58 protein-coding genes (1 of these 58 only partly in view) are annotated in these 56,676 nt (G+C 47.9%); 25 read left to right on the top strand and 33 right to left on the bottom strand.

Annotated elements, in window-relative coordinates; genetic code table 11:
• Positions 1-64: 64 nt before the first annotated feature.
• Positions 65-1,027: a glycosyltransferase family 2 protein gene (locus AC5JLB_RS14565; protein ID WP_495874548.1), complete on the bottom strand. Its 963-nt coding sequence runs from the start codon at positions 1,025-1,027 to the stop codon at positions 65-67.
• A gap of 62 nt (positions 1,028-1,089) precedes the next feature.
• Positions 1,090-1,890: a hypothetical protein gene (locus AC5JLB_RS14570; protein ID WP_495874549.1), complete on the bottom strand. Its 801-nt coding sequence runs from the start codon at positions 1,888-1,890 to the stop codon at positions 1,090-1,092.
• Between the two features lie 152 nt (positions 1,891-2,042).
• On the opposite strand from AC5JLB_RS14570, the gene cobU reads away from it, so the two are divergent.
• Together cobU and AC5JLB_RS14580 are read left to right on the top strand one after the other, a co-directional pair.
• Positions 2,043-2,654 (top strand): bifunctional adenosylcobinamide kinase/adenosylcobinamide-phosphate guanylyltransferase, encoded by a 612-nt coding sequence (gene cobU / locus AC5JLB_RS14575; RefSeq protein WP_495874550.1) that lies wholly within the window; start codon positions 2,043-2,045, stop codon positions 2,652-2,654.
• A 355-nt stretch (positions 2,655-3,009) separates the two neighbouring features.
• Positions 3,010-3,426: a hypothetical protein gene (locus tag AC5JLB_RS14580; protein ID WP_495874551.1), complete on the top strand. Its 417-nt coding sequence runs from the start codon at positions 3,010-3,012 to the stop codon at positions 3,424-3,426.
• 3 nt (positions 3,427-3,429) lie between these two features.
• Here AC5JLB_RS14580 and AC5JLB_RS14585 read toward each other — a convergent pair whose 3' ends face one another.
• A complete protein-coding gene (locus tag AC5JLB_RS14585; RefSeq protein ID WP_495874552.1) occupies positions 3,430-4,386 on the bottom strand; it encodes a ribonuclease Z in 957 nt (318 codons plus the stop codon).
• 352 nt (positions 4,387-4,738) lie between these two features.
• Here AC5JLB_RS14585 and AC5JLB_RS14590 point away from each other — a divergent pair, with 352 nt between their 5' ends.
• Positions 4,739-5,932: a SpoIID/LytB domain-containing protein gene (locus tag AC5JLB_RS14590; RefSeq protein ID WP_495874553.1), complete on the top strand. Its 1,194-nt coding sequence runs from the start codon at positions 4,739-4,741 to the stop codon at positions 5,930-5,932.
• Between the two features lie 152 nt (positions 5,933-6,084).
• On the opposite strand, the gene AC5JLB_RS14595 is transcribed toward AC5JLB_RS14590, so the two are convergent.
• The gene (locus tag AC5JLB_RS14595; RefSeq protein WP_495874554.1) at positions 6,085-7,386 is read right to left on the bottom strand and encodes a hypothetical protein; all 1,302 of its coding nucleotides are present in this window, start codon (positions 7,384-7,386) and stop codon (positions 6,085-6,087) included.
• 171 nt (positions 7,387-7,557) lie between these two features.
• Between AC5JLB_RS14595 and AC5JLB_RS14600 the strand changes: the two genes are divergently transcribed.
• A complete protein-coding gene (locus AC5JLB_RS14600; RefSeq protein WP_495874555.1) occupies positions 7,558-8,079 on the top strand; it encodes a photosystem I assembly protein Ycf3 in 522 nt (173 codons plus the stop codon).
• A gap of 38 nt (positions 8,080-8,117) precedes the next feature.
• Positions 8,118-8,408: an Asp-tRNA(Asn)/Glu-tRNA(Gln) amidotransferase subunit GatC gene (gene gatC, locus AC5JLB_RS14605; protein ID WP_495874556.1), complete on the top strand. Its 291-nt coding sequence runs from the start codon at positions 8,118-8,120 to the stop codon at positions 8,406-8,408.
• 206 nt (positions 8,409-8,614) lie between these two features.
• Here gatC and AC5JLB_RS14610 read toward each other — a convergent pair whose 3' ends face one another.
• Together AC5JLB_RS14610 and AC5JLB_RS14615 are read right to left on the bottom strand one after the other, a co-directional pair.
• A complete protein-coding gene (locus tag AC5JLB_RS14610) occupies positions 8,615-9,118 on the bottom strand; it encodes a DUF2243 domain-containing protein (RefSeq protein WP_495874557.1) in 504 nt (167 codons plus the stop codon).
• 103 nt (positions 9,119-9,221) lie between these two features.
• Complete coding sequence (locus AC5JLB_RS14615; RefSeq protein ID WP_495874558.1) at positions 9,222-9,878, bottom strand: chromophore lyase CpcT/CpeT; 657 nt, start codon at positions 9,876-9,878, stop codon at positions 9,222-9,224.
• A gap of 151 nt (positions 9,879-10,029) precedes the next feature.
• Between AC5JLB_RS14615 and AC5JLB_RS14620 the strand changes: the two genes are divergently transcribed.
• Together AC5JLB_RS14620 and AC5JLB_RS14625 are read left to right on the top strand one after the other, a co-directional pair.
• Positions 10,030-10,233 carry a hypothetical protein gene (locus AC5JLB_RS14620; protein WP_495874559.1) on the top strand — a complete coding sequence of 68 codons (204 nt, stop codon included), beginning with the start codon at positions 10,030-10,032 and terminating at the stop codon, positions 10,231-10,233.
• Between the two features lie 225 nt (positions 10,234-10,458).
• Positions 10,459-11,079, top strand: a complete 621-nt coding sequence (locus AC5JLB_RS14625) for an esterase/lipase family protein (RefSeq protein WP_495874560.1) — start codon at positions 10,459-10,461, stop codon at positions 11,077-11,079.
• 14 nt (positions 11,080-11,093) lie between these two features.
• Here the strand turns inward: AC5JLB_RS14625 and AC5JLB_RS14630 are convergent, their stop codons facing one another.
• On the bottom strand, positions 11,094-11,549 hold the full coding sequence (locus AC5JLB_RS14630; protein ID WP_495874561.1) for a VOC family protein: 456 nt from the start codon (positions 11,547-11,549) through the stop codon (positions 11,094-11,096).
• 67 nt (positions 11,550-11,616) lie between these two features.
• On the opposite strand from AC5JLB_RS14630, the gene AC5JLB_RS14635 reads away from it, so the two are divergent.
• Positions 11,617-12,387: a TIGR00297 family protein gene (locus tag AC5JLB_RS14635; protein ID WP_495874562.1), complete on the top strand. Its 771-nt coding sequence runs from the start codon at positions 11,617-11,619 to the stop codon at positions 12,385-12,387.
• Positions 12,388-12,440: 53 nt separating this feature from the next.
• On the opposite strand, the gene AC5JLB_RS14640 is transcribed toward AC5JLB_RS14635, so the two are convergent.
• Complete coding sequence (locus AC5JLB_RS14640; RefSeq protein ID WP_495874563.1) at positions 12,441-13,310, bottom strand: SDR family oxidoreductase; 870 nt, start codon at positions 13,308-13,310, stop codon at positions 12,441-12,443.
• 250 nt (positions 13,311-13,560) lie between these two features.
• On the opposite strand from AC5JLB_RS14640, the gene AC5JLB_RS14645 reads away from it, so the two are divergent.
• A complete protein-coding gene (locus AC5JLB_RS14645; protein ID WP_495874564.1) occupies positions 13,561-14,751 on the top strand; it encodes a WG repeat-containing protein in 1,191 nt (396 codons plus the stop codon).
• Positions 14,752-14,769: 18 nt separating this feature from the next.
• On the opposite strand, the gene xth is transcribed toward AC5JLB_RS14645, so the two are convergent.
• The 4 genes from xth to pgl all read right to left on the bottom strand — a co-directional run bounded on the left by xth (position 14,770) and on the right by pgl (position 17,871).
• Complete coding sequence (gene xth / locus AC5JLB_RS14650; RefSeq protein ID WP_495874565.1) at positions 14,770-15,555, bottom strand: exodeoxyribonuclease III; 786 nt, start codon at positions 15,553-15,555, stop codon at positions 14,770-14,772.
• Between the two features lie 104 nt (positions 15,556-15,659).
• A complete protein-coding gene (locus tag AC5JLB_RS14655) occupies positions 15,660-16,181 on the bottom strand; it encodes an FHA domain-containing protein (protein ID WP_495874566.1) in 522 nt (173 codons plus the stop codon).
• 94 nt (positions 16,182-16,275) lie between these two features.
• The gene (locus AC5JLB_RS14660) at positions 16,276-16,998 is read right to left on the bottom strand and encodes a double zinc ribbon and FHA domain-containing protein (RefSeq protein ID WP_495874567.1); all 723 of its coding nucleotides are present in this window, start codon (positions 16,996-16,998) and stop codon (positions 16,276-16,278) included.
• Positions 16,999-17,151: 153 nt separating this feature from the next.
• On the bottom strand, positions 17,152-17,871 hold the full coding sequence (gene pgl, locus AC5JLB_RS14665; protein WP_495874568.1) for a 6-phosphogluconolactonase: 720 nt from the start codon (positions 17,869-17,871) through the stop codon (positions 17,152-17,154).
• A 277-nt stretch (positions 17,872-18,148) separates the two neighbouring features.
• Here pgl and AC5JLB_RS14670 point away from each other — a divergent pair, with 277 nt between their 5' ends.
• Genes AC5JLB_RS14670 through AC5JLB_RS14680 form a run of 3 tightly spaced genes read left to right on the top strand, consistent with a single transcriptional unit; the run spans position 18,149 to position 20,566 of the window.
• Positions 18,149-19,594, top strand: coding sequence for an FkbM family methyltransferase (locus AC5JLB_RS14670; RefSeq protein WP_495874569.1), 1,446 nt, complete (start codon positions 18,149-18,151; stop codon positions 19,592-19,594).
• 30 nt (positions 19,595-19,624) lie between these two features.
• Positions 19,625-20,038: a hypothetical protein gene (locus tag AC5JLB_RS14675; protein WP_495874570.1), complete on the top strand. Its 414-nt coding sequence runs from the start codon at positions 19,625-19,627 to the stop codon at positions 20,036-20,038.
• Between the two features lie 9 nt (positions 20,039-20,047).
• Entirely contained in the window at positions 20,048-20,566 is a 519-nt protein-coding gene (locus tag AC5JLB_RS14680) for an FkbM family methyltransferase (RefSeq protein WP_495874571.1), read from the top strand.
• A 1-nt stretch (position 20,567) separates the two neighbouring features.
• Here AC5JLB_RS14680 and AC5JLB_RS14685 read toward each other — a convergent pair whose 3' ends face one another.
• From AC5JLB_RS14685 to psaK, 8 genes are all read right to left on the bottom strand, one after another.
• On the bottom strand, positions 20,568-22,805 hold the full coding sequence (locus AC5JLB_RS14685; RefSeq protein ID WP_495874572.1) for an O-linked N-acetylglucosamine transferase, SPINDLY family protein: 2,238 nt from the start codon (positions 22,803-22,805) through the stop codon (positions 20,568-20,570).
• Between the two features lie 153 nt (positions 22,806-22,958).
• Positions 22,959-23,522 carry a type IV pilin-like G/H family protein gene (locus tag AC5JLB_RS14690; protein WP_495874573.1) on the bottom strand — a complete coding sequence of 188 codons (564 nt, stop codon included), beginning with the start codon at positions 23,520-23,522 and terminating at the stop codon, positions 22,959-22,961.
• Positions 23,523-23,641: 119 nt separating this feature from the next.
• Positions 23,642-24,961: a methyltransferase domain-containing protein gene (locus AC5JLB_RS14695; protein WP_495874574.1), complete on the bottom strand. Its 1,320-nt coding sequence runs from the start codon at positions 24,959-24,961 to the stop codon at positions 23,642-23,644.
• 319 nt (positions 24,962-25,280) lie between these two features.
• Positions 25,281-26,918: a chaperonin GroEL gene (groL, locus tag AC5JLB_RS14700; RefSeq protein WP_495874575.1), complete on the bottom strand. Its 1,638-nt coding sequence runs from the start codon at positions 26,916-26,918 to the stop codon at positions 25,281-25,283.
• A 187-nt stretch (positions 26,919-27,105) separates the two neighbouring features.
• Positions 27,106-27,417, bottom strand: coding sequence for a co-chaperone GroES (gene groES, locus AC5JLB_RS14705; protein WP_495695092.1), 312 nt, complete (start codon positions 27,415-27,417; stop codon positions 27,106-27,108).
• A 269-nt stretch (positions 27,418-27,686) separates the two neighbouring features.
• The gene (locus tag AC5JLB_RS14710) at positions 27,687-28,667 is read right to left on the bottom strand and encodes a CBASS cGAMP-activated phospholipase (protein WP_495874576.1); all 981 of its coding nucleotides are present in this window, start codon (positions 28,665-28,667) and stop codon (positions 27,687-27,689) included.
• 83 nt (positions 28,668-28,750) lie between these two features.
• Positions 28,751-29,992 (bottom strand): site-2 protease family protein, encoded by a 1,242-nt coding sequence (locus tag AC5JLB_RS14715; RefSeq protein ID WP_495874577.1) that lies wholly within the window; start codon positions 29,990-29,992, stop codon positions 28,751-28,753.
• 137 nt (positions 29,993-30,129) lie between these two features.
• Entirely contained in the window at positions 30,130-30,405 is a 276-nt protein-coding gene (gene psaK, locus AC5JLB_RS14720) for a photosystem I reaction center subunit PsaK (protein ID WP_495874578.1), read from the bottom strand.
• 536 nt (positions 30,406-30,941) lie between these two features.
• Between psaK and AC5JLB_RS14725 the strand changes: the two genes are divergently transcribed.
• From AC5JLB_RS14725 to plsY, 3 genes are all read left to right on the top strand, one after another.
• Positions 30,942-31,328, top strand: coding sequence for a DUF3119 family protein (locus AC5JLB_RS14725; protein ID WP_495874579.1), 387 nt, complete (start codon positions 30,942-30,944; stop codon positions 31,326-31,328).
• Between the two features lie 35 nt (positions 31,329-31,363).
• On the top strand, positions 31,364-32,515 hold the full coding sequence (locus AC5JLB_RS14730) for a DUF3086 domain-containing protein (protein WP_495874580.1): 1,152 nt from the start codon (positions 31,364-31,366) through the stop codon (positions 32,513-32,515).
• A 169-nt stretch (positions 32,516-32,684) separates the two neighbouring features.
• Complete coding sequence (plsY, locus tag AC5JLB_RS14735; protein WP_495874581.1) at positions 32,685-33,374, top strand: glycerol-3-phosphate 1-O-acyltransferase PlsY; 690 nt, start codon at positions 32,685-32,687, stop codon at positions 33,372-33,374.
• A 34-nt stretch (positions 33,375-33,408) separates the two neighbouring features.
• Here plsY and AC5JLB_RS14740 read toward each other — a convergent pair whose 3' ends face one another.
• Entirely contained in the window at positions 33,409-33,831 is a 423-nt protein-coding gene (locus tag AC5JLB_RS14740; protein WP_495874582.1) for a COG3650 family protein, read from the bottom strand.
• Between the two features lie 359 nt (positions 33,832-34,190).
• On the opposite strand from AC5JLB_RS14740, the gene AC5JLB_RS14745 reads away from it, so the two are divergent.
• The 4 genes from AC5JLB_RS14745 (at position 34,191) to AC5JLB_RS14760 (ending at position 37,289) form a co-directional block, all read left to right on the top strand.
• Positions 34,191-34,982: a PspA/IM30 family protein gene (locus tag AC5JLB_RS14745; protein ID WP_495874583.1), complete on the top strand. Its 792-nt coding sequence runs from the start codon at positions 34,191-34,193 to the stop codon at positions 34,980-34,982.
• A gap of 113 nt (positions 34,983-35,095) precedes the next feature.
• Positions 35,096-35,428, top strand: coding sequence for a thioredoxin family protein (locus AC5JLB_RS14750; protein ID WP_495695101.1), 333 nt, complete (start codon positions 35,096-35,098; stop codon positions 35,426-35,428).
• Positions 35,429-35,443: 15 nt separating this feature from the next.
• Positions 35,444-36,607, top strand: coding sequence for an LL-diaminopimelate aminotransferase (locus tag AC5JLB_RS14755; RefSeq protein WP_495874584.1), 1,164 nt, complete (start codon positions 35,444-35,446; stop codon positions 36,605-36,607).
• 247 nt (positions 36,608-36,854) lie between these two features.
• Complete coding sequence (locus AC5JLB_RS14760; RefSeq protein WP_495874585.1) at positions 36,855-37,289, top strand: PEP-CTERM sorting domain-containing protein; 435 nt, start codon at positions 36,855-36,857, stop codon at positions 37,287-37,289.
• Between the two features lie 126 nt (positions 37,290-37,415).
• Here the strand turns inward: AC5JLB_RS14760 and AC5JLB_RS14765 are convergent, their stop codons facing one another.
• The 6 genes from AC5JLB_RS14765 to AC5JLB_RS14790 all read right to left on the bottom strand — a co-directional run bounded on the left by AC5JLB_RS14765 (position 37,416) and on the right by AC5JLB_RS14790 (position 43,278).
• The gene (locus AC5JLB_RS14765; protein ID WP_495874586.1) at positions 37,416-39,233 is read right to left on the bottom strand and encodes a M3 family oligoendopeptidase; all 1,818 of its coding nucleotides are present in this window, start codon (positions 39,231-39,233) and stop codon (positions 37,416-37,418) included.
• 45 nt (positions 39,234-39,278) lie between these two features.
• Complete coding sequence (locus AC5JLB_RS14770) at positions 39,279-39,818, bottom strand: NADPH-dependent FMN reductase (RefSeq protein ID WP_495874587.1); 540 nt, start codon at positions 39,816-39,818, stop codon at positions 39,279-39,281.
• Between the two features lie 190 nt (positions 39,819-40,008).
• Complete coding sequence (locus AC5JLB_RS14775) at positions 40,009-40,617, bottom strand: Uma2 family endonuclease (protein ID WP_495874588.1); 609 nt, start codon at positions 40,615-40,617, stop codon at positions 40,009-40,011.
• A gap of 13 nt (positions 40,618-40,630) precedes the next feature.
• Positions 40,631-41,314: a M41 family metallopeptidase gene (locus AC5JLB_RS14780; protein WP_495874589.1), complete on the bottom strand. Its 684-nt coding sequence runs from the start codon at positions 41,312-41,314 to the stop codon at positions 40,631-40,633.
• Positions 41,315-41,516: 202 nt separating this feature from the next.
• Complete coding sequence (locus AC5JLB_RS14785; protein WP_495874590.1) at positions 41,517-42,326, bottom strand: M15 family metallopeptidase; 810 nt, start codon at positions 42,324-42,326, stop codon at positions 41,517-41,519.
• Positions 42,327-42,414: 88 nt separating this feature from the next.
• Entirely contained in the window at positions 42,415-43,278 is an 864-nt protein-coding gene (locus AC5JLB_RS14790; protein ID WP_495874591.1) for a PRC-barrel domain-containing protein, read from the bottom strand.
• A 250-nt stretch (positions 43,279-43,528) separates the two neighbouring features.
• Between AC5JLB_RS14790 and AC5JLB_RS14795 the strand changes: the two genes are divergently transcribed.
• On the top strand, positions 43,529-44,389 hold the full coding sequence (locus AC5JLB_RS14795; RefSeq protein ID WP_495874592.1) for an Rpn family recombination-promoting nuclease/putative transposase: 861 nt from the start codon (positions 43,529-43,531) through the stop codon (positions 44,387-44,389).
• 31 nt (positions 44,390-44,420) lie between these two features.
• Here the strand turns inward: AC5JLB_RS14795 and AC5JLB_RS14800 are convergent, their stop codons facing one another.
• Entirely contained in the window at positions 44,421-44,606 is a 186-nt protein-coding gene (locus tag AC5JLB_RS14800; RefSeq protein WP_495874593.1) for a hypothetical protein, read from the bottom strand.
• A gap of 160 nt (positions 44,607-44,766) precedes the next feature.
• Here AC5JLB_RS14800 and AC5JLB_RS14805 point away from each other — a divergent pair, with 160 nt between their 5' ends.
• Complete coding sequence (locus AC5JLB_RS14805) at positions 44,767-47,004, top strand: NACHT domain-containing protein (RefSeq protein WP_495874594.1); 2,238 nt, start codon at positions 44,767-44,769, stop codon at positions 47,002-47,004.
• Positions 47,005-47,181: 177 nt separating this feature from the next.
• Here AC5JLB_RS14805 and AC5JLB_RS14810 read toward each other — a convergent pair whose 3' ends face one another.
• Positions 47,182-49,152: a PA14 domain-containing protein gene (locus AC5JLB_RS14810; RefSeq protein ID WP_495874595.1), complete on the bottom strand. Its 1,971-nt coding sequence runs from the start codon at positions 49,150-49,152 to the stop codon at positions 47,182-47,184.
• 470 nt (positions 49,153-49,622) lie between these two features.
• Between AC5JLB_RS14810 and rplU the strand changes: the two genes are divergently transcribed.
• The 3 genes from rplU to hemB all read left to right on the top strand — a co-directional run bounded on the left by rplU (position 49,623) and on the right by hemB (position 51,437).
• Complete coding sequence (gene rplU, locus AC5JLB_RS14815) at positions 49,623-49,964, top strand: 50S ribosomal protein L21 (RefSeq protein ID WP_495874596.1); 342 nt, start codon at positions 49,623-49,625, stop codon at positions 49,962-49,964.
• A gap of 61 nt (positions 49,965-50,025) precedes the next feature.
• Positions 50,026-50,292 (top strand): 50S ribosomal protein L27, encoded by a 267-nt coding sequence (rpmA, locus tag AC5JLB_RS14820; protein WP_495695111.1) that lies wholly within the window; start codon positions 50,026-50,028, stop codon positions 50,290-50,292.
• A 158-nt stretch (positions 50,293-50,450) separates the two neighbouring features.
• Entirely contained in the window at positions 50,451-51,437 is a 987-nt protein-coding gene (gene hemB, locus AC5JLB_RS14825; RefSeq protein ID WP_495874597.1) for a porphobilinogen synthase, read from the top strand.
• Positions 51,438-51,554: 117 nt separating this feature from the next.
• Here hemB and AC5JLB_RS14830 read toward each other — a convergent pair whose 3' ends face one another.
• The 4 genes from AC5JLB_RS14830 to AC5JLB_RS14845 all read right to left on the bottom strand — a co-directional run bounded on the left by AC5JLB_RS14830 (position 51,555) and on the right by AC5JLB_RS14845 (position 55,263).
• Complete coding sequence (locus tag AC5JLB_RS14830) at positions 51,555-51,941, bottom strand: DUF2267 domain-containing protein (RefSeq protein ID WP_495874598.1); 387 nt, start codon at positions 51,939-51,941, stop codon at positions 51,555-51,557.
• A gap of 81 nt (positions 51,942-52,022) precedes the next feature.
• Positions 52,023-53,195 carry a baeRF7 domain-containing protein gene (locus tag AC5JLB_RS14835; protein ID WP_495874599.1) on the bottom strand — a complete coding sequence of 391 codons (1,173 nt, stop codon included), beginning with the start codon at positions 53,193-53,195 and terminating at the stop codon, positions 52,023-52,025.
• A 193-nt stretch (positions 53,196-53,388) separates the two neighbouring features.
• The gene (gene crtO / locus AC5JLB_RS14840; RefSeq protein WP_495874600.1) at positions 53,389-55,071 is read right to left on the bottom strand and encodes a beta-carotene ketolase CrtO; all 1,683 of its coding nucleotides are present in this window, start codon (positions 55,069-55,071) and stop codon (positions 53,389-53,391) included.
• Positions 55,072-55,263, bottom strand: a complete 192-nt coding sequence (locus tag AC5JLB_RS14845; protein ID WP_495874601.1) for a hypothetical protein — start codon at positions 55,261-55,263, stop codon at positions 55,072-55,074.
• A gap of 253 nt (positions 55,264-55,516) precedes the next feature.
• Here AC5JLB_RS14845 and AC5JLB_RS14850 point away from each other — a divergent pair, with 253 nt between their 5' ends.
• Positions 55,517-56,676, top strand: the 5' portion of a protein-coding gene (locus AC5JLB_RS14850) for an alpha/beta fold hydrolase (protein ID WP_495874602.1). The gene runs 28 nt beyond the window's last position; only the first 1,160 of its 1,188 coding nucleotides appear in the window; it begins with the start codon at positions 55,517-55,519; its stop codon lies off the right edge, out of view.

The raw sequence follows: 56,676 nt of genomic DNA on the forward strand, positions 1-56,676 counted from the left end.
AACACTGGTTTGCTCACTGCTGTTACTGTACCTCACTCGATTGAGAACCGCTATATTCAGGGCTTTATGAGCGTTTCACAGAATGTCGAGAAGAGACCAAGCCCTGAAACGCTTTCACCAAATACCCAATTTGACCATAGCTGTAAACCAGGTTCTCAAAGCGTTGAGATGGATTGGTGACAAACTTCAAGGATTTATACAACCCTCGAATCAGCCGTTCACCACCGCGACGAAACTGACCGACTCCCGCCTCTCCAGCAAGTTGCTCTCGATAGCATTCGCTGATGCCCTGCCACCAACCCCGACTGAAAAACCAACGTTGCTTGACTCGTTCGGGCGCAACATGATGCGCTACTAGCGCATTTGGTAGATACGCTACTTGCCAGCCCGAATGTAGCGCTAGATTGGTCATGTGTAATTCTTCGTTAGAAAGCAAATTTTTGCCAACCCGCCCTAGATTGGGGTCAAACCCACCAATTTGCTCTAAAAACGCTCTGCGAATCGAATAGTTTAAGCCTCTGGGTGTGAGTCCGGGTTGAGTGATGTAAACCACCGAATCACCCAAATCATAGGCTCCGAGGTTTCCGGCAAGTCCATCTGAAAGCCAAATTGGAGCGGTGATTCCGTCTGTCCACAGCAACGTGACTTTACCGCCCGCGATCGCTAACTTCTCATTCGCTTTATACGCCTCGTACAAGCTGCTTAGCCACATCGGGCTAGCGATCGCATCATCATCCAAATAGGCTAAAATCTCGCTCTGAGCGGCTTTTGCCCCTGTATTTCGCGCAACAGATAATCCGGTGACGGCTTCGTAAACGTACTTCACGCGAGCATCACCCTGCCGAGTTTCTACCACCTCACGTGTCTGATCTGTCGAAGCATTATCGACCACAATGATTTCAAACTCAGGGAAATCTTGCTGAAGCAAACTGTCGATCGCAAGTCCCAAATAGCGATCGCGGTTATGGGTGCAAATAATGGCTGACACCCTGGGTTGAAGCATGGGTTGAAGCATGGGTTGGAGCATGGCTGATCCCGGAAACACGGCCGTTAGTGTGGTCTACAGGACAGAGTACCCACGAACTTCCATTACTGCTCTTCCTTAAGGTGGCCGTGCATCACAATCAGGCTTTCAGACAGATGGTTGAGGCGATGTTCTAACTCTTGTTTGCGAGAGAGCAATTGGCGAAGTTTGTGATGGCGCGCGATCGCAAGTCCAACACTTGGAACTTGCTCTGGAGGACAAGGTGTTGACCACACTTGACCATCAGCATTTAGCCCGCAGAGAAAGTATCCAGGTTTTGGCGTTTGAGAAGCAGTGTTGGCCTGCGGCGTCGCGCAAATTTCCTCGACATAGTTCAATAAGCGATCGGGTTCAGCATGACGCAGCACTGCTGGGTTAGACTCTGAACCAGTGGCACGAGACTCTAACCAACCGTCCACGATCGGGCCTTCTGCATACAAATCTTGAATGTCGCGCAGCACTTGGGCAAGGTCAGTTTGCCATCCTTCCGTGATAGTCAATAGCTCCTTTAACAGACTTGAGGCGAGGGCAGGATTGGCGCTGTTACGATGGCTTGTGAAGCTCGGCATCTTGAACTTCGGCAGATTCAAACTCTCTTTGGCTTCGGGCGCGGGATGAATAGGAGCGACAGAGGAATCTGGCTCCACCAAAGGCAACGCTTCAGCCTGAAGTGGCGGCATTTCGTCAGCTACAGCAGGTATAGTAGCGGGTAGCTTAGCGGCAGGTGATTTAGATCTTGCTTGAACTTCAAAGGAGAGAGGAGCGGACGCATCGCTCGATTGAGGCGTGCGTGAAACGGTCGCTACGGCTGATTTTTGGCTAAGCTGATTTAGAGTAGCTTCAATTCGTCTGAGATCTCGTTTCATGGGCATTCGTCTCCTCTCAAAGGGGCTGCTTTAGATGAGTTCCACTCGATGACTACTATATGTTGCGTTGGAGTAGGATTGCAAGACACAACCTGTAGCGGTTATTGTAGCGGCTAATTTTAGTTCAAAAAACCTCTGGTGCAGATTGTACAATGCTTGAGCAACAAAATCCTTCCCATTCTGCCGATCCTAGCCAAGCCAATCAGATTATTTTGGTGACTGGGCCGACCAAATCGGGCAAAAGCGAATGGGCCGAACAGCTTGCCCTGAGGCAAGAACGAGGAACTGCCGCTCAAAAATCGGTGATATATGTGGCAACGGCTCAGGAGAATCCGAGCGATCGCGAGTGGCAAGCCCGCCTCGAACTCCATCGCCAACGCCGACCGCCAAGCTGGAAAACGCTGTCGGTTGAGATTGAACTCGCATCCGTATTTCTATCTGCAACAGAAAATGACTGTCTGCTGATCGATTCTTTAGGCACGTGGTTAGCCAACGTGGTAGAGCAAGATGATGAAATTTGGCAACAAAACCTAAAGAATTTCTTGCAAAATTTAAGAAACGTGAAAAGCGATGTGATTCTAGTGTCAGAAGAAACGGGTTGGGGGGTTGTACCTGCCTACCCAATTGGCAGAACGTTTCGCGATCGCTTGGGGCATCTGACTCGTTGCGTAGGTGCGATCTCGGATACGGTTTACCTGGTTACTGGAGGACATGTTTTGAATCTAAGTCAGCTTGGTTGTCCATTAGATCAGCAGCTTTCTTAATCTTGAATTGTCAAAAACGCTAGAGAAAAGTGTGTAGAGCCCTGACTAAAGGCCCGTGAATTCTCAAGTAGAAAAACTATCATTAATTACTTTCTTGCAGCTATAGAAATTAAGCTAAGTGGAGAAATTAAAACGGCTTTAATACACGCTTCTTTAATCTTTATTACTGAATGCGACCTGTTCTAGCGCGATACCATAGAAGAAATGAGTGTAATTTACAGCTTACGCAGTTCTACAGAAAGCGAAAGAGCGCGGCATAAATAGTGATTCTGTTGAGAATAGCTATTCTGAGACCGCCATAGATTTTTAGACAAAATCAATCGATTTGGTTGTAATTGTTTACCTTCAACAAATTATGGCATCTGAGCAACAAGTTAAACAGTATCTTGCCTACTGGTTGCAGCTAGGGAAGAAAGTAGTGGTTCGCAATGGGCAAGAGACAATTCAGCCCAAAACAATTATTGTGGGCGATCGCTACAGCCAAGAGGTTGAGGACATTTGGAATTTTGTCCGTTCGCCAGAATCGGGCGATTGCTACATCGAAGGAACAGAGCAACCCTTCAGCGAGCTTTTGAGTTCTGCCTGGGAAATTAATCCGTGTTCTCGGTGCACGATGCCAGTGCCGATCCGAACAGTTGGAATGCCGCCCGAAAGCTGCCCATGTTTTGATCTACCAAGTTGGCCTGATACCGAAATGCCGCAGCCTAGAGATCCGGTCAGCACTCAGGCACTGTTGCTCAAGATCCGCGATCGCTTAAAGTCTAGTTCGTAAGGGTCAACCCTTAACGGTCAGCCCTGGCGATAACCGTCTCGGAACGTCATACGTCCAGAAATCCTTTGCGAGTTGGGTGTTTGGAAAAATGGCACGCGCTTCGTCAAGCAGATGATGAAGTTCTACTGGATTTCCTGGTGCATAGCGAGGACTAAAATGAGTCAGAATCAAGGACCTCGCTTGCGCTCCTAAAGCAACTTGAGCAGCCATCGTTGAGGTCGAGTGCAGCCGTTGAAATGCCATTTCTGCTTCTTGGTGAGCAAAGGTTGCCTCGTGAATCACGACATCAGCATCTTCTGCCAGTTTAACCGCCGCATCGCAATAGACGGTATCGGTGCAGTAGACGACCTTTCGCCCAATTTCGGTCGGGCCACAGAGATCCTTACCATCGATCGTGCGTCCGTCAGTTAGAGTGACGCGATCGCCGCGTTTCAATTGCCCATAAACGGGGCCTGACGGAATGCCGAGGGCTTTTGCTTTGTCTACGTCAAAATGCCCCGCCCGATCCTTTTCCTCAATGCGATAGCCAAATGCAGGCACGCGATGCTTGAGCGGCAAGCATTTCACAGTAAATTCTTCATCTTCAAACACGACACCAGGCTGTACCGTGTGAACCCGGATTGGGTAGGCGAAGCGGGTTTGAGAGTAGCGTCTAGAGGCTTTGAGATACTCATCCAAATCGGGTGGACCGTAGATATCCACTTCTTCAACGTTCCCGGCGAGACCGCAACTCGCTAACAGTCCCATCAAGCCAAAAATGTGATCGCCGTGCATGTGGGTCACAAAAATGCGGCGAATCTGACTCATGCGCAGATCACTCCGCAGGAACTGGTGCTGAGTACCTTCGCCGCAATCAAACAGCCAAATTTCGGAGCGCTGCGGGAGCCTCAACGCCACGCTGGAGACATTGCGCGATCGTGTCGGAACGCCAGAGCTTGTGCCTAAAAACGTAATTTGCAACTCAAATTAACCCTGTGACTTCACATTCCTTTTATGGTGACACAGGAACCTTCGCTTCGGTAGTGCGGTCAAGGCATTCGGTCAGAACTGCGGCTCCCAATTTCTACGGAGTTAAGCAGGCGAGACTCGAAACAACAGTAGTAGATCTTCAGATCATCGCTCAATCTAACTATAAAGTTCTGATGAATACGGACGTTTGGCAGCGACTGGATGCTGCATAACAGCAGAACTAATGGTAGCTTTGTTGAGAAATTCGCATATATTGAGCGATGTTAGCAATTCGGTGTCTCGTGGCAACTTAATTCAGGTGGCAACCATTCTCTCTAATTACCCTGTAAGGACTGTTCAGAAGATGAAATTTCGTTCGCTCCTCCGGTTCTCTTCAACCCTGATCACCCCTCACAAAATCTGGTTAGCCGCTTTGATCTCGCTAGCCGCGATCGCACCGACGCCTGCCCGCGCTGCAAACTCCGTCATCTTGCGAGTGGCGATTCAGCAAAACGTTGCTCAGGTGAATGTTGGAAGCTCTGTTGATGCACGAGTGTTAGACGCCTCGAATCAGACGCTTGGCAAAATTCAAGGTATGAATGGCTTTGCGGCTCAGGCCAAAAATGGAGGGGTGGCCCTCGATCGATGGCTAGGCAATGCGATTCGGATTGAGCCAGATGATCCCAACGGTGTGGTTTGGATTGGCGATCGCTGGTATCGCGGTAGTGTTGCGATCGTTCCAACAGGCAAGGGGCTAACGGCAATCAACTACGTCGATCTGGAGCATTATCTCTTCAGTGTGTTGGGCAGCGAGATGAGTGGCAGTTGGCCTCAAGAGGCACTCAAGTCACAGGCTGTGGCGGCGCGTAGCTATGCCTTGTATGAGCGAGAAAGTTCGAGAAGTCAACTATTCGATCTCGGCAATACCACTGGATGGCAAGTTTATGGCGGGGTGCAAACTGAATCGGGCGGGACTCAAGCAGCAGTGGCGGCGACAACAGGACAAGTGTTGATCAGTAATAGCCGAATTATTAATGCCGTGTTTCATTCATCCGCAGGAGGCTGTACTGACAGGTCTGAGGAGATTTGGGTTCAAGCGTTACCGTATCTTCGCGGCACTAAGGATCAGTTTGACGAAGGATCACCAGTTAATGTGTGGTCTAAGCCAGTTAGCGCCAGTCAATTGGGCAGCTTTGGAGTCGGGAATGTCCAGAGCATCACTCCGACCAAGAAAACCTCGAACTGCGGGCGCATTAAAGAAGTTGAAATTGTGGGTGATGGGGGCCGACGAGTCCGAGTTAGTGGAGATACTTTCCGCGATCGCTTAGGTCTCAAAAGCACTTACTTAACTCAAATCTCGCCCCAAGTGGTTGCCAGTTCCAAGGGCAATACTAAGTCAACCTCGACTGGTTTTGTGATCAATGGTCGCGGGTTTGGTCATGGGTTAGGCATGAGCCAATGGGGAGCCTACAATATGGCACGTCAGAATTTGGATTATCGGCAGATTCTCGGCCATTACTACCAAAACACAGCGCTTTCTACAATTGATGTGAAGTAACCCGATGTGAAGTAATCCGACGTGAACTAATCAATGTGAAGTGAGGATCGCCCTCATCCCCAACCTCTCCTGCAGGAGAGAGGATATGCTCTTCTAATCTTGTTCCTTCTCCTGCGGGAGAGGGCTAGGGTGAGGGTGAGTTTGCCAAACAATCAGCCTCTTCCCTCCAATCTTTCTCTCCATTCAGCATCAATTCGATCGGATTGCTCGCTCTCTTGTTCAATCAAATCAGTTTCGGTGCTGTAGATTAGGTCTTCATCTCGAATCACCGTTTCAGCCGCAAATTGCTGAGCAAAAGTAAGCTTCTGCTCTAGAAGCGGATCGGCTTGCGCGAGTTGATGCGATCGCAGTTCTCGTTCGTTATTTCTCGCTTGAATTTTGCGATTTCTCCATCGCAACCAAGAGTAACGAGTCAGCGGAATTCCTAAGAATGCAACGCTGTAGCCCAGCGAAATCACCGCGATCGCTTTGACAAATGTGAGAGCGCCACCTGCGATCGCAACGCCGCCAACCCACAGATTCAGCACGCCTGCTAATACTAATAAGACGCAACCGAGAACGATCGCCGTGATCTTCTGTCCGCTGCTGGCTTGAGTAAATCGCCAGAGGGCTTCTCTCAAAAATGGAGGAATGGCTCGTGATTTCGTCTTCTCTACAACTGTCGTTTGCAGCGAGGGAAAGTGATAGACCAACTGCCCCTCTGGACTTACCTCTGGGCGTCCATCAAACCGGGTCAGAACGGGCAACATGTACTGCTCATACTCTTGATCAAACCCTTGACCGACATCATCTAAGTAAGGCGAGATCTGTTCAGCAATCACGGCTCCTCGACTGTTGCGAATGACTGTTCCAATGGTTCTCCAGCGTCGCTCTTCTAAATCAGCGTTGGGATTGCCATCCCCAAACAGAAACGAATAAATCGATTCTAGAAAATTCAAATTACCAGACTGGGACTCTTTGCGTCTGTAATGGTCGGTGTAGTTGGGATAGAAGATCCAGCCAAAGTCTGGGAAAAACCAGAAGCCCCCGCCGCCGCCACCAAAATCGATGCCGCCACCGTCATTGTCGTCTCGACCGGCTGACGATGCCGCGATCGCCAAAATCACAAGGGCTGCGATCGCCAGCACAATCAGCAACACTAATACAATTCCAAACGAAATCCGAATTAAGTAAAATAAAACGCGCCATACTTTCTCCCACCATTCTTTGAGGCGCAAGCGGAAGGATTTATTGCGAAGAACCTCGCGAAAATTTTGAGGAAACTGATAAACAACATCGCCCGATTCTGCCACTTGCAGATGTCCGCCCGCTTCGGAGGCTAACGCTAACAGTCCTTGCTGTGCCAAATTGACATCTAGCCCGGCTTGAGCGGCGATATCTCCGGCGGTTACACGATAATCAAGCCGCTCGACAGCCCTAAGAATGGCTGGATCTGGGGCAGGAGTCATGGTCATTGGCATTCCTCCACATAACATTAGATTCGAGTTGCCTGATTTCCAGTATAGATTTTCAAACTAGGAGTCTGTTAAATTACCCCTTTCGCGGTATCGTCAGAGAACGCTACACTAAGTCAAGCGTCTGAATGCCGCATATTAAGCTGTTTTCAATTTGTTACAGAGCCAACTATGTCTAGAACGCAACGCAACGATAACTTCATTGATAAAAGCTTTACGGTGATGGCAGATCTAATTTTGAAGGTCTTTCCTGCCAGCCGCAAAGAGAAAGTCGCCTTTGCTTATTACCGTGATGGCATGTCCGCTCAAGCAGATGGCGAATATGCAGAAGCGTTAGAAAATTACCATGAAGCGCTGAAGCTAGAAGAAGACACCAACGATCGCAGCTATATCCTTTACAACGTTGGTCTAATTCATGCCAGTAATGGTGAGCATGAAGAAGCATTAGATTATTACCATCAAGCGATCGAGGAAAATCCTCGCTTACCACAAGCGATCAATAACATTGCTGTGATTTATCACTACTTGGGCGAAAAAGCGGAAGAAGAAGGCCAAACGAAGGAAAGCGAAGAATTCTTTGACAAAGCGGCAGAGTATTGGAAACGCGCGATCGTGCTTGCTCCCAACAACTATATCGAAGCTCAGAACTGGCTCAAGACCACAGGTCGCTCTGGAATGGATATTTATTTCTAGCGTTTTGTGTCTAAAAAGTCGTCTAACTCCATACCTTTATGATTGATCGCGAACAGGTTCAAAAAGTCGCCCATCTGGCCCGTCTTCAACTTACATCTGAAGAGGAAGAGCAATTTACGACTCAACTCAACAACATTCTTGATTATTTTGAGCAATTGAGCGAACTCGATGTTGCTGATGTTGAGCCGACAACACGAGCGATCGATGTCAGTAATGTGGTGCGCCCAGACCATCACCAAACTTATGCAGAGCGCGAAGCGTTGCTAGAGAATGCGCCCGATCGCGATGGTGAATTCTTCAAAGTGCCAAAGATTGTGACGGGCGAGTAGGTCAGAGTTGAGTACTTGCAATTCCTCAAGGTATTGGGTTGTCTCGCTCAGATTTACGATCGCGGCTTTATACAGCACAGTTTTGCAGCAATCTAGCTGTGAGCCGTTGCGATCGCTCATTCGGTTCAGACGTTGGACAAAAAACCAGCGATCACAGAGAACAAATCTTCCAAACGTTGAGAGAAGGTTAAATCTAAGGTTAAATACTACGGGCGAGCATTTCTCCAACGCTGAATCAATGCCATGCCCGTTAAGAAAAGCAATGCTCCGATCGCAAGAAAACCAACATCCCAAAGAATGTAATTACTGTCAGAACGGACATGATGAATGCCGAGAATCTGATGATCGATTAAACCTTCGATAACATTAAACGCTCCAGCACCCATTAAGATCGCTCCAAGTAATGGTTGAGCAGATTTAGGCATATCAGTTTGCTGATGCGTTTGCCATAAAGTCACAACGCCACTCAGTACAAAAACATAAGACAGCAGATGAAATAATCCATCTGCTAAAGTATTAACTTTCACATCATCTAAACTCAGCATTGGGCGAACATTAGATAGTAGATGATGCCATTGCAGAATTTGATGCAGCACAATGCCATCAAAAAATCCTGCAAATCCGAGTCCCAAAAGAATTCCAGCCGCAATTAATCGCTTTGGCAGATCCTGAGTCTGTGTTGCGTTTGAAGTGAAAGATGTTGTCTTCATTGTTTAATTCTGGAAACCTACTTCAGCGTATTGGGGCTGAAGTGATTCACCGTCTACCTTAAGGCGTTGACTCGTTCAATTCTCTTCAAAAGTTGCGCTGTGATCATGTTTTCTTGAATTGATACGCTCCCTCTTTTGCGCCCCATACTTGTTTGCCATTCGCGTCATAACCGCGATCGTAGGTATTCATGCGATCGCGTTCGAGTTCGATATAGTTGGTGACACGCACGGCTCCTCGAACATTAGAAGGACAGCCATCGATCGGAGTTCTCCCGATATAGGCGTCTCCAGATTGCTTTAGAAAGACCGCGCAGGTTGGTTTACCCACATCTTGAAGTTGCACGACTCGCGCAGATTCGGGACGATTACACAGACCAATCCATTGAGCCGTTTCAGCAGGACGAAATGATAGCGATCGCACGCTTCCATTTGCGGCATTGGACGAAAGTTGCAAAAACCGCTGCCGATAAGGTTTTCCAAGCTGCACCGCGCCCGAATTTTGCGCTGCATTGATGGCTTGTTCTTGGTAGAGATAAACAGATTTGGGATCTGACACCCCTTTCATTGACACGGCACAGGTTGTCATTTGAACATTTGCAATCTTGGGATTAGCGGCAGACTGCTCCGCCGTACTCATCACTCCAATCAAACGACTGGACACCTCTCGAACCTGCTGTTCGGGAGAAAGTACGTCTACTGCATACCCCACATTTGCGATCGCTAAACCGCCAAAACTTGCCAGAAATAGAGGGAATCTCATTGCTCCTTCACCCCATAACTAGGATTAATTGCCTTGGTGAATTGTTCTACTCTAGGACGAATTCTTCTTCCATAGTAGGGATCAGAACAATCCAAAATGGTCGGTAAGATAGGGAAATGCCGATCAGCCCTAAAATCACGGAGAAGAGACTATGGAGATTAACTGTGCCGAGATGTGCAAAAACGGATGTGTTCTAGGAGATCAATGTCCCAATCTTGAGTACAAAGAGCAAACCTCACAGTTCATCAGCGACACGCCTCTAGATAAGCTGCTAGAGATGGCAGACGAAGCGGTACGCAAGAAAGCACGAGAGCGAGCCTCGGCTCCGCCTCAATGGATCTTGCCAGAAGACTAAATTGCCTGTCGATCTGTTTTGGGCTGCTAGTAGAAACAGGTCGGCATCTCTGCTGATAATTAGCTGATGATCATTTAGAAGGTATAACGCCGAAATCGAGGAATGCCTCAAGTGCCGCATTATGCAGCCATTTAGCCAGGTGTCCCACAATTGAGATCGAACTCATTGGTCGCTGCACTACCCTAGATGAAGAAGCCTTTCGATGGACAATGAATCTGATCGACAATGAATACTCAATCTCGAAATCCTGTCGTATTGGTTCATGGTATTACCGACACGGCTGCCATCTTTAACCTAATGACCACGCGATTGAAGAAATTAGGCTGGACAGTTTATAGTCTGGATCTGATTCCTGCCAATGGCGATCGCACCCTCGATTTTCTAGCTCATCAGCTTGCTGATTTCGTCGATAGAGTCTTGCCAAACCAACCTTTTGATCTGATTGGCTTCAGCATGGGCGGACTAGTGAGCCGGTATTATGTACAGCGCTTGGGAGGCATCAAGCGGGTGCAACGCTTTGTCACCATTTCGTCCCCTCATAATGGAACGCTAGCTGCCTACCTTTCTGCACGTCCAGGATGTCTACAGATGCGTCCTCAAAGCGCCTTTCTCAAGGATCTCGATCAAGACGCAGCCATGCTGGAGGCCATCAATTTCACATCGATTTGGACGCCGTTAGACACCATCATTCTGCCTGCCCGGAGTTCTCAGCTACCCGTTGGGCAAAATATTCAGGTTCAAGTGCCGCTTCACGCTTGGATGGTGACTGATTCTAGAGCTTTTGATGCAATCTATCAGAGCCTAAACGCACCTATTCTATCTGCGCTTCAAGAGCCAACAAGGTAATTTCTAAGTAATTTCTAAGAGCGATTGGCTCTGCCAAGCTCCGAAGGATCGCCAATTTGGGCAAACTCGCGATCGCCAAAAATTGCCGAACGGTGAGCGTAATACTTGTACTCCATGAGATTAGAAAACGGATCGACCAAGAAAAATGTCCGGTGTTCGAGGGGCGTGCCAACAAACCGCTGCTTCGACTTTTGATAGAACGATAATTGCTTTTGCTGTGCCCGTTCTAGGAGCTGCTGCCAATCCGACTCATCGGTGAAGACCAAACCAAAGTGACGAGGATAAATCCCGCGTTGAGTCGTCAAAACCTCGTCTGTAACATGAGCAACTAACTGATGACCGTACAAATTCAGAATGACAGAATGCTCGTTTTCTCGCCCTAAGCCACAGCCCAATCCATCGACATAATATTTCTTCGTCTGGGAAATATTGCTTACCGGAAAGGAAAGATGAAACAGTGTTGGCGACATAGAAAAATAAAGATGAACGGCAAGGTAGAGAGTGTCAAAATAATTATGGCGAATTTCCGATAAAGCAATGTCAGAGCTTATGCAAATTCCGACTGAGATCGACTGGCTAGTTGCAATCGTACTCAATTCTTCTCTGCTAGGAGTTGCGGCTGTTGCGCCTAAAAAACTTCTCACGCCTGCTGGATTAGCCCATGCCTGGGTTTTAGGTGTTTTGATCTGGGTCTGCCTCGGTTGGCAAGGCTACCTGCTGGTGATGTTTTATTTTCTAGCAGGGTCGAGCGTGACCTTCATTGGCAAAGCGCAGAAAGAAGAACTCGGCATTGCAGAGGCGCGATCGGGCGCACGTGGGCCGGGTAACGTCTGGGGTTCAGCCTTGGTTGGAGCCATCTGTGCGATCGGCGTTTTGTATCTGACCGTGCAACAGCAGCACGTCAATTGGATTCCGCTATTGCTGCTCGGATTTGTGGCGAGTTTTTGCACGAAACTCTCGGATACGTGCGGGACAGAAATTGGTAAAGCCTATGGACAACGCACATTTTTAATCACGACTTTAAAGGCGGTGCCACGGGGAACAGAAGGCGCGATCAGTTTAGAAGGAACAGTAGCTGGAGTCGTCGGATCAATTGCGATCGCAGTCGTGGGTTGGGCAGTAGGATTGATTTCCCCAATCGGAATTTTGTATTGTGCGATCGCGGCGTTTGTGGCAACGACGGTAGAAAGCTTGATTGGAGCCACGATTGAAGACAAAATCCCGTTTTTGACACACGATGTCGTCAATATTGTGAATACTCTAATTGGTGCGATCGTGGCGATTTCGTTGGGATTGATTTGGGTTTAATCGATTGATTTTGTATGGTTCGTAGAGACGCGACATGTCGCGTCTCTACCTGGTCACGGACTGACGTAACGGCGTAGGAACTGTTCCAACGGTTCCATCTTGAAACCATATACAGATTCGATTCGCGCTACTTCTTGGGGCGTTATGTAGAATTCGTTAGCTAACAATGTCCGTAGCGTCCCCAGCGATTCTTTGCCGTTTGAATTGAGCATTCCAATGGCGGTTCGGAGTCCATCGAACACAACTAAAGGCGGGTTGATGATAATGGGTTCACGATTAAAAATGCGCCCAAAAATCTGAGGAACGGCTCGGCGCTGCAAGATCTCTGGGCCACCAATTGCAAAAATTTGATTGCGAGCCGCTTCGGTGGTAGGAGACGCGATCGCAATGCGGGCTAAATCATCGGTGCTGACAATGGAAGAACGACTCTGCGGATCGCCAATCAGCAAATAAATTCCGGTACGCTGAAATTGCTCGGCTAACGAAATTAGGTTTGAGGCAAATCCTGATGGGCGAAGAATCGTGTAGTTGAGTCCGCTCGCTTGTAAATACTTTTCAACTTCCCACTTCGCTTTAAACGTTAGCGCATCCTCATAACCGCGATCGACGCCTAACACGGAAATGAACACAAAATGCTGCACGCCGTGTTCTTTTGCCGCATCGATTAAGTCAATGTTGGCGCGATAGTTGAGATCCTCACTTGCGCCCCCATGAGCACTAATAACATATTGAACCCCTTGAACGGCTCTTTCAATGTCACGCGAGCGCGTTAGCTCTCCAATAAAAATTTCAGCCCCTCGGTTTTCAAGTTCAGAATAGTCCGACATTAATCGAACCAACGCACGCACAGGAGACTCTTGTAATCTCAGTTGCCGTACGATGCTACGTCCTAATTGTCCGGTCGCTCCAGTCACGAGAAACATAATAATTCGCTGTAATTGATCGTTAACTAACGCTAACAATTTAAGCCAACTATTTCTCTAGAATTCTACGATTACAGGTGTGTGATCGTTGGGTGTTTGAATTTTCGGGGTTCCTTATGCAAGTCCATCGCGCCCTGTATTAACTTGGTAAACCGCCAGGACATGCTCGAAAACATCGTAGATTGAGATTACTTGCGATCGCGCCTATCTCAAAAGTACCACCGCATAGACTTCCTGTAGAGTAAACGATATGGTCAATCCCTCTTCAGAATCGCAGCAAGAATCTGAGCTATACCCGTTAAACAAAGGTTACATCAACAACACTGGACAATTGATTTTGGAACTGCCTCAACATGTATGTTGTCCACGCCCATTCTCAGAAGGATTAGCTGCGGTACGCTTTATTCCTTCTGAATCCACTCCAGATGAAGAGCCATATCTAGGCTACATCGATAGAACCGGAAAATTTGTAATTCCGCCCAAGTTCATTGACACAGGAAACTTAGAAGGTGAGGAAAACTTCTCAGAAGGTTTAGCAGTAGCATCACCTCCAGGAGCAATCGATAACGATGACGATTACTTATACGGTTATATTGATAAATCAGGTGAAATAGTCATTCCTCCAAAATTTAACGGAGCACATCCCTTCTCAGACGGTCTAGCAGTTGTGGAAATGTTTAACGGAAATTTCACCAGCTTCGCCTTTATCAATAGAAAAGGTGAGATTGTATTTGAACATTCTCAAGCGTATGACGCACTTAATGCGTCGGAAGGACTTGCTGCAATCCAAATTGATAGCCACTGGGGGTTCATCGACGGTACTGGGAAGTTTGTCATTGAACCGCAGTTTTCCTCTGCTGGTCGCTTCTCTAATGGGCTAGCTCCAGTTCGAGATACTGTCGCCAATAAGTATGGATACATTGATCGCATAGGTAAGTTTGTTATTCCGCCTCAGTTTGCTGAAGCTCAACCATTCTCAGAAGGACTTGCAGCCGTCAAAGTCAATCAAAATGAGCAGGATGTGAGTGGTCAATGGGGTTACATTGACACAACAGGGTTATTTATAATTCCACCGCAGTTTCAAGATACGTTTCCTTCACCATCAAGTTTCTCGGAAGGACTAGCTGCTGTTGCTGTACCGAATTCGCAGTTTAGGGGTAACGGAAAAATAGGCTATATCGATCGCATGGGAAAATATGTCATTCCGCCGCAATTTAACGGTTATGCTGGACAATTCATCAATGGTTTGGCATCTGTCGAAATCATGTTTGAGAAAGATATTCAGCAGCCGATTTCCAATCCTCCTCCTAACTCTTCTCCAGAAGCGCTTATGGAATTTTTTCTTTCCCAACAAGCACCTTCTGAATTTCCTTACGATGGAGGTAAGTATGCCTACATCAATCAGGAAGGGCACGTTGTTTGGGAAGAAATATATGACTAGAAAATCAAGTAGAGTCAATTAAAATTCCACGATTACAGGTGTGTGATCGCTGGGTTGCTCGAGTTTGCGGGGTTCTTTATCGATGTGGCATGCGATCGCACGGTCATACAAATCAGGCGTCAGGTAGTGATGATCAATGCGCCAGCCTGCATCGCGTCGAAACGCCGCCGAGCGATAATCCCACCAGCTATAGAGTCCGCCTTCAGCCGTAAATTTGCGAAATACGTCTGACAACCCAAGCTCCAGCACATTTCTCAAGGCATCTCGTTCAGCATCGGTTGCCATCACTTGCTTTTCGCGACCTTTCGGGTTGTGAATATCAATATCTTCTAGAGCAATGTTGAAGTCGCCGCACACGAGAAGACTAGGCGATGTTTCCAACAGCGTTTGCAAATACTCTCGCAGCACTTTAAGCCAGTGCAATTTATAAACATATTTATCGCTGTCTAACGCCGAACCATTAGGAACATACAAATTGACAACCTGAATTCCATCTATAACGCCAGTAATGACCCGCTTTTGCTCGTCTAAATCGCCGACCAAACTCTCAGGCAATATTGCCCCAAACCCCATTTGAACCTTCTCCAGCGGCGATCGACTCAGTAGCGCCACGCCGTTATAACTCTTCTGTCCATAAAAATAGCTGTGATATCCCACCTCAGTAAAGGCGGCCTGCGGAAACAGATCATCCGGGACTTTCGTTTCCTGTAAACACAGCACATCAACAGAACTCGACGTTAACCAGTCCGTGACATGGGCAAGGCGCATGCGGATGGAGTTGACGTTCCAGGTTGCAATTTTCATTCAGAAGGGAGGCCAGGGGGAAACTAGAGGTACTGACCCGGATTAGCATTCTAGAGAAGAAAGCGACTCAAGGAAATAGCACCCAGCAATCTTTCATTTCCCTCCTACTCTCGCAAAAAGGCCCCACAATCTAAGCAAGACCGCAGATCTAGCGTTCTTCGCACGTGAGGGCAGGGAGAACTCTCAAATGCCGTTTTAGAATTGGGCATCGGAGCAGGAATACTAGCTAACGGGACTCGGCTGACTCGGCTCGGCTCCAAAGCAGTGCCTATCTTAGGTAGGTTTTGTGAAAGCGCAGGAGAAGGCTTAACGCTAGTTGAGATGGATGGGTCTAACTGAATCTGAATATTGGGCCCGGAGCGAGCTAAGCGAATAATCATGCCATCTTGAACAGGCACTTGAACAATCCGCTTGCCGTCTAGATAGGTTCCATTTGCGCCCAAGCTCATGACTTGCCAAACAGAATCGATCTGCTGCACCTCAACATGATAGCGAGACACAACGGCACTGTAGAGCACAACATGATTGTCCGTCGAGCGTCCAATCCGCAGGATCGGCTCCGTCTCAAACGTCCAATGTTGAACCGGGGTTAATTGATCGGGATGCAGCAGGGTTAGTGTAATCACACTGGCACAGCAGAAGCTCTGATGGGGATTCCGTTTCTCTTATACCCAAAATTTGCCGCTTAATCCCGTTCCGGTCTCCCCTCTTCTCAAAGCTTCACGCCATTTGAAACAAAAAGGTCACTTTATCGCCTTTGCCAAGCGAGATGCGATCACCCGATCGTAACCGATGACGATTGCCCATTGCCAACGGGACATTGTTGATATACGTGCCATTCGAGCTGCCAACGTCCTCAATGTAGTAGGCATCTCCTTCCGCACGAATATCAGCGTGGATACGAGACACAATTTCAGAATCAGGATAGCCTGAGACATCAATATCTGGCGGAATGCGATCGTTGGGTTTGCCAATGTGAATTACAGGAAGTCCGGGCGGGAGTTCAATCACATTCGTGGTTTGCAGATGCAGCAGTCGAGCGGAAAATTGCTGTAGCTGAGTCGCCGTTGCGGGAACTGAGTTGACTGGAGAAGCCATGTCTGGAGGAGCCTGCTGGGCTGGAGCAGTGGGCGCGGTTTCATCAAGGTTTTCGGCACTAGAAGAGTGAGGAAACACGAGCGAATCAGGCGTTACCAACGGATCAAGCATGACGGGCTCAGGCGGAATTGATCGTGGATCAGGCATTTCAGAAGGGGTAGGCATCGCGGAAGTTCCTGCTACGGTTTTTAAGTTGACGCCGCACTGTCCACAAAAACTAGCATCGGTTTGCACAGATGCTCCACAGTTTGGACATTTCATTGTGGCGGGAAGGGGCGTATAGCACGCCTCACACTGAACTGCTCCAGAAGGGTTTGGGTGATTGCAATTAGGACAAACAAGCATGGAATGTGATGTAGTCTATAAGTCAAAAAAGTGGAAGCTCAAACGTCGGGAACGAGGGCACTAGTGGGTACTTCACTCGCTATGGATGGAAATCCGCATAGGAGGGAAATGAAGTTCACCACAAGTACAACTCAATATTTGTCTTCAATTAAATTATGAAAAGTTTTTTCCGGCAGATTGATCGAGCAACCACCAGAGTTCACCCTGGGGTTGAATGAGACGCGACGGGCAATTCATAGCATCGGCGTCGGGTGCAAAAATTTGGGAAAGGGCATGTTGCTTATTCTCGCCTGCTACCATAAACAAGACGGTGCGAGCATGGTTGATGAAGGGAGCGGTGAACGTAATTCGAGGCTGTCCGTCTTTGTGGCCGACAGTGATTAATCGATCGTTGACCTTGAGGGCGTCTGTTCCTGGAAATAGTGAGGCGGTGTGAGCATCATCGCCAATCCCCAACAAAATCACATCAAAGGCAGGAAATTCTCCAGGTTTTATTTGAAAGAAGATTTGGATGTCTGCCTCATGGCTTTGAGCCGCGATCGCGGGATCGGCTTCATTTGTCAGCATCGGATGAATATTCTTGGCTGGAATCGGAACTTTATCTAACCAAGCGAGCCGTGCCATCCGATAATTACTATCCTCGTGCGTTGGGGGCACGTAGCGTTCGTCGCCCCAGAAGACATGGATCTGATCCCAAGGTAAATCTTGCTCGGCTAGTTTTTCGTATAGCGGCTTTGGCGTGCTGCCGCCAGAGAGGGCGATCGTCGCCATACTGCGATGTGCGATCGCATCGTTTAACTTTTCTAGAACCAACTCTAGCGATCGATCAACGAGAGCCGCGAGATCGGGCAAAACTTCAACGTGTCTATCCATGCTGTTAGGGTTAATCACTCCACCTGTCAGCATAGAAGAAGATTGGCAATCGCTCGGCTCTCTTTAGACGCATGTAAGAATGTTTTGCCTTCTGAGTCCAGTCAGAAATTTCCGTGAAAGCGTAAGAAAGAGTGTTATAAGAAACAGGAATTGCGACTCTTCTTACTTAGTACTTTGCCCGATGATGCACACTGCTCTCTCTCCTGCTGCATCCTATTTGCAGTATTTAGATCAAAACAGATTGTCTTTAAACGCATCAGTACAGCCTCAGCTACTGATGCGTTTTGAAACTACGGCTTGGGAAGCCCCGCGATCGTCGTTAGATTACAACAACATTGCCGTTGCAGCGTTGCTGGAAGCTCACCGCTGCGAAGACAAGACCATGCGATCGCTGTATTTAGAAACGGCACTCGACACACTTCAAACGGCTCCTGCTGACCATCCTCTTTGTGCTGCACACTTGGCCTTGATTCATGCGCTGGTCGGAGAAACGGAGACCGCTTTGCAAATGGCGTTTGAATCATTGATGAAAACGCTTCAGACCCAAGAAATGTCACCTCAACCCTTGATGCCAGGACTCGTCTATCTCCCTGACAGATCAGATCATTTTGAGGCGATGATTGCATCAGAAAATGGATACGCTCAAGCGTTGATGCTGTTAGCAGAAGTGATTGAGCGATCGCAACGCATTTTCTACAATTCGACAGGGCAGAGAATGCTGCATCTAGCCGCTCAAGTCGTGCCGCATTCTGCTTCAGTGCTACTCAAGCTTGGCATTTCACAGCTCATCGCTCAGCAATGGGAAGGGCTGATTGCACTTCATCAAGCAAAACAACTTGCTCCAACAAACCCTCTGATTTTGCAATCGCTGTTTCTGGCATATCGAGATTTAGGCGACCTGGAAGCGGCGGATTTTTGGCTGAAATCTGCCCAAGCATTACATTCCGATCAGATTGCTTGGCGATGGACGGAAGGCGCGATCGAGAGTCCCATCACCTATGTTCCATTTGAAAACCATCTGCTTGCTGTAGAGCCGAGTTTCCGTAGCATTGTGACAAGTGTGTTGTTGGGTGCGGGGGATTGGTTTGAGCAAGAAATGGAGTTCTGGCGAGATTCAATTCAACCCGGAATGACCGTGATTGATGTGGGCGCAAATGTTGGCGTTTACACGTTCAGCGCGGCAAACCAAGTAGGGGATGAAGGGCGAGTGATTGCGATCGAGCCGTTTTCTGGCTGTGTCCGTTGTTTGCATGAAACAGTGCGCGTCAATCAACTGTCTCAAGTGACGGTCTGTGCAGGAGCTGCTAGCGATCGCAGCAGTACTGTTAAACTCGCGATTGGAGCTGCCAGCGAACTGAATGAAGTGGTCACAGACGGTGCGCCGATCGGTGAATTTGAAGAGGTTGCTTGTTTTCCGTTAGATAGCTTGATCGACTCCGAACAGCTTTCTCGTGTGGACTATCTCAAAATTGATGCAGAGGGTCATGAGATGCAGGTTTTGATCGGCAGCGATCGCATTTTGCAAGAATTTAAACCTGTCATTCTCTACGAAAACATTGCAGGCAGTAAAGGTAGCAATATTCCGGTCGCGGAATACTTGACTTCAAAAGGCTACGAATTATTCCGCTATCAGCCGTTTGTGAAGCAAGTGATTCCGGTTAGTTCTGTTGAGAAACTGCAAGGCAATCTCAACATTATTGCTCTACCAATGCCCACAGCTTAAATCAATTACTTAACTCAGGACTGCTATTTTATGCCCTTCTTTCTACCGAGTCTGAAAAAAAGTGGTCACCTCGATCGCGTTGACATGACGGTGTGTAATGTTGGTTCTCGTAAAGTCACCAGTAATGATGATTATGGAACTCAAGGATGGCAGTTATTCGCGCCTAACCTGACCATTTATGGATTTGATGCTGATCCAGATGCGTGCGCAGCGGCTAATGCTGAATTTGAGGCAAGAGATGTGCATTGGAATGAGTTTCATTTACCAATCGCGATCGCAAAAGAAGTCGGCACTTCAACCCTGTACGTCACTAAAAATCCGATGTGCAGTTCGCTGTATCCACCCAATGAAGCCTTTCTCAAGCGGTTTCCCCGATTACCAAATTTAGCAGGTCTTAACTTTGAAACTCCGATTGAAACCACAACTCTCGACACGTTTTGTTAAACCGAGAACGTGGATGCAATAGATTTTCTACAAATCGATGTTCAGGGTGCTGAGCTTCAGGTATTGGAAGGCGCAAATGCGCTATTAGCAAAAAGTGTATTGGCGATTCAGCTTGAGGTTGAATTTTCTCCGTTATATGTTGATCAGCCATTATTTTCTGATTTAGATCCCTATCTCAGGCGACATGGATTTACGTTGTTTGATCTAATTGTTGCCCGCGAACAGCGATCGCCGCTTGTCTCGACCAATCGACCAGGACAAGCAGTATGGGGAGAAGCCATTTATATTCGTGATTTGATTCAAGAGGATGCGCCGCTAGCGTTTCAAACACCGGATCAGATTCTTAAACTAGCTTGCATTGCTGACACGCTAGAGTTTACTGACTATGCGTTGGAGCTTCTCAAACATCTCACCTCTCACTATGGAAGCGATCCAACCTATGACTTCACTGACACGATCGCTGAAAGCCTCAGCGCAATTCTTAGCCCGGAACAGGTGGAACTAGAAGTAGCAGATCTAAAGCCATGACTTACTTGGAACTGCTTTGGTCTAAATGCAGTTGCCACATTTGCTGGTAAGCATTTTCCATATCGCGAGTGAACTGTTTCGCATTCCAAAGTGGCGCGGTTTGCCGCAATCGCATCAAGTCCCAATGAATCTTCTGACGCAGTGCGGCATCTTTACCTAATCGCACGCCCCATTCAACATATTCCTCATCACTCCAAGCAATGCCTTCGCTAATGCCTGCATTCACCATCATGGTGTAACTGTTGCGGGCAGCAAATTGCTCTCCGACACGGGTCACAAGCGGAATGCCCATCCATAAGGTTTCTAGGGTTGTGGTTGCGCCGTTGTAGGGGAACGTGTCGAGAACAACATCTGCGATCGCTAAATTGGCTCGGTGTGCTGATTCCGTTGGAGCATCAGGAAGAAACCGAAGTCGACCTCTTGCTACGCCTTCTTCGTCTGCAATTTCAAAGAAGAATTTTTGAATCGAGTCTTCATCTGAAAATCCCTTAATTAAGAAGTAACTGTTAGGCACTTCTTTGATAATTTGCATCTGCAATTTTGCTGTGTCTTGATGGCGTTTACACCCTCGCTGAGCGCTGAGAAACGTAATTGCATCAGCAGGGATGTTCAACTGATCTCGTCGCAAACTAGGCACGCCAACCTCAAATCCATCAACAGCAATGTATGTTTGAGGCAGTCGCCAAATCTTTTCAGAGTAGTAGGTCTGAGCCGTTTCGGGTAAAACGTATGGATCGGCAATAAAATAATCAACCGCAGGAATTCCGCAAGCATCCCAACCGAGCCATGTGAGTTGAATCGGTGCGGGTTTTAGGGACAAGATTTCGCACGTTAGATCTAAGGTGACGCTATCTAGATCTACAAGAATGTCTACCTCGTCTTGATGGATTTTGTCAGCTAACTCTAAACTGTTGTTGGCAATATCAACGCCCATAACACAAGGCTGTTCCATCTGATTGATATACCACTGTTGGAGTGGATCATTTAGGCGCTCGTTGTAGAAATAGCCGTTGATTTGGAAGCGATCACGATCGTGGTGCTGAATCAACCATCGCGCTAACCAACCCACAGAATGGCTGCCCATGCAGTGAGAAAGATAGCCAATTTTGAGCCGTTTTGTTGATGGCTGATGAGATGGTTTTGTTTGTTGGTAGCGATCGCACTGAGTAGCAGCTCGAAGCCGAATGTTTTCTTGACACAGTTTACCGATTTGGTTTTGAAACGCTCGGTGCTTTTCTGCGTTGTCAGCGAAGTAGGGTAGGTAATAGCAAGAGTTGAAGAGTCGATCGGTGTGGACAATATTTAAGTCTGTCGGCTGATCGTCGATGAGTTTTGTTAGAAGGGTTTCGTGATTTTGCAAAGCACTGACGGCTTCTTGCCAATGCCCTCCAGTGTTTAGCAACCCACGCAGCAGTAGATGGCTAGAAAACGCTTTTTCTGACCAGTCATCCACAGAATCTAACCGCGATCGCGCGATCGCAATTCCTTTTTCATAATTTCGCGCACTTTGATAAAACAGCGCTAAATGTCCTGAAATCTCGACATTATTTGTATCTAAACGTAAATATAGTTCTGATAATTGTGCAGCTATATTAGGTTGCCTCATGGTGTAAGCAATTTGAATAGCAGCAGGGAGTAGAACCGCCATCAATGCAGAAGGAGTTTGAATATAGGGCAAACAGGCTTCTGTGAAATCGATAACAATGGGATGAGGCGCGATCGTTGCCAAAGTATTTTTCAGAACTCGAATTAGTAATGCTTCATCGATTCGGTGAGTTTGATTTTCTTGAAGACACGAAATAATTTGCAAGTCGTCTAACTCTTCGGCTGTTAGTTTCTCTAACTGAATCGAGAGTTCAACTAAATGCAGCGCATTTTCAAGATGAAGTGGATCGATTTCTCGAATGTGTTGGCGAATCACCCAAGCCATTGAATGGTTTTCTAGCGCTTGTAGCCGATTTGCTTCTGTTTGCAATACGTGGATCAGTTCATCTGTCCACTGTTCAATTTGTGTTAGGTCGCCCTCCGACATAGCAAATAGCCACATTGTTTGCGCGTCTGCTTCTTGACCGTGGAGCAACAGCACTAAACCTAAATGCCAATAGTGAGATCTAACTTCTGGTTCTGCTTGGATGGCTTGCTCGTAGAGGGTAATGGCTAGTTCATAGCGTGCATCTGTCAAAGCTTGATGAGCAGACACATGCTGAGAGGTTATTGGGGCAACAGATTCTGTGGGCATATCAGTAAGCGCAGGAGAGGCTAATCGTGTATTACTTATAACTTCAGAAATGGAGATTAAAAAAATAAAGTGGATAGACTGCTCTACCCACTTTGTTCATTTGAGTTCGATCAATTCGGTTAAGCTAAAGCAAAATTGCTTTTTTTGAACCTCTTATTTGATTGCTGTGAAACCAGTAACACAACCAGGAGCCGTGTCTTTAACAAATGAAATAGAGGCAGCAGCAGCATCAGGACCGCTAGCAGACTTTGCTGAGTCAGCCTCGCATAAAGCAGCCAATGTAGTTGCTTCACTTGTTGCTGAAATGTTTCCAACAACAACACCACCTGCATAGGTTTTAAGTGGAGCATTACCAACTACCGTGTTTGCTAGGTTTGCAATTGCTACTGGGTCAGCCCCACCGGTTTCTGTGGTGTATTTGTAGTTGCTTGTTTGAGTTGCAACGCCCAAGCCCAACTTACCAAAGTCAGTTGCTGCGGTAACAAATGCGTTCTTCTCTAGGTAGAAAGCTTGTTGAGCGCGGTTCATTGAACCAACGTAGGTCTTTGCTTCAGACTGCTTTGCTTTGTTTGCTTGGTTCAAGAAAGAAGGCAGAGCAATAGCAGACAAAATACCGATGATGATGATAACAACGAGCAATTCGATCAAGGTGAAACCACCGTCTTTCTTTTTGCTGTTGAGGTGTTGTAGAAACTTTGCAGTTAGTTCAGATTTCATTGAATTTCTCCTTAAAGGTGCGGTGTGTTGAACTTCTAACGCCTGAACATAACTTGCCCACTCTGATCACATTTCATATCACTATGCTTGAAAGAATTTCCTGGTTTGGAAAGAAGGCTTTAGACAGTGCATTCGAGCAAGATATAGCCCAAGTTCTCTAGTTGAAGCAGTAGTTGCTTAGCCATCTCGAAGCTGTCTTTCTCATCTGCTGCTTCTAAAGTCACAGGGTTAAGAGGTCTGAGCTTCTGCCATCGCTGCACCAAATCGGACATTCCTTGAGGAGCATCTAGGAGCGGCAGCAAACAAGCAGCCATTAGACTATCAATTGTGATAGGGCTATCTGTAATGTTGAGATGCTGACTGATCTCAAACGTTTTCAACTGAGTGATACAGGTAATCAAATCTTCTTTGAATGCTGCTGTGATTAATTGAGGATGCAAGTGAACAATTGAATTTTCCCAATGCTGCTCTGTCCACTCACTAACTGGAGTATAAGTGTGGGCTGCCCTCGGATGACCACACCAGATATCTAAAAGCCGATGAACAGGGTGTAAAAGCTCAAACAGATGCAGTTGCTCTTCGTAAGACTTGTCTGCTAAACCCATGATGATTGTAATTGGCAATTCATCTACGTCCTGAAACAGGCTGAGCAAATCCCAAGTACGCCAGTCCGACATGTTGATGAACTCTAGTTCCGCAGCATCTAGTGCCTGAAAAAATTGGGGTAGCGTCCATCCTTTATCTCCTTGAAGCAAATGATTGACCAAAAGCCGCTCATCATCTGTCTCAAAAATTGGACGCCAAGCCGTAGTCTTGATGAAAACATCATTCTTCAAATTCCGCATCGTCTGCCGGACAAGCTCGACATCAGATTCGCAAGAAGCGCCTTCCATCAACCCGACTAGCTTGAAGAATTTCTGCGATCGTAAATATACATCCCGTTGCAACGAACTATGAAAGTTAGTTCGCAGAATGCCATCTGGCTTCAGAACAGATTGCATTGCTCGTAACCCTACTACTGAGTCAGGTAACAAATACAAGACTTCATCGTTATTGATATAATCAAATTCCATTCCCAAGCTGGGCAATTCTTCTAACGGCATCGCATGAAATTCCACGTTCTCAACGTTGTGAAACTCCAATCGTTGACGAGCCAGCTTAACCGATTCTTCTGAAAGATCAATTCCTACAATTCTTGCCCCCGGATTCGCAACCGCCAACTCCAACGACTTGTAACCTGTACCACAGCCAGCATCTAAAATCATTCGATCTTTTGTGCTAATGACTTTCCGATTTCTGTGATAGTAGGCAGTGACAAGACTATGAATATACAAGCGATTTGGATCAGTCGGAAAGGATTCCAGTGGAATTCTGGGATACGGGGTGTTATCAAACTGCTGTCGCAATTTTTCTAGCAAGTCAGAGGTTTGAATGCTCATCGTGGGCTTCTCCTAAACGAGGGGCTATGCAAAAACTGCCCCTAATATGCCCACTTTGAGATGAAGTGATTCAAGTCCGCTAACTTATTGCTTTAAATCACAAGATGAGAGATGAATTTTGAGTAGACGTTTCTACGCTTAGCATAGAGCGTAACTCCATTAGAACTGCTCAACTCACGTGAGCTTCTAATGGTTAAGCATCAATAACTAGCCGCTAGGACTTGGCTCGTTAGAGAGAAATCGTTATCAATGCTAAATCAAAAGCCGCGATCGCACCTAGTTAAAGATGCGATCGCGGCTTCAAAACTTAACGACTCAATTAGTAATCGAAATCGCCGCCACCCATACCAGCGCCACCCGCAGGAGCGCCATCTTTTGGCTCAGGCTTGTCAACCACAATACATTCTGTGGTCAGCACCATGGCTGCGATCGAAGCAGCGTTTTGTAGAGCAGAACGAGTCACCTTCGCCGGATCAACAATGCCTGCTTCAAACATGTCAACGAACTCCCCGATCGCTGCGTTGTAGCCTACGTTGAAATCTTTCTCTTTCACACGTTCAGCAATTACCGCACCGTTTTGACCTGCGTTCTCAGCGATGCGCTTCAGGGGAGAAGTCAACGCACGAGCCACGATTTGAGCGCCGATCAGTTCTTCGCCGCTTAGATTGCTTGATGCCCAGCCTTCGAGGTCAGGAGCCAAGTGAGCCAAGGTCGTACCACCACCGGGAACAATGCCTTCTTCAACGGCTGCCTTGGTTGCGTTAATCGCATCTTCCAGACGGAGTTTGCGATCCTTCATCTCGGTTTCAGTGGCTGCACCAACTTTCACCACTGCAACACCACCTGCAAGTTTCGCAAGACGCTCTTGCAGCTTCTCTTTGTCGTAGGAAGATTCGGTTTCTTCCATTTGACGACGGATTTGCTCAACGCGAGCTTTCACCTGCGCTTCGTTACCTTCAGCCACAATCGTAGTGGTGTCTTTGGTAATGGTGATGCGACGTGCTTTGCCCAACATGTCGAGCTTCGTAGCATCGAGTTTTAGACCTGCATCTTCGGTGATCAAGGTTCCGCCTGTTAGCACAGCGATATCTTCGAGCATGGCTTTCCTGCGATCGCCAAATCCAGGAGCCTTCACCGCTGCCACGTTTAATACGCCGCGTAAACGATTCACCACGAGAGTTGCCAATGCTTCTTTCTCAATGTCTTCCGCGATGATGATCAGCGGACGACCTGCACGCGCGACTTGCTCTAGAACTGGAACAAGATCTTGCACCAAGTTAATCTTCTTATCGGTAATCAGGATGAACGGCTCTTCCATCACCGCTTCCATCCGCTCGGTATCGGTTGCGAAGTAGGGAGAAATGTAGCCTTTATCAAAGCGCATTCCTTCGGTGATTTCCAGTTCGGTTGTCATCGACTTACCTTCTTCGAGGGAGATGACGCCCTCTTTACCGACTTTATCCATTGCTGCGGCGATCATCTGACCGACTTCATCATCGTTTCCAGCCGAGATCGACGCCACTTGCGCGATCGACTTAGAATCTTCGACGGGGCGAGCGTGAGCCGCAATCTTCTCAACCAAGAAGCTTGTCGCCTTGTCCATGCCGCGCTTCAGCAAGATAGCGTTCGCACCTGCTGCCACGTTCCGCATTCCTTCTTTAACGATCGCATGCGCCAAGACCGTAGCCGTCGTGGTTCCATCTCCAGCAGCGTCGTTTGTTTTAGAAGCGGCTTGACGAATCAATGCTACGCCAGTGTTCTCAACGTTGTCTTCGAGTTCAATTTCTTTCGCGATCGTCACACCGTCGTTCACAATTTGAGGTGCGCCGAACTTCTTTTCTAGCACCACGTTGCGACCCTTAGGACCAAGAGTAACTGCAACAGCCTCCGCCAGAATGTCCATACCGCGCTCAAGAGCACGACGAGCATTTTCGTTGTAAATAATGCGCTTAGCCATAAAACCTGCCAGTTGTAGATTGAGGGTTTGAGAAGAATTCAGGAGATTGTCCTCACCCTAGCCCTCAAGGAGAGGGAACAAGGTTTGAATCGGCTCCCCTCTCTTTAGCCGAGAGGGGTTGGGGTGAGGCCAGTGAGCTACTCAACTAAGAGTGAACAGTGAAAATCTTAGACTCACAAATCCAAAACTAGGAAACGATCGCTAAAATGTCTTTTTCCGACAACAAGACATACTCTTCAGTACCGAGCTTGATGTCTGTGCCGGCGTACTTCGAGTAAAGAACTTTGTCGCCTTCTTTGACTTCAACTTCGCTACGAGAACCATCGTCGTTGCGCTTACCCGGTCCAACAGCGACAATTTCGCCAACTTGAGGCTTTTCTTTCGCATTGTCAGGCAGAAGAATCCCGCCTGCGGTTTTTTCTTCTGCTGCACTGACTTTCACAAACACGCGATCGCCCAACGGCTTCACGGTGGATACGCTCAGAGATACGGCTGCCATTACAAATTCTCCAAACTACTTCAACGAAATGAATGTTTACCTAGGATTCTGGTCGGAAAGGCAAACTCGACTTGCCTGAATTAGCAGCAGTCCAACCTATCCAACAGGTAGCCCTAGTAAATTACGTTTACCAGTCTACTGCCATTAGGAGCATTAAGTTAGCACTCTCTACTCCTGAGTGCTAATTTATCGGAGCTTGGGGTTGGGTGCAACTTGTCAGGCTGTACGGGTTCCCGAACTGAAAGAGCGAGAAGGCTTGCCCAGTGCGACTATCGAAGCTTAGCGACCAATTGATCTAATAGGGCATCGCCTTCTCTCGCCAAGTAATCTTCAGCAACTCGGATGAGAGCATTAAGATGAACATCATCTGAGCGATCGAGATCGTCAAAGGCAGGAGGCAGTTTCGTTTGGAAGCGAAAGTAATTTGTAGTGGACAGCAATTGACGAGAAATATAATCGACTGCATCTGCCGACCCGTCAAATAAAACATTAATAATTGGCAACACCCAGCCGATCGCGCCCCAGGTTTGAGATTCGTAACGGCTAATCGGTCGAGCAACATCGCCTGTGCCAAACGAGGCAACAATGAAACTGTTTAAGCCTCTCAAATTATTTCCAGCAAGCTCTGAATTTTGCTGATCTTGGAAGATTCTCGCTCCTTCTGCGATCGCACATGCCGCCGGATTGTTCGCTACTACACCGCCATCAATCAGCGGTACCCGTTGACCTTCAATGTCTGTAATGTGGGCAGGAAAATACACGGGAGCCGATGCCGAAGCTTTGCAGATCTCCCAAATTGGGATTCTGTTGTATTTTTCTGCTCTGCCTTTGATGGTCTTAAATACTAATGCTTCGCGAGTTTGGAGGTTATAGCTAGTGACTAGCGTTGGCACATTCAACTCCCCAAACCTGCGATCGCCAAACACGTCTCGCAAAACTCGCTCTAAGCCTTTACCGTCGTAGCGGGGTCTAAAAAATTGTCTGAGAAATCGCCAGAGCCGATTGAGCCACCATGCTCTTGGAACCGGAAAAATTTCTCCAGCGCGGGTTCGGTATAGCTCGACGATCGCGGTGGCAGGGATACCTGAAGCTAAGGCGCAGGCGATCAGCGATCCGGTTGATGTGCCAGCGATTAGATCAAAGTGTTCGGCAATGGGTCGCCCTAGTTTCTGCTCAAGACGTTGTAGCCAAACCGCCGTAATTAGTCCACGAACACCGCCACCCGCTAAGCATAGAATCTTGTAGCTCATAGTCACTCCTCCAATTAGCATCTTTGCCCAATTCATCCTTGGAGTGTGAAGGATTTGCCGTCAGTTAGCGATGAACTACAGACTTATTTTGCTCTCAACTCAGCCGCCGACTGAGCGATCGTACCCAGTTTCAAGCCTGGCGGATATGTGCCGTCCTCTTTGATTTGCTTAATGATTGTTTCAGAAATCCGCAAGTTCATCTTCTGTCCTAACGCCCGAACGATGTCACCACGATCGATCACGCCAGCCACCGCTTCTGCAGGCGACAGCACGGTAATCTGAGATAAATTCTTATCATCGAGTAGTTGAATCACTTCCACAATGGGCGTTGATTCCTGAACCGTTGGCACGTCGCTTAATGACTTGAGAATGCTACTCAGCGTTTTGGTTTCCCACTCGCTACGCTCGATCAGTTGCAATCCATCGGCATCGACTATGCCCCGATAGCGACCGTTGGATGCCGCATAGTAAACGGGGGCGCGAGTTCCCGACAGTAAGTAATCATCAGCAAATCGGCGCAGGGTCATATTTGCATCAACCACTCGAAACTCGCGGGTCATTGCATCTTCAGACTTAATCTTGAGCAGCGCTTCTTGCAAATCGGTGAGGCGACTGTAGGTGGCTGCGTTTTGAACCACAAACCAGCCGATCAGCGCAATCCACAAACCACCGATACGGGGTAACCCAAGCGCACTTGAAACGCCGAATGTATCTGCCAATCCCCAAGCGATCGCAATGAATCCTAACAGCCGTCCTGAACTCGCTGCCCAGCGAATGCCCTGAATTTGGCTACCCGTTGCTTTCCAAATAATCGATTTGAGAACCTGTCCACCATCCAGCGGCAGTCCAGGAATCAGATTAAACAACGTCAAAACTAGATTGATTCCCGCTAGGCGAGTGAAAAGAACGCGCAGCGGAGCATCAACGCCAGGGGTAAGAAATCCGATTAAGCCAAAAATTAGGAATAAGCTAAAGCTAACGGCAGGGCCTGCGATCGCAACTTGAAATGCTTTTCCTGGTGTTTTCGGTTCTTGCTCGATCGCCGCAATGCCACCAAAGAAGAACAGCGTAATTGACTGAACCTGAATTCCTTGAAGTTTTGCGACGAGACTATGACCTAACTCGTGCAGCAGCACCGATAGAAATAACAGCAGTGCTGTCGCTAGTCCCATGCCCCAAGCCGTTTGAGCGCCCCACTCTTGAGCATAGTTGGCTTGAAACTCGGCTCCTGCGCTCAGAGTCACTAAAGCGACGACAAAGAACCAGGACGGATCGATCCGTAATGGAATGCCAAATAATGACCCGACTCGCCAACCTGATTGCATGACTCTTTCCTAAAGCATCTTCTTCCAGGATAAACGAGACAGTCGGGATGAGGGATGAGGGATGAGGGATGAAAACCGACTCTTGATCAATTTATTTCTAATGGGGGAGCGGGTTGAGCAGCCCTCATCCAAGGCAGCTATAGAACGCCTGCGTTGGTTAAGCCTAAAATCACGCCTGCACCTAACACATGCCCAAAGCTCATTGTGGCGAGCAGTTCAGGTAATCCAAATCCCTCAAACAGAGCCGGTTTAGAACCTGGGAGTTGTGGCCCGACACCGCGATTTTTGATCGCAAACCGACCGATCGCAACCGCAAACAAACAACAAAGTGTCATTACAAGCCCGATCGCAGGCGACCATTCAGCAGTGCGCGGCGCAACGGATGCAGCAGCAAGTAAGGTTGAGTGAAGCACGGTATTTCTCCTTGCAAATCTATGATCAACCTGGATTATAGGGACATTAGGTTTACGCTTTTGCAAGGGAACGCAACTTTGTTTTAAGAGTTAACACAATAGTTTATATTTCGATACAGACGATAGAGCGTCAGCAATTTCTAATTGTTTTCAGATCTACTGTTTTTTAGATTACGTTTGGATTAACGAATCCACCTGGTTTTGCAATTAACTCTCTGTTACATTCGGGATTGAACGCCTTACAGCGCTGAGAATTCGTTCTATTGCGTCTAGTGAGCACTAACCTTGTGTATGGCAATTCGACTTTAGCCGATCGCCATGACTTCGTTTTCAACTCGCCCTCTTTAAGTTGAATCTGTCAGTTAGTTGAACTTATGCCTGATGGATTCATGCCTGATTGCATCTAGCTAAAACGCAGCAGCGAGAACTGCCCCACATGCCACAAGTCATTGCAGCCTGCATTCGAGCCGCCACGAGAAATTTTGCCGCGCTATACAATCTATACAATAGATAATGAAGTGAAAAGGATAACGGTTGTGACAGACGCGGCAACATCTCAATCGAGCGAAACGGTAGAACTCGCGCCAAATTATGTAATTCCGCTGGTGCTGGTTTTGGTCGGTCTTCCCTTTGTTTTTGTGAACCTATGGGTCGGTGCTGCGATCGCACTCTTTGGCACATTCTTATTATTTCAAGCTGTCTCGCTTCGCTTGCGATTCACCCCTACTGATTTAGATATCTATCGAGGCGAGACGCGAATTCGGCGCTTCCCCTACCAAGAGTGGCAAAGCTGGGAGATCTTCTGGTCGCCTGTACCCATTTTGTTTTATTTTCGAGAAGTTAAAAGTATTCATTTCTTACCGATCATTTTTGACCCTAAAATGTTACGGACTTGCCTAGAGCAACGCTATCCAAAAGCGTAATTTCATTCTGTGCCCTGTACCCCACTCTCTAGTTCATGAATTCTGACGAGTTGCCGACTGTTCAACCTGCCCAAGATCCTCCCGCACTGGATGACGCTCCTGTACAACTGGAGACGACTGCCGAAACCAACGGAAATAGTGACGTGAATGAGGCAACCAAAGCCCTACTGAGTCAACGCATTCTAGAGCTTCAGCAGCAAGAGCACGATCTCAAGCAGGAAATTAACGCGCTGATGGCAACGCGTGCTGATTTACAGACTCAAACGATGGAGGCACAAGTCTCTTTGGGTCGATTTGTGCAGCAAAATTTGAGCGACCTAGAGCAACGCAGACAGACGTTGCAATTAGCAATCGAACAACTCGAACGGCGTCAGGATCGAATTCGCAACGAAATGAGAACGACCTTTGCGGGCGCATCTCAAGACATTGCAATTCGGGTGCAGAGCTTCAAGGATTACCTCGTCGGCAGTCTGCAAGATCTTGCGATCGCCGCAGATCAATTAGAGTTACAAAAGCCGATTAGCCCAGAGCGCAAGGCCGTAGACGCCTTACCTGCTCCTGCTACCCGCACTCCTCGCAACGCAGAAAAGATTACCCCGTCAGAGGCTCCTGGGCAAAAACCAACTCCCAAATTTGCAGAAGAGAAATTTCAGGACGAAGGACGCCAAATCCGCAGCGTCATTGATCAATTCCGCAATCAGCCCGACTACTACGGCCCTGTTTGGAAACTGCGCCGCACCTTTGAGCCGGTTCATGCAGAACGGGTATCAAACTGGTTCTTCAGTCAAGGTGGAAGAGGCGCGATCCGCACAATGGGGTCTCGCTTGCAGAATATTCTCATTGCCTCCGCCACGATCTCTATCCTCTACAATCTCTACGACGATCGCCTGAGAGCTCTCGTCCTTGCCAATACGCCAGAACGGTTAGGCGAATGGCGAAGGGGCTTGCAGGATTGCTTGGGAGTATCCCGCAGTGACTTTGGCAGCGATCGCGGCATCAGCATGTTTGAAACCCCCGAACAACTCGCCCTCAAAGCCGAACGATTAGAAAAAGACGGATTTTTGCCATTCATTGTGATTGACGAAACCGAGGAAGCGGTCAGTCTGGCGTTGCTGCAATTTCCGCTGTGGTTGGCGTTTGCGCCCAGCCCGCAGCAGCTAATTCAGCAGCAATCGTATTTGTATTAAGGGATGAAGGATGAAGGATGAGGGATGAAAGGGAGATTAAGTTAAAGTTCGGGCTTTTCAGGCTAAAGCAATTCAGCTAAGACTTACAATGAATCCGTAATTGGCTAACGGCTTCTTTCATCCCTCATCCTTCATCCCTTTCCACACCCCTCATCCCTCATCCCTCCTCATGCTGCCCTGGTTCATCAACAACGGACTCCTGCTCATTCTCGCCTACCTACTCGGCTCGATTCCCACTGGCTATTTAGCGGGTCGAATGCTGAAAGGAATTGATATTCGTCAAGAAGGATCGGGGTCTACGGGAGCCACGAATGTGTTGAGAACGGTGGGCAAACTGCCTGCGATCGCAGTCCTCATCGTCGATGTTCTCAAAGGCGCATTGGCAATTCTGGCGGTGAACTATGCCTTTACTCACCTCCCCGGCTGGCTCTACTTCACGAAAGTTGTAGACAGGAGCTTTGCAGATTGGCAACCCTGGTTGGTAGTCCTAGCGGGATTGTTAGCATTGCTAGGACATAGCAAATCCATCTGGCTCAACTTTAGTGGAGGAAAGTCAGTTGCAACGAGTTTAGGCATTCTGCTGGCCATGAACCCAATGGTGGGACTCAGCACCCTAGGCGTGTTTGGGTTGAGTATTGCAATCACCAGAATTGTGTCGGTTAGTTCGATCGCAGGCGCGATCGCTGCCACAATTCTGATGGTTATCTTTAAACAACCATTGCCCTACTGCTTGTTTGCGATCGCAGGCGGCATCTATGTGATCTGGCGACACCGCACAAACATTGGGCGGTTGCTGGCTGGCACTGAACCAAAGCTAGGGCAAAAGCTGCCATCAGAACCAGAGATTGATCCGAGTTAGACCGCGTCTGCACCTTATAGCGCAACGAACGCCATTATCTTCTCTCAGCGCATCCTTCTCGTACTACGTTGTCTAAAATCAGAGTCGCTGAGTAGGGATATTGCTTGTCAGACATGCTATCGCTACAGGCAGCAACTTTTTTGATCACCAGAAGATTATTCGTATTCGGTTTGCTCTGCAAGCGATAGACCCGAACAAGATCGGCGGGACGCCCTTGAGCACTCATCGGTGCAGAATAAGGGAACGATCGCGGCTTTGAATCTGTTGTGGAGTAGACAATGCCGCTTTTGCTAACGCTCATGCCCCAAAACGGCTCAGTCCCGACGACTCTAAATGCTTCAGAACGAGGTGCCGCCGGTGGTTGGGCACTGTTCGCCGCTGTCAAATGAGAGATGATTGAAGTTGTGCCTAGACCCAACAAAACGCTCAAGTAGAGTAAGGGTTTCATCGATTTCATACATTTCTGAAGGATAGTAACTATCACTTCAAAGCCACTGCCTCTGTTTCCTGATTGATCTAGTCAGAAGGAAACAACACGCGAGATCACTAAGGTGGAGCGTGATCGGTGGAATCCCGCTTAAAAAATCAGACCAGTTCGCCGATCTGACTTTGAAATTCTAAACTAAGAGAGAGCCTGTTCAAGTTGCACGTCTTGACGGCTACTAGCTGTCTTTGCCAGTAGCAGTGAGAATAGCAATGCCTACGTTCAAGGTCTAGTCCGCGTAAACTTTAAATATGTTCTTAATTTAGAAAGGGTGGGCTAACGTAGGTGTCAACGGCATACTTAATGTAGAAACGCCAAAAGGAAACAGAATTATGGGGTTATTTGATCGTATCAGCCGTGTGGTTCGCTCGAATGTCAACGACATGGTGAGCAAAGCGGAAGATCCAGAGAAGATCCTTGAGCAGGCTGTGATCGACATGCAGGAAGACCTGGTGCAGCTGCGTCAGGCTGTCGCCACTGCGATCGCGAGCCAAAAACGCACGCAGCAGCAGCATAACCAAGCTCAATCGGAGTCAAACAATTGGCAGCAACGTGCCCAGCTTGCCCTGCAAAAAGGCGATGAAAATCTCGCTCGTGAAGCCTTGCAGCGCAAGAAAACCCACACCGAAACCGCGAATGCCCTAAAAGGTCAACTCGATCAGCAATTAACGCAGGTCGAGACGCTGAAGCGCAGTTTGATTGCCCTAGAAGGCAAGATTTCGGAAGCGAAGACCAAGAAAGATATGCTGAAAGCTCGTGCCAGCGCCGCAAAAGCTCAAGAGCAACTGCAAGGCATGGTCAGCAACATGGGCACGAACACAGCAATGGCTGCCTTTGAGCGGATGGAAGACAAAGTGTTGCAGTCGGAAGCGAGAGCGCAGGCGGCTGGTGAATTGGCGGGTGCAGATCTCGAATCGCAGTTTGCTCGTCTCGAATCGGGTGATGTTGATCTCGAACTCGAAGCGATGAAGCAACAAATGTTGGCAGGCTCAGCCCAACCGCAAGCCGCCTTGCCAGGACAAGTCAATCCTCAAACGCAGGCTCAGACTCAGACTCCAGTGCCTAAAGATGCGGTGGTTGATTCTGAACTCGAAGATCTTAAAAAGCAGCTAGATAATCTCTAGGGGCAGATTGAAATTCTTCGTAATGTTCCATGACAAGCCTTAGCTTTCCTTTCACGAATGGGAGAGCTAGGGCTTAAAATTGTGTAAAGCAGTTGTTAAGTATCCCATGCAGTATGAGTAGCGTTCGCGTCATTACAGATCCCGAATTTAAGGCAGAAGTTCTCGATGCCACTCAGCCTGTGCTCGTGTATTTCTGGGCGTCGTGGTGTGGTCCGTGCCGGTTGACAGCGCCGTTGGTTGATGGCATTGCCAGCAGTTATGGCGATCGCATCAAAGTGATCAAAATGGAAGTTGATCCGAACCCCGAAACGGTTGCTCAGTATAAAGTGGAAGGCGTTCCGGCGTTCCGGCTGTTTCAAGATGGCGAGATGAAGAAGTCAACCGAAGGTGCAATTAATAAACAAAAGCTTGAAGATCTCGTGACCCAAAATCTATTGACGGCATAAGCACCGTGACCAGATATGCGATTTGCCAAACGTCTAGACTGGCTTCAGTCCAATGTATTTGCGGATATGGATCGGGCAAAAGCTGCTGCTAAAGCCGCCGGACGGAATATCATTGATTTGTCGTTGGGATCGTCTGATTTGCCTGCTGAGGCACATGTGATCGACGCGATCGCAGCGTCGCTTCACGACCCGACAACCCACGGTTATTTATTGTTTAACGGCACTAAAGCATTTCGGCAAGCTGCCGCCAGTTGGTATACCCATAAATTTGGCATACCCGTTGATCCAGAGACCGAAGTTTTACCACTCATTGGCTCTCAAGAAGGTACGGCGCATTTACCGTTAGCGGTGTTGAATCCTGGCGATTTTGCGCTGTTGCTTGATCCGGGTTATCCGTCTCACGTGGGGGGCGTGTATCTCGCGGGCGGGCAGGTTTATGCCATGTCTCTTTTGGAAAAGAATAATTTTTTGCCTGTGCTAGAGGACGTTCCAGACGCGGTTTTAGCACAGTCACGCATGATGGTGTTGGGCTACCCGCACAATCCAACTAGCGCGATCGCACCGCTTCCGTTCTTTAAGGAAGCAGTGGCGTTCTGTCAGCACCACGATCTTGTGCTGGTTCACGATTTTCCCTATGCAGACCTATATTTTGGAGAAACGCCCGTTCCTTCGATATTGCAGGCTGATCCTGAAAAAACAGTGTCGATTGAGTTCTTTACAATGTCAAAGTCCTATCACATGGGCGGGTTTCGGATAGGTTATGCGATCGGGAATGCAGACCTGATCCGCGCGTTGCGCCAAGTCAAAGCGGCAGTGGATTTCAATCAGTATTTGGGAATCTTGAACGGCGCGATCGCGGCTCTAGCAGGTTCGCAAATGGGCGTACAGAAAGGAGTCAAGATTTTCCGGCGGCGTCGGGATGCCTTTATTGCCGCTCTTGATCGCATCGGTTGGCAGGTTCCGACACCAGAGGCAACGATGTATATTTGGGCAAAATTACCGCCGCAATGGGCATCAGATTCGATTCGGTTCAGTACGGAGCTTGTACAGGCGACGGGTGTGGCGGTGTCGCCAGGCTCAGGGTTTGGAAAATCAGGGGAAGGCTATGTGCGCTTTGCATTGGTGCATGAACCAGAAATTTTAGAGGAAGCTGTCGATCGCATTGCAACATTTCTCTAAGCTCGACTCAACTTCACACATTCTTGATTTTTGCGGAAAATACTTAGTCTTGACTTTGTAATCTTTCGTACTCATCTTGTCTACACTAGGAGGCAGAAGCTTGAAGCTACAGTCTTGATAAAAGGTCGCTTCAAGCTTCTGCGGTATCTACGGCTTGAATTGTAAACTCAAGGTTGATTTGGGGTGTATTTTCGTAAGCTCGCTCGTAAGCTTACTTAGTTTAATGCTCGACCATTGCCCTTAGTGTATGCAAGAACGATCGTTGCTCAAAGTTTATTATGTAGCAGCCGTTTTTTCCTTGATGGGAATAATGGCTGCTTCTGCTCAGGCTGGAACGCTAGCGAGTCTCAGCGTTCAGCAAGCGACACCGTATGATGAGTACGTTGACGAGGAGCGCCAAAAACAATCTCTCCCTTCAGCAGAAGACTTTACACCTCAGCAAGTGCTTCAAGCTGGCTCCACCTCATTGCTTGTTCAGCAGGCTGTTCAGCAACCCCTTGAGAGCGAAGCGCCTCACGTGAATTCGTTTAGTGCACTCCGCGCAAAGGATGAGGTGATCATCAAGTCAGAAGTGCCGCTAGCCCCGAAACGAGTTGAGGTTCCTGAGCCGTCCGTCGTGCTGGGATTGATTACGATCGCAGGACTAATCATTATCAAACGGCCACGAGTTTCTAACGACTAACTTATTGCTCCAAAAGAATCGGGTTGGCAGCAGATTTGATAGCAGATGTAACGGATGCGCCTCTTTGTCCGCTACATCTGTTCCCCGTTTACTATCAACCTAATTCTTTTGAAAGTCTAGCCAGTATTAAAGGGTTGCCTGCAATTGATTCAGCAAATTCTCCACATACGTCAATGCCCCTTCAATCGTGGCAGCATCTTCAATATCGACTCCGACAAACTGCCGCAAGGCGGCAACCTGATCCATACTGCCTCCAGATGCTAGTAGTTCTAGATAACCTGGAATGAACGCTTTGCCGACCTCAAGATATTTCTGATAGCACGCCAAGCTGACAATATTGGACGCCGTGTACTGATAACAATAGAACGGCTTGAAATAGATATGTCCAATTCGCGCCCAATCGTACTGATGTTCGGGCAGCACCTCCACCACATCGCCGCAGAGATCTTGGTACAACTTCATCCATTCTGCGTTCACAAAACTCTGGTCAAAACTGCCTTGAGCCGCGCGATCGTGGACTGCCAATTCTAATCGACTGATCGTACTTTGCCGGAACAGCAGATTGAGCTGATCTTCTAACTGCCGAGTAATCAGCGTTTTCGTCAATGCCTTGTCGCCTTCTGCTTGCTTCAGCAAATAATCGAGCAATAGCAGTTCGTTGAACGTCGATGCGATTTCTGCCAAAACCATCGGCGGATTGCTGTTGAAATACGACTGGCGATCGCCAATCCATTCAAAGTGCAGTCCATGTCCCATTTCATGGGCAAGGGTGAAGAGCGAATTGTAATCGTCCGTGTAAGACAGCAGCAGGTAGCTGTGTTTACCGTAGGTGTAAGAGCAGAACGCGCCGCCTCGCTTGCCGGGACGCACTTTCGCATCCACCCAATTGTTTAGAAAAAATTCTTCGGCACGACGAGCATAATTTGGATCAAACTGATCTAATGCCGCTAAAAGCGTTTCTACTCCAGCTTTGTAGCTAATCGCTGCGGTTTGATTGTCCTCTGTGTCCCAAGGGGCGTAGAGATCGCACGTCCGAATGGTCTGCCCGATCGCCTTGGCTTTCAACTGATAGTAGCGCTGAAACAGATCGAATCGCGCCCCTGTACCATCCATGATGGCCCGAAACACAGGTTCAGACACTTCATCGGCTAACAGTTGCTTGTGCAGAGTAGATGGGTAGCCGCGCATCTGATTCTCTAGTTTGTGATCTTGCGCGACGGTGTTGAGGATGTAGCCATACAGCGAATTGTGTTGCTTCATCACCTTGCGAACCGATTGATACGCCGCGTACCGCGTCTCTAGGTTTGGATGATAAAGTAATGCACTAAGTTCGGCGTCAGTGTTCGCCGTTTTGCCATCCGTCGTGGTGACAGGCTCATATTCTTGTTCGCCAAGATGCACCGATCGCAGTTGAATAAATGCCTGCCGTCCGGTCAAACTGTCTTGATTGCGGGTTTGTTCTACAGCTTCTGAGAGCTTGTACGGGCGGTAGTTTGCAATCCGATTCAGGTAATGCTGGTAAGTCTTGAGAACCGTTGCTTGCTGCAACCGAGCGAATTGATCGGCCTCAATGCCTTGCAGTTCCAGATCGAAAAACAGGAGCTGATTCTCGATCGCAGTCAATGCTTCCATGACACGATCGAGAAACTGTTTTGCTTCGGTACTGCGAGTATCTGCTGAGAAGATCAGTGATGGGAAGGCATAGAGGTAGCCAGATTTCTCTGCGATCGCTTCCAGCGTTTTAAAGCATTCCGTCAACTGTTCGGGGGATAGCGTATTGACTCGACCTCGAAACTGATCTCGAAACTCGGTTGCCTGCTTCTGCAACGTCTGTAAATCTTGTTCTAACTGCGGATCATCAAATCCTCGATAGAGATCCGACAAATCCCATTCCTGAGAATTCTCCACCGGAAACGTAGCCTGCGCCTCAACTGATTGCGTCATCGGTTCAATTCCTTACTTCAACAGCATTATGTGTCTAGCCCAGACTTATCCTCTTAGCTTCCGAGTGTTATCCAAGAGACTTTGGGAGAACTGATCAAATCGTTTTGCGAGACCCTCATCCAGGAGCTTGCCATCTTGTCCAAATGCCTTCCAAACTTGCCCGATCGACACCTGTTCTGGAATCACCCAAGCGTGAACCCACCGCATGATCAGCCGCAAATGATTCAATGCATTACTGTTGGGCTGTCCTCCCAATACGCTAATCAGTCCCGTCACTTTTCCGTCGAGTTGGTCAAAGCTCATCAAGTCCAGCGCGTTTTTTAATACGCCGCTTACGCTGCCGTGATACTCCGGGGTCGCCAGAATCAAACCGTCTGCCTCTTTCACCGCCGTTCGCAATCGTTCTACATCAGGATGATCGGGATAGTCGTTACCACCATTTGAGAGCGGCAGATTCATTGTGCGTAAATCTAACACTTCAACCTCTGCATCCAAGGCTTTTAAACGGTCTACGGCTTGGGTCAGGGCTTGAAAGGTATATGATTCGGGGCGCAAACTGCCTGCAATACCAACGAATTTGACCATGAGAGAAGTTCCTATAGAGCGTGAGAACGTATCAGAATTTTGAGTGAGTTGAGGCTGTGTCTCATCCGTTATGGGTTAGAGTTCGTGCCTCGTCCTAAAATGAACTCGTAATGATTACGTTTAAGGTAGCAAAAAAACTTAATTCTGCCAACAAATTTGCATCGATAGCGCTTATCTCTACTGGAACAACCTACTGAGACAACCACCCGAAAATCTCACCTACCGTTAATTTCACTGCTTCAGCGAATTCAGGAACGGAAACAAAAGATTCTGGAGTTTCTAGAGAAACTAAAATCGGCTGCTTTTGGGATGGGTAAACCAAGATGGCTTGCTCAGCCGGATCAATGATCCAACCCATCTGAGTTCCATGACTTAAGCAATGTAGAATCTTGTCCATCACCTTCGTCGAACGTTGATCAGGCGACAAAATTTCAATTGTCCAGTCCGGGGCGATCGTGAAGTGGTTTGCGATAACTCCGTTATTTTTTCGAGGAACTCTGTCGTAGGTAAACACAGCAATGTCAGGAACGATCGCTCGTCCACCAAAGGTGCAGCGTAACTCAGGCAAAGCTCTCGCAATCTTTTGAGGCTTAACAATAGTGTTGATTGCTGCGACCAAATCGCCTTGAATGACGCTGTGTTCTCCTTGAGGCATTGGTTTCTGAATGATTTGACCGTTAATGTATTCGCTAGCAGGTTCAGTTTCTGGCAGTTGCAGAAACTCCTCGATCGTTAGCGCTTTAGAAGGGGTCTGTACCATTGCAATTCCAACCTGGTTAAAAGGTACATTGAGAAGCATTCATGCCTCTCATTCATGCTTCTATTGTGGCGTGAATGGCTTCATAGCAAGATTCGATCGTTTGTCGTTCTTGCAATGCACTAACTAGCGCCTCGTAAGCCGATTCATGATTTTGCAGTAACGTTTTTGCTCGCAAAACGGCTAACCGTTCTCGCTGTTCGATATCAGATGCTGTCATACCCAACTGCATCAAGATTTGTCGAAATTTGCTGCGATCGTCGCTTCCACCTTCCGAACTTCCGTACGTGATTTGTTCCGCGGCGATGCCCGCCATCCAAACGGTGCAGAAGCGATCGAGCCATTGCGCCGAGATTTTGCCTTGCTGCAATTGCTGATCAAGTTCTTGTGTATCGAACTGAACACCGCCTTGCCCGGCTTGTCCCTGTTTGATCGCTTCCCAAGCGCTGAGAGTATAGCCTACCACTGGAATCTCAAGCTGTTGAGCCACGAGAAAATGTCCTGCTTCATGATGGATCACGCGATCGCGGTAATCTGGTGAGAAACTCGCGAACCAATCTAGAACAACGGAGCCAAACTTGCCCTGCCATTGCAGTGAATCAAGCGTCGCGACGCTTAAAATACCGAAGACTGCGATCGCAGGAACAAACGGTGAGATGTTTAGCAATGGACCCAACAACACTGAAAGCGTTAGTGCAAAAATGGAAATTGCAGCGAGATTTAATCTAGTTTGATTCATAGAAATAAACGGTAAGAAAACTAAGGATCGTGGATTGAATAACTCCAACACTTGCATAGCTCCGGGTTGCCCTCATCCCCTAACCCCTTCTCCCGCAGGAGAAGGAGAACCAGAGCCTTGCTCCCTCTCCTGCGGGAGAGGGTTGGGGTGAGGGTAAATCCGGTTTTATTTAATTCATGATCCTAAAGCAGCGCCGATTTACTTAACCCTTGTTCGTATTTTCGGCTCCCTGTTCTTTGTTCTGTCTAGCTTTGTAGAATGTTTCTAAACTTTGCTGATCGCCAACAAATCGCCAATGCCAAGGCTCATAGTTCACGCCTTGCCCATTACCTTTTGGAAAAGAAAGCTCAAAATTGAATCGAGCAGCATTGGCTTGCAGCCATTTGTAGGCCGCCGTCTCTTCAAAGGTGGGGCTGAGATTTGTTGCAGGCGTATTGCCATCACCAATATCGATCGCATATCCCGTGTGATGTTCGCTGTGCCCGGGCGGTGCGCTGACCTCTGCTCGTTGCTGGACACTCTGATTGCGCTCCGCTTTCACATTGAAGTACACGTCTTGCTGCTCAGCGATCGATCGAAACGCAGAGAGTGGAACCAACGCAACCCGATCGGCTGAAGCGGCATTGACCATTTCTCGATAGGCTTTCGCAGCACTAGAACGCAGCTTTATCTCTCCGTCGTCACTAATTGGCTCTAGCTCAGATTGAGGCGCTTCGGCATAGGTGTAGTGATTGAGCAGCCGCCCATCGGCATCAGTTGGGCTGACACTGGGAGAGGCTTCAGGACTGGGAGAGATCGGATTAGACGCGATCGAAGACAGAGTAGAGCGATATTGGTAAGCAACCAATCCAGAGGCAGCAAGCGCGATCGCGCCAACTCCCACAATCAATCCAGTCAAATTGCGACGCGGCTTTGACGGAACTTCAACGGTTTCACGCTCAGCAACCGGAATATCATCAAACGAGGGATTTGAATCTTTGGGAGGTTTTCCCGGCAGACCAGCGTTACTCAAGCAATATCTCCTGAATGTCGTTGGGTATCTATTTAGTATGTCAGATTAGTATGTCAGAAAGTAGTCGGTCAGAAAGAGGAATATGAAGCTAAAGCCAAGCATCGTCATCATCCCACGAATCATTAGAGGGCTTAGGCTGCGGCGGTTTTACAGGCTTTTTAAGCGGTTCTTGAACGGGAGGTTTGGGAGCGTCAATGTCCCAGTCATCCCAAGGAGCGGGTTCGTTGCGAGTGGTAGAAACGGGAGGTTGTGAGGCATCGTCTAGATCAATATCGTCAATCAGTCCATCGACCTGCTCGACGACAGTTCTAGCTTTTTCTCTCGCTTGTTCAGCAACCAGTTTGGCTCGTTCCTTGGCTTGCCCAAACAGCGATCGCACATCCTGGGTCAGGTGGCTCTTCTCTTCTTTTAACAGTTCAGTGACTTTCGAGAACTTTTCTTGGATGCCTTCTCGGTAAAGCGCAAACGATCGCGCTGCGCCCGCAGGCACTAAGACGCGACGATTGCCAAAGCTGAGAATATAGTTAGAGGGCAGCATGTAAATGCTGCCCGCAATGCCGCCTAAGCTATTGGAGGTAAAGAGGTAATGCTCGATCTCGCCTGTTTCAAGATCAAATAAATAATCAATAATCTTTCCAGTTCGCTCGCCGTTGTCTGTCCAGACTTCCCAGCCCACTAGCGATTCAATCTGACGAACTTTTTCGGCGTCGGTGTCAACTGGCTTCGAGTTCACCAGGATTCCGTTCGCCCCGATCGCATCTAATTGATCTAAATTAAAGGCCGTTTTCTTCGAGCCGAGCCAGCCCGATCGACAGATAAACCCTAATACCCGATGCATTTGAGGGTAAGTCCATAGCACCTCAAGTTGTCCAAATTCTTGCATTGAGCGGCGTTCGAGGACAACCTGATTTAACAAGTCACTGTGCTTGACGGCGTCTGGCTGCTTCGACATAGGTACACTGAATTAGGGAGAGAAGCCTACAAATCTCTACTATCAGTGTAATCTTTGTCTGACGAGGCAAACGCTCTTTATTCAATCAAAGCCATTCAATCAAAGCCTTGCTTCAATTAATTTAGTTTGTCCAAGTTTGTTTAAGATTGGGCGGTTTTTTGCAGTGCGATGAGCGCAAGTCACAACGCCCGAAGGAATCGCTTTCTTAGGCTAAGCTGAATTCATTGGGCAGTTTGTTAGGGAAGCGGTTATGGTCTTCATCAATCCCAAAACTGATTTTGCCTTTAAGAAGATCTTTGGCTCTGAGCAAAGTCGCGCCATTTTGATTAGCTTCCTCAATGGCATTCTCTACCAAGGACAACCGACGGTGCAGGATCTGACTATTCTAAACCCCTACCAAGCGCCTAAAATTCGCGGCGTGAAAGACACCTATCTTGATGTTAAAGCCCTCTTGAGCAGTGGTGAAACGGTGATCATCGAAATGCAGGTATTAAACGTTGAAGGGTTTGAGAAACGCATTCTCTACAACGCTGCCAAAGCCTACTCGATTCAACTGAGTGCTGGAGAAGCGTATTCCGCCTTGAATCCGGTGATTGCCCTGACGATCACGGACTTTGAGATGTTTGAAGACATCGAGACGCCTATTTCTCACTTTGTGCTAAAGGAAAAGGACTGCTTGGTGAGCTACCCGATGAACGACTTGGAGTTAGTGTTTGTGGAGTTACCAAAATTCAAGCGATCGCTAGAGGAGCTAGAAACTTTAACGGATAAGTGGATTTATTTTCTGCAACATGCACCAGATTTACGCACAGTGCCCGAAACGATGGGCGAAGTTGTAGAGATACAGCAGGCGTTTGAGATGGCGAATCAAGCGACTCTGACGCCAGAAGAATTGGATGAGTTGGAGCATCAGATCTTTTTTATTCAAGATCAGCGTGGGGCGATCGTCAAAGCGACTAAGCAAGCGCTCCGACAGGGTGTTCAGCAGGGGGAACGACAGGCAAAGATAGAGGTTGCTCGACGGATGATTGGCGCAATGAATGACGCTACGATCGCACAAATGACCGATCTCACAATCGAAGAAATCCAACAGCTAAGGCAATCTGAATGAAGAGCGATCGCACTCCGGGAATTGCCCAATTTCACTTTTTTCTGGGAGAGCGCTTCATAAGTGACTGGCTACCGACGAGGAAAATCTGATTGGTAGTGTGTCCCAAGTCTTTTTGAGGTTGGGTGGGGTTGGGAAGTGTGGCGAGGTAAATCGACGCGGCTCCGGCAAGGGTGGTTAGAACGATCGTAACGGGGCGGCGAAGATTGAAGGAGTTCATGATCGGATTCCTGAATAGCTGTCCCCTGAGTTTCGCAAAAGCCTTGTATGCCAAGATGTTCAGCGATGTTCAGGCAGTGTCCAACATTGTGTAGGGATGTCCAGGAATGTTCGTGTAGGTAGAATAAAAGATATGTTGAAATAACGACGTGGCGGGATGAATGGAGCGATCGCGCAAGCTGACACTAACCAATTGGACAAAAGCGAACGATGCTTTGCAGAGGTACTTTGATGGAAACAAATCGAAGTTAGCAGAAGACCGCAAGGTCTCCCGAACAACATTGACAGCTTTTTTTAAGTGTGAGCCTGTACGCGAAGCTGAGTTTCGCAAAATTGCTTTTGCCCTGTACTTGGATGAGAAAGATTGGCAAGTTTTTTCTGAGCCTGCGATCGCTTCTAATGAGGAGGATTGGATTGAAGAAGTACGATCGCGCTGCTGCGAGAAAATTCTCTATCAACATGGCACAATCCAACTTCTGAACCAGACTGAGATTGAAGTTGATCAGCTTTATGTTGATGTGTGGTTGCTGAACCGCTCTCCCCGCACATTTCACGTTTCAGGATCTACGTTGTTGAAGTCGTTTGATTTGCGGAACGATCGTTTGGGATTGGGCGATCGCATTAAATGTAATGAAGGGATGAAAGTTGCAAACGATAACGCTAGGCTGTTGATTCAAGGAAAACCGGGAGCGGGAAAAACGACGTTTCTCCAGCATTTAGCGGTGGATTGCAGCAATGGCAAATTTCAGCCGGACTTGATTCCGGTCTTGATTGAATTCGCCGCAATTCAATCAAAAAAATGGAATTTATTGGAGGCGATTTCGGAGGAATTAAGCCTAGAAAATCAGCAAACGCAAACCCTTTTAGAGCAAGGCAAACTGCTGATTTTGATGGATGGATTAGATGAAGTGCCGCTCAGTGGCTTTCGACGCAATGTGCAAGAACAGCTTCGTAGCCTTGCTCAGGAACCGAAACATTCGGGCAATCGGTTCATTCTGACTTGTCGCACTCAGATTATTGAAGTCATTCCGCAGGGCTTTACTTCCGTGGAGGTCGCAGACTTCAACACGAAGCAGGTAAAGAAATTTGTAGAAAATTGGTTTCGTGCCAGTGGACGAACCGAAGCAGACATTACTCAACAGTGGCTGGCATTTTCGGATGCAATGGAAAAGAATTCAGCACTGAAGGAACTCACAGCGACGCCTGTGCTGTTGAGCTTGATGTGTTTGGTGTTGCAGGATGAAAGAGATTTGCCTGCTCAAACGGCTTCGCTCTATCGAAAGGGAATTCGGCTGCTGTTGGAGAAGTGGAATGATCGTAAAGAGATCCCTGTATGGGAAGTTGGTAAGGAAGTCTATCGGAAACTAACCCTTGATCAGAAGGAAGCACTCCTGATCGAGATTGCGGCTCGGAAATTTGAGAATTCGGATAACTTTGTGCTGTTTGAGCAGACAGATCTAGCAAGACAGATTGCTAACTTTCTCAACCTTGCGAATGCACGGGAAGGGGAAGCGGTATTGAAAGCTATTGAAGCTCAGCACGGATTGTTAGTGGAAAGAGCAGATGAACTGTGGTCGTTTTCTCATCTTACCTTTCAGGAGTATTTCACAGCCCAATGGCTCACTCAACCTCAACAGGACTCAGGTTGGGCAGAAAAAATGGCTGATGAACGATGGAAGAGTGTTGTTAAGCTAGCAATTAAATCTCAGCAGCCAGCAGATCGATTGTTTCAGTCAATCAAACAGGCAATCGATTGCTCTGTCTCAGGAGATGCCAAACTACAAGGATTTCTCGCGTGGGTTCAGGCAAAAGCTGAATTCGTCAATGCACCCTATAAGCCTTCTGCCATTCGCAGTTTTTACGTCGACCTTGCTCTCTATCGCGACTTTGTTCCCGATCTCTCCCTTGTCTGCGACCTTGCCTGCGATTTCGCCTTCACCCTCGCCCTCCACCGCTCTCTCGACCGTGACCAAAACCTCGTTGCTCTTGCCCGAAACCTCGCCCTTGCCTTTGCTCTCGCCCTCAACCTCAACTACACCCCCATATTGGCAAATAAGCTTCAGCGGCTTACGGAGCATTTACCAGAAGACTTCTCTGTGCAAGACCAGGAAAATGTCCAGTACTTGTGGAGAACGAACGGACAGGTTTGGCCCGAGAAATTGCGTCAGGTGATGATCGAGCATCGCAACATCGGGCACGACTGGCAATTCAATGAATCACAAGAACAGGCTCTACAGAGCTACCATGATGCCAACAAATTTCTGGTCGAACTGCTTAAGGAACCTGGAGCCGTCAGCGATATGGTGCGTCAAGAAATTGAAGACAACCTGCTGTTACCCATCGCCACGCTCCGGCAACGCCAACCTGAGATATATGAGAAAAGCATTGAGTCGGCCTAATGTTTCCTGTTCTTTATCCTGATCCACTAATGTACAAGGCAAAAAACGCATCTAATTTTTTTAGAAGCTTAAGTTAAAGTACGAAAAGAGGGGCCATCAATGAATCTTTGCAACACAACAACGCTAAAGATTGACCCCTCGAAGATAAAACTATTCCGTGAATACAACCGATCGAGACTAATCGGCAAAAGTGAGCAAGGTTACAGAGTCAGCGGGTAAGGTCATGCCTCCCTTGATCGCATTCCAGCTCACGGTCTTCTGAGTCGACCCTGCCTCTGAAAACTCGTATTGCTCTATCTGCGTTCCTGGATTGCTGACACTAACATCCGTCTGCACCGCTTGGGTCGTACCCGAATGATTAATCAGCAAGTACGACTTGTACCCTAACGCCGAGTTCTTCACGGCAAAGGTCATCACGGCTTCCTCATTGTTGCTCGAACTCGCTACCTGCTCGCCCACCAAGCGATTGTTCAACACCTGTAAAAATGCTCCGCCTAGCCGCAAATCGTTCTGATCGCTCATCTTGCCATAGGTGCCATCTTTCTCATTCCATGCCAGAGCCGCCACTGCGCCGTTCTTCTGGGCACTCACCATTGCCAAAGCATCGAATACTACGCCTTTGTGAGTGGTCATGCGGGGGTCTCGTGTCTGCCACGTCCAACTGATGTTGTACTCGCCTAACATGACTGGAATGGTTCGCGTCGGACTTGCTTCTTTCAGTGCTTGAACGATCGAGGCCGTTCTTGACCCGATCGCTATTGCACCAGCATAAATATCGGAGTCGGCTGTGGAAGCACTACCAGTGGCATAGTGGTGGTAGGTAAAGAAATCAAGGTTCGCTTTAGTGCCCTGGATGAAGGGGACATAGAACGGTTGCAGATCTGACCGTGCCATCCCTGGTCCTCCAACTTGAATTGTGGGATCAGCCTGCTTCATCGCGACAGCCGCTTTGTTGTAAATCTCGATCAGCTCATTCAGACGATCGGGTTGGGCGGGGTTTTTGAGTCCACCCCAGCCGCTTTCAGTGTGGAACCGAGTGAAATAAGAGTCGTCTTTCTCGTTGGTGACTTCCCAATACTTGACTTTGAGGTGCGAGTCCTGGTTGACGATTTTAACCAGATCGGCACAGAGTTGGGCGTAATTGTCGAACTGATTGGCATCAAGGAAACCATCGTTATTAGCATCCATCCAGCTAGGCCAAGTGGGAATGTTAATCATGCGCTCAGGGTCGCTGGTGGCAAACGAGGAGAATGAAGACTCTAACGCTTGTTTTATCTTGGTGGTATCCCAGGTGCGATGAGCCGTGTCAATCAATCCGTCAGGGGTGCTGGAGTCCTGCATCGCACTAGCATTGTGAAACCGAATCAACCCTGGATTCATCAAGGACATATTGCTTTTGTAGGCGGCACTGTTAAAGCTTTCAGGACGAAAGCCTTGAAAAGCGTTGAGTCCGAATCCGAGTCCTGTTGTTGGACCCTCTACATCTGCCCAATCTACAGTAGTTGTAATGCCATCAAACGTTGAACTTGCTGCTGGTGATGGCGTTGACTCGTAATCTGTCGCTGGAACATGAAGTTGGCTCTGAGGAACAATCTCTTTGGTTTGGCTGCCACTAGACCATAAGAGCTTTGAGACAGCTCCCATGCTGTTTTCGTAGTATTCCAGCTTGATGTCATACTTCTGTCCAGATGCGAGAGCAATGGTTCCTTTGTCTTCGGTTGGTGCGTGATCTGTCCAATGATCAATCAGGAGTTGCCCGTCAACCCATAACCGAGCGCCATCATCTGAATAAGTATAGAACGTGTAGGTTTCGGAGTATTTGGGCTGAATCTGACCTGTCCAGCGAACTGAGAAATGCTCTGGCTTAAGGGAAGCATCTGGAGAACTAGATGCCCAGTCAAAATCTACCGTTGAATCAATTCGAGTTAATTTTAGATTTGTGAGATCCTGACCTTCGTAATACTGAGCCTGTAACCCTTGGCCGCCGTTAGAACTTCGGGAGAGATTACTACTGCCTGTGAGATTTTGTGAGCCAGTGGAATCGTTGAATAAATTTGAGTTAGTCGCTCCAGTTATGGTGTTTCTAGTATTTGCGATCGCGCTAAAGCTAAGGCTATCCTCTAGGACGCCAGAATTGGGATTCGACATCTATAAATTTCTCCGAGCAGATTTAGAGCGGTGGAGTTTCTAAGGCAAATGCACCCTGTAGTAGAACCCTGGAAAGGGTTCAGCCTTATCGTTCCAACTTCAATGCCGACCTCGTGAAGCAAATCATGTCGATATAGCAAAGGACTTCGCCGCGCATTTATTTAGCCCAGGTTGGGCTTAACTATACACACATGTCCGTATGAAAGGCTTAATTTCTGCATTACATACACTCCTAAATTAGACTAAAACAAGCACTATGAAAGCGTTGCAAGACTATGCAAAACTGGAGATTATCAACATAAGGCTATGTAGTCCTTTGTAGTTATTTATCCAAGTAATCATCGGTTGACAGTTTACACTGATATTCGCCATACTGGTAAACTGATTGATTATTTTTTGGCTCGGATCAGGTTCTTCTAATAATTCGCCAACGCGAGTTAACCTGTACGGCTTTTATTAAGGACAAACACATGCTTTACGCGATTATTGAAGCAGGCGGACAACAACTGCGCGTCGAAAACGGTCGATTTTATGACCTCAATCGGATTGTCGGAGAGGCGGATTCTCAAATCACGATCGACCGAGTGCTGTTCGTCAACAACGAAGGAGACATTAGCATTGGTGAACCCCTTGTAGAAGGTGCATCAGTGCAGTTTAAGATCATGCGTCATCTGCGCGGGCGCAAGGTACTCGTTTACAAAATGAAGCCCAAGAAGAAAACTCGCAAAAAGCGCGGTCATCGTCAAGAATTGAGTCGCTTGATGGTGGAGTCGATCACCATTGGTGGTGAAACGCTGACGGCAGCAGGCTAGGCAAACTTAGCCCGACTCTTCGACAGACGGTAAGATCAACGAGAAAGCAATAGAGGGAATCATGGCTCATAAGAAAGGTACAGGAAGTACTCGCAACGGACGCGATTCTAATGCTCAGCGTTTGGGCGTTAAGCGTTACGGCGGTCAGGTTGTGAAGGCGGGCAACATTTTAGTGCGTCAGCGCGGCACGAAATTCCACCCTGGAAACAATGTCGGTCGGGGCAGCGATGATACGCTGTTTGCGTTGATCGAAGGAATTGTGACGTTTGAAAGACGCGGTAAGAGTGGTAAGAAGATTAGCGTTTACCCTACTGCGGTTGAAGCTTAGACTTCTGAAATTCAAGTTTATGAAAAAAGCGGCTCCAATTGGAGCCGCTTTTTTCATGATTTTCTTTACAGTTCGTAATTGAATAGGCGAGCGATCGCAGCCTCGAACGTTTTAGACTTTTAAGATACTGCCCACTGCTCAAGCCTGAATTTATCTCTATGTTTCCAACTCACCGTCCTCGTCGGCTGCGTACTCATCCCCAACTGCGTCGGATGGTGCGTGAAACTGTTCTTAATACAAGCGATTTGATTTATCCGTTGTTTGCCGTTCCGGGGGATGGCATTGCGAATGAAGTCAAATCGATGCCGGGTGTCTTTCAACTCTCGATTGATAAAATTGTAGAAGAAGCAAAAGAAGTATACGATCTCGGCATTCCGTCGATCATCCTGTTTGGCATTCCGGCTGATAAGGACATAGACGCAACCGGAGCTTGGCACGACTGCGGCATTGTGCAGAAAGCTACTACTGCCGTTAAAAAAGCCGTTCCTGATTTGATTGTCATGAACGACACCTGTTTGTGTGAATATACGTCTCACGGTCACTGCGGCTATCTCGAAACGGGCGATTTGACCGGGCGAGTGCTGAACGATCCAACGCTCGAACTACTGAAAAAAACAGCCGTTTCTCAAGCCAAAGCTGGAGCCGATATCATTGCGCCTTCTGGGATGATGGATGGCTTTGTGAAGGCTGTTCGCGAAGGCTTAGACGAGGCAGGATTTCAAGATATTCCGATTATGTCGTATGCGGCTAAGTATGCCTCGGCATACTATGGTCCGTTCCGAGATGCGGCGGATTCTGCGCCCCAATTTGGCGATCGCAAAACTTACCAGATGGATCCAGGCAATGCGCGGGAAGCGCTCAAAGAAATCGAACTCGACATTGCTGAAGGCGCGGACATGCTAATGGTCAAGCCTGCGCTCTCTTACATGGACGTGATTTTGCGGGTCAAAGAAGCGTCGAATCTGCCAGTTGCGGCTTACAATGTGTCGGGTGAATATTCGATGGTAAAAGCGGCAGCGCTCAACGGCTGGGTCGATGAGGAGCGAATCGTTATGGAGACGCTGACCAGCTTTAAGCGAGCCGGGGCAGATTTAATTCTTACTTATCACGCCAAGGATGCCGCTCGCTGGTTAGGCGCGTCGTAAGTTCGTTTTAATTGTCATTAATCAAAACAGCCTTACTCTCTTTGAGTAAGGCTGTTTTGATCTGATTAGATTAGTCTGATTAGATTAGGAAGATAGAGCCAACCATTAGAAATGCTCTTAGTTCCCAGAGGGAGCAAACAGTTCATCGTAGTCTTTCGAGAAGTTCGCTTTTACATCCTGAAATTCTCCTGGCGTCACTGCCGCATTTAGCACCGAGAAAACGCCTTTAACATGAATAACCGCCGTCGACGGATCGACCCCTTCTTTTTGGCTAACTCGGCTATAAAACTCTTCAAGGTTGAAGTGGTCGCCGAATTCGCCTTCACGGCCTCTAAGATGTTTTGCTAAAGGCTCTGGAAGCTGTGCCGCTAGTTGGCTGGCTTCATCTCCTACAATTCGCTCTTTCAATGTTTCTAGCGTTGCAACAACTGCTTTCTCAGCCGTTTCACGAGAATCAGCTTGAGTGTAGCTTTGTACGTGTTTGATGAATTCATCGTATTGCATGAGTCATCTCCTGATTCAATGAACTTCTGTCACAAGTGTTTTCTATTTACCGTTGCGGTTAATCCACAACTAGGATGAGATCTAATACCGGAATACTGCCGCGATCGCAGCCTTGTCGGGCATCTTTTCAGGCTCAACTGCATACACCACGCCACCATTTACGATGGTTTGAATCGCCGCCGCATCTAGCAAGTCCTCATCACCAGGCTCAGGCTCTGAGTGAAGTTGCATTTCGTTAGCTTCGGCATCAAATCGTCCCCACTGCTGCACTCCAACTGCCACAAAAAGCTGCTGCACTCGCCCATAATAAGCGGCAGGAACGGTTTCATTCAGGTCGGTTGAGGTCACATCGGTATTCGACAAATCGTGATAGTAGTTTGCGGCATCGTCGATCGCTTTTGTGAAAAGTGGTTCTGCGATCGCCCAGGCTTTTTCGTGTAATTCTTCTGGCTTCTCAACTTTCACATTGCCCGCGATGCTGTCTTCGGTCACGAGATGAGGATAGGTATTCGCCTCGTGATAGATCGGCATAAGATAATCGACTCCCGCCAAAATAAGGGGCGCACGTTTATCTTTTAGAAATTCGTGAACTGCGCCGTCAATGACATGGAAAAATTGCAGCAAATCTTGTTTGATGTCATCTTGATCGGGGCTGCCCTGTCCATGAAACTGTCCGGGCTGCTGAGAACTGGTGAAATTCGATGCGCCGCTTGTCGTGCCAATGCGAAACTGTCCGTCGCCGGAGGTTTCGTCATACTGCAAGGCTTCATCCATGCTGGTTGGAAGGTTCGGAACCTCAATTTCGCGCAGGCTCATGCGATCGCCTTGCATAAATCTCACGTCTTTCTGACTCAATGTGAGAACATAAAACCGTCCATCGCCTGTCAGAAACGGCAGAATCGGTTTGAGGTGAAATTGTTCGGTAACGACCACAAGTTCTGAGACATCCTGTGGAACTTGATAGTAGCGGTAGAAGGTATCGGATACAAAAATAGCCAGTCCGCGATCTTGATGTTGCCAAAAGTCATCCCGATCGATCTCATCAATTAATGGACGCAAAAACCCACTGGCAGCATCCTCATCTAGGCCATTGTTCACCAACTCTTGCTGTGCCATCTTGATCAAGTTCTTAAACCGGATTGGGTTTTGCCGAGTTTCTGCTCCCGCTACGACAGTCGGCATGTAGATCGAAACGCACAACTCTTTAGGTTCTTGCACTAGCGTTTTTACTTCTTCAACTGTTAGTATGCTCATTTAATAACCCTCCAAACATTTTTTTGATTTATCGCTCTGTTGCGCTACAGATTGTTAATCGTGATCTAACTAATATTCATAAACTCTGCTTTTCGCAATCGTTTTTGCGATTACTATTTGCCTAAAAGCTTGAATAAATTCGTTCAATTTAACCAAGCTTCTAGGCAGATAGCATATTCAGTTGAACTTGGTGCTAATCACTGAAGACAGATTTTGCGACTGATTTAATCGAATTTCCTGCTTCTGATAGCGTTTGCGTTAGCGATCGCTGCTCTTGCAAAAAGATTCGCGCGCAGTTGCGTCCTGGCAACCCAGAAATCGCGCCGCCTGGATGTGTGCCTGCTCCTGTCAAGTACAACCCCTCAATTGGAGTTTTGTAATTTGCGAGTTCAGGCAGTGGACGAAAACACATCATCTGATCAAACGTCATGTCCAAGTGGTAATAGTTGCCACCCAACATACCAGTGCGAGCTTCTAATTCGGGCGGACTTTCGATATGACGAGCAATAATCGAGTTTTGAAGATTCGGCGCGTAGGTGGCGTACTTCTGAAGCACGCGATCGGCAACCTCGTTCTTCAACTCCTCTGTCCAACCCATCCCCTTCATGCCCGTGCCTTCCTTACCTGCAATTTGGTAAGGCACAAAGTACTCAATCCAAAGCGTATGTCTCCCCTCTGGAGCTAAGGTTGGATCAAGAAGAGAAGGGACAACGCTGTACATCGAAGGATCATCAATCGGAATGCGACCAATCTCTGGATCGGTATGAGCAAGCTCAACTTGATTCACAGAATCGGCAATTAAAACCGATCCCATCATGTACTCATCACGATGATTATGATGCTCAAAGCGAGGCGCTTCAGACAGCGCACAATCGATTTTGAGAATCGCTTCATTGCGGTTGACAATCCGACGATCAACACGCTCGCGCAATCCAGAATCAACATCCTTCTCATCCATCAGGTGCAAAAACACCCGCTTGGCATCCAAACTAGAAATGACGCCCCGTTTCGCCCGAAATTCTTCACCGTTTGTTAATCGAACTCCAACTGCGCGATCGCCATCCACCAAGATCTGTTTAATGGCTTTATCAGTCAGAATCTCGCCTCCCAAACTGCGGACACAGCGAACCAAAGCCTCGGTTAACGCCCCGGTTCCTCCTTTCGGACGAGCCATTCCAGGATGATGGCGCAACGCCATCATCATTGCCCCAATCGACATCGTTTTCTGCGATGGAGGCGAACTTAGCTCAGCAGCCAGTCGTGCTAGAGGAGCTTTGACAAATTCTGAATCAAAATACTCCTCTAGCTGATCAGTCGCGCTAGATAAAATCGACCGGATGAGATCTAGCGTTCCATCCGTCGATCCGGTCAGCGAGAACACATCTTTTAGCTTACTGATGTTGTAATTGCTAATAATATCGCTGATCGATTTGGGCGGTGCATTAAAAACGGGTGTAACGAGCTGGATAATATGCTGCCAAAAGTCAATGTATTCAGCATACTTCTTAGCATCGCGCGGGTTAAATTGCTCAATTTCTGAACACGTTTTTTCAACCGAGCGGTGCGCTAAGAAATATGACCCGTCAGGATGTGGACAGAACACAACGGGGTCGCAAAACAAATACTCTAACCCGTGGCGCTCAAGCTCTAGCTCCTGTACGACGGGTCCTAAGTGAATAAAAACATGGTTGATTGCGCAAGGGCTGAACTTAAAGCCAGGAGCATCCTCTGGCATCAGTTCCTCAGTGGTTGCAGCCCCACCAGGAATCTCGCGCTTTTCGAGCAAAAGAACCTTATATCCTGCTTTCAAAAGATAGGCAGCGCAGACCAATCCGTTGTGTCCTGCCCCGATGATGATTGCGTCGTATTCTTGCATTTACTCTTTGTCTTTCTCGTTAGAGTGAGTATCTGGTCTTTCCATCGCATCCGGGTTTACAGGCGTAACATCTTGGTCATCACGTGAGTAATCTACTTCTGTTGGCGTTTCACCTGGATCTGTATCAATATTGCTGTTTTGATTCACATTGGGCTTGATGGACTGCCCTTTTTTGCTTGCATTACCACTCATGGCGTGATCCTTGTAACTAAATGTTGGTATACCGAACACTTCTCATTAAAATTAGCTTTTAGAAAGCAAAATCTATCCAGGGAGGTGTCAATCGGAGTAAACAATTTGTAACAAATCCGTAACGTAAGAGAGAGGGCAATCTTTCAGAAGTCCGTCAAAGTAAAGATAAGTCTATTTTTAATCGGGCTTTATTGGCCTAAGTTCCCACCTTACGAAGCTTTTAGTTACAACCTTGCTTGAGAGGCGTTGTCCTATGTTTAGCAGCGAGCGCTTGGAGTTCCCTACCGCCAATTCTGAGTTTATTGCTCAATTCCGCAGAGATATCTGGGAGTTTGGCAACCTAGCTTGGTTGTTGGCTCTCGGCGATCGTATCCTGACGGCGTTTACTCATGGACTTCCACCTGCGATCGCTGTGGCACAGTCTTTTACGATCGCGTTTCTCGCGCTCTGCTGGTTGTTGCTCAACCCTGACTCCAACGGTACTGCAGAAGCCCTCTATAGCGCTTTCAAACCTGCCGAAGAGCAGCAGCACGTGGCTCCTTCCCTAGAGAGAATTCGGCGGTTTGGCTATCAGCAGACATTCACATGGAACGGTTGGAAGGTTCACCACACAGTTTTTCCGAACCCTCGCAGCCAGGTTCCAGTCATCTTTGTACATGGATTTGGCGGCTCGATTGGGCACTGGCGACAGAACATGTCAGCTCTGTCTAAGTCTCACAGCGTCTATGCGATTGACCTGCTTGGATTTGGGGCCTCTGACAAACCTGACATTGAGTACTCTGTCGAACTTTGGGTCGAACAGCTTCACGACTTTTGGAAAACCTTTATTGATAAGCCAGTTATTTTAGTTGGAAACTCGATTGGTTCATTGACGTGTCTGGCGACTGCTGCTGCTCATTCTGAGATGGTGCGAGGCGTTGCTATGATTAGCTTACCAGACACCTCCAGTCACCATGAATCTATTCCGCTAGGGCTGCGTCCCTTTGTCCGCACGCTCCAAAAGATTCTACTATCGCCGCTTGTGTTGTATCCGTTGTTTTACGTGTTGCGGCAGCCTTGGATTGTTCGGCATTGGGCAAGCGTAGCTTACGCCTGTAAAGAAGCAGTGACCGATGAATTATTAGAGATTCTTGTGAAGCCTGCGAGAACAAAAGGTTCAGCCAAAGCGTTCTGCGCCATTCTTAAAGCAATGGCGAGTCCAACGTTTAGTCCTAGCATTCGCTCTATTTTTAGCAACGTTAAAATGCCGTCGCTGCTGCTGTGGGGCAAAGAAGATCGAATGATCCCACTTGATTCAGTCGAGCGCTTTTCTAACTACAACCCGAAGCTCCGAATAGTGACGCTGGACAATGCTGGGCACTGCGCTCATGACGAATGCCCAGAACAGGTCAATCTGGAATTAATCAATTGGAT

This window comes from Myxacorys chilensis, assembly GCF_059505265.1.

Coding starts and splice junctions, on each gene's coding strand:
- AC5JLB_RS14565 (WP_495874548.1), bottom strand. CDS start 1,027: ATGCTCCAACCCATGCTTCAACCCATGCTTCAACCCAGGGTGTCAGCC.
- AC5JLB_RS14570 (WP_495874549.1), bottom strand. CDS start 1,890: ATGAAACGAGATCTCAGACGAATTGAAGCTACTCTAAATCAGCTTAGC.
- cobU (WP_495874550.1), top strand. CDS start 2,043: ATGCTTGAGCAACAAAATCCTTCCCATTCTGCCGATCCTAGCCAAGCC.
- AC5JLB_RS14580 (WP_495874551.1), top strand. CDS start 3,010: ATGGCATCTGAGCAACAAGTTAAACAGTATCTTGCCTACTGGTTGCAG.
- AC5JLB_RS14590 (WP_495874553.1), top strand. CDS start 4,739: ATGAAATTTCGTTCGCTCCTCCGGTTCTCTTCAACCCTGATCACCCCT.
- AC5JLB_RS14595 (WP_495874554.1), bottom strand. CDS start 7,386: ATGACCATGACTCCTGCCCCAGATCCAGCCATTCTTAGGGCTGTCGAG.
- AC5JLB_RS14600 (WP_495874555.1), top strand. CDS start 7,558: ATGTCTAGAACGCAACGCAACGATAACTTCATTGATAAAAGCTTTACG.
- gatC (WP_495874556.1), top strand. CDS start 8,118: ATGATTGATCGCGAACAGGTTCAAAAAGTCGCCCATCTGGCCCGTCTT.
- AC5JLB_RS14610 (WP_495874557.1), bottom strand. CDS start 9,118: ATGAAGACAACATCTTTCACTTCAAACGCAACACAGACTCAGGATCTG.
- AC5JLB_RS14615 (WP_495874558.1), bottom strand. CDS start 9,878: ATGAGATTCCCTCTATTTCTGGCAAGTTTTGGCGGTTTAGCGATCGCA.
- AC5JLB_RS14620 (WP_495874559.1), top strand. CDS start 10,030: ATGGAGATTAACTGTGCCGAGATGTGCAAAAACGGATGTGTTCTAGGA.
- AC5JLB_RS14625 (WP_495874560.1), top strand. CDS start 10,459: ATGAATACTCAATCTCGAAATCCTGTCGTATTGGTTCATGGTATTACC.
- AC5JLB_RS14630 (WP_495874561.1), bottom strand. CDS start 11,549: ATGTCGCCAACACTGTTTCATCTTTCCTTTCCGGTAAGCAATATTTCC.
- AC5JLB_RS14635 (WP_495874562.1), top strand. CDS start 11,617: ATGTCAGAGCTTATGCAAATTCCGACTGAGATCGACTGGCTAGTTGCA.
- AC5JLB_RS14640 (WP_495874563.1), bottom strand. CDS start 13,310: ATGTTTCTCGTGACTGGAGCGACCGGACAATTAGGACGTAGCATCGTA.
- AC5JLB_RS14645 (WP_495874564.1), top strand. CDS start 13,561: ATGGTCAATCCCTCTTCAGAATCGCAGCAAGAATCTGAGCTATACCCG.
- xth (WP_495874565.1), bottom strand. CDS start 15,555: ATGAAAATTGCAACCTGGAACGTCAACTCCATCCGCATGCGCCTTGCC.
- AC5JLB_RS14660 (WP_495874567.1), bottom strand. CDS start 16,998: ATGCTTGTTTGTCCTAATTGCAATCACCCAAACCCTTCTGGAGCAGTT.
- pgl (WP_495874568.1), bottom strand. CDS start 17,871: ATGGATAGACACGTTGAAGTTTTGCCCGATCTCGCGGCTCTCGTTGAT.
- AC5JLB_RS14670 (WP_495874569.1), top strand. CDS start 18,149: ATGCGTTTTGAAACTACGGCTTGGGAAGCCCCGCGATCGTCGTTAGAT.
- AC5JLB_RS14675 (WP_495874570.1), top strand. CDS start 19,625: ATGCCCTTCTTTCTACCGAGTCTGAAAAAAAGTGGTCACCTCGATCGC.
- AC5JLB_RS14685 (WP_495874572.1), bottom strand. CDS start 22,805: ATGCCCACAGAATCTGTTGCCCCAATAACCTCTCAGCATGTGTCTGCT.
- AC5JLB_RS14690 (WP_495874573.1), bottom strand. CDS start 23,522: ATGAAATCTGAACTAACTGCAAAGTTTCTACAACACCTCAACAGCAAA.
- AC5JLB_RS14695 (WP_495874574.1), bottom strand. CDS start 24,961: ATGAGCATTCAAACCTCTGACTTGCTAGAAAAATTGCGACAGCAGTTT.
- groL (WP_495874575.1), bottom strand. CDS start 26,918: ATGGCTAAGCGCATTATTTACAACGAAAATGCTCGTCGTGCTCTTGAG.
- groES (WP_495695092.1), bottom strand. CDS start 27,417: ATGGCAGCCGTATCTCTGAGCGTATCCACCGTGAAGCCGTTGGGCGAT.
- AC5JLB_RS14710 (WP_495874576.1), bottom strand. CDS start 28,667: ATGAGCTACAAGATTCTATGCTTAGCGGGTGGCGGTGTTCGTGGACTA.
- AC5JLB_RS14715 (WP_495874577.1), bottom strand. CDS start 29,992: ATGCAATCAGGTTGGCGAGTCGGGTCATTATTTGGCATTCCATTACGG.
- AC5JLB_RS14730 (WP_495874580.1), top strand. CDS start 31,364: ATGAATTCTGACGAGTTGCCGACTGTTCAACCTGCCCAAGATCCTCCC.
- plsY (WP_495874581.1), top strand. CDS start 32,685: ATGCTGCCCTGGTTCATCAACAACGGACTCCTGCTCATTCTCGCCTAC.
- AC5JLB_RS14740 (WP_495874582.1), bottom strand. CDS start 33,831: ATGAAATCGATGAAACCCTTACTCTACTTGAGCGTTTTGTTGGGTCTA.
- AC5JLB_RS14745 (WP_495874583.1), top strand. CDS start 34,191: ATGGGGTTATTTGATCGTATCAGCCGTGTGGTTCGCTCGAATGTCAAC.
- AC5JLB_RS14750 (WP_495695101.1), top strand. CDS start 35,096: ATGAGTAGCGTTCGCGTCATTACAGATCCCGAATTTAAGGCAGAAGTT.
- AC5JLB_RS14755 (WP_495874584.1), top strand. CDS start 35,444: ATGCGATTTGCCAAACGTCTAGACTGGCTTCAGTCCAATGTATTTGCG.
- AC5JLB_RS14760 (WP_495874585.1), top strand. CDS start 36,855: ATGCAAGAACGATCGTTGCTCAAAGTTTATTATGTAGCAGCCGTTTTT.
- AC5JLB_RS14765 (WP_495874586.1), bottom strand. CDS start 39,233: ATGACGCAATCAGTTGAGGCGCAGGCTACGTTTCCGGTGGAGAATTCT.
- AC5JLB_RS14770 (WP_495874587.1), bottom strand. CDS start 39,818: ATGGTCAAATTCGTTGGTATTGCAGGCAGTTTGCGCCCCGAATCATAT.
- AC5JLB_RS14775 (WP_495874588.1), bottom strand. CDS start 40,617: ATGCTTCTCAATGTACCTTTTAACCAGGTTGGAATTGCAATGGTACAG.
- AC5JLB_RS14780 (WP_495874589.1), bottom strand. CDS start 41,314: ATGAATCAAACTAGATTAAATCTCGCTGCAATTTCCATTTTTGCACTA.
- AC5JLB_RS14790 (WP_495874591.1), bottom strand. CDS start 43,278: ATGTCGAAGCAGCCAGACGCCGTCAAGCACAGTGACTTGTTAAATCAG.
- AC5JLB_RS14795 (WP_495874592.1), top strand. CDS start 43,529: ATGGTCTTCATCAATCCCAAAACTGATTTTGCCTTTAAGAAGATCTTT.
- AC5JLB_RS14800 (WP_495874593.1), bottom strand. CDS start 44,606: ATGAACTCCTTCAATCTTCGCCGCCCCGTTACGATCGTTCTAACCACC.
- AC5JLB_RS14805 (WP_495874594.1), top strand. CDS start 44,767: ATGGAGCGATCGCGCAAGCTGACACTAACCAATTGGACAAAAGCGAAC.
- AC5JLB_RS14810 (WP_495874595.1), bottom strand. CDS start 49,152: ATGTCGAATCCCAATTCTGGCGTCCTAGAGGATAGCCTTAGCTTTAGC.
- rplU (WP_495874596.1), top strand. CDS start 49,623: ATGCTTTACGCGATTATTGAAGCAGGCGGACAACAACTGCGCGTCGAA.
- rpmA (WP_495695111.1), top strand. CDS start 50,026: ATGGCTCATAAGAAAGGTACAGGAAGTACTCGCAACGGACGCGATTCT.
- hemB (WP_495874597.1), top strand. CDS start 50,451: ATGTTTCCAACTCACCGTCCTCGTCGGCTGCGTACTCATCCCCAACTG.
- AC5JLB_RS14830 (WP_495874598.1), bottom strand. CDS start 51,941: ATGCAATACGATGAATTCATCAAACACGTACAAAGCTACACTCAAGCT.
- AC5JLB_RS14835 (WP_495874599.1), bottom strand. CDS start 53,195: ATGAGCATACTAACAGTTGAAGAAGTAAAAACGCTAGTGCAAGAACCT.
- crtO (WP_495874600.1), bottom strand. CDS start 55,071: ATGCAAGAATACGACGCAATCATCATCGGGGCAGGACACAACGGATTG.
- AC5JLB_RS14845 (WP_495874601.1), bottom strand. CDS start 55,263: ATGAGTGGTAATGCAAGCAAAAAAGGGCAGTCCATCAAGCCCAATGTG.